The organism is Paenibacillus sp. GM1FR (genome assembly GCF_002803315.1).
Taxonomy (GTDB): Bacteria; Bacillota; Bacilli; order Paenibacillales; family Paenibacillaceae; genus Paenibacillus; species Paenibacillus amylolyticus.
Map to the genome: position 1 here is coordinate 1 of NZ_MKZL01000025.1, position 50,039 is coordinate 50,039.

The window sequence follows — 50,039 nt, forward strand, 5'->3', positions numbered from 1 at the left end:
GTAGCTATGTACGGACGGGATAAACGCTGAAAGCATCTAAGCGTGAAGCCCCCCTCAAGATGAGATTTCCCAGTATGTAAGACCCCTTGAAGACGACGAGGTAGATAGGCTGGGGGTGGAAGTGCAGCAATGCATGGAGCTGACCAGTACTAATCGGTCGAGGGCTTATCCAATAGCAAGTTGTCATTCGCGTGTTTCGTTTCGAATCTAGTTTTCAGAGAACAACAACTCTGAAATGTAAGCTAAGCGTTGCGTTTGGTGGCGATGGCGGAGGGGTTCCACACGTACCCATCCCGAACACGACCGTTAAGCCCTCTAGCGCCGATGGTACTTGGACCGCAGGGTCCTGGGAGAGTAGGACGCCGCCAAGCAAAGAACCACTGCCGATGTTATTCGGTGGTGGTTTTTATTATATAGTTTTATTATGCAGTATGGGATTAAAATACAGATTGAATTTGGTGATTTCTCAGCACAATAGGATGTATACAGGTAACGTTATTCGATAAGAATTGACGTTTTTTTGCGTAATAACTAGACTTGTCCGCTCTGGAAAAACAGTTGTGTTCATCAGGCAATACACCTGATATAACCAAGTACTTTTCCTTGACAGTCTAAATATCGCTTTGCTAAGATGGCAATAATAAATTTTTCAGAAAACGTATTTTCGGCGTAAAATACAGCCTGGAATCTTCGGGTTTTGGACCGTAAAGCTGAGCAAACATAAGGAGGAACACTTGCGTGTGGGAAGATAAATTTGGTAAGGAAGGCCTCACCTTTGATGATGTATTGCTAGTGCCACGGAAATCCGAGACACTGCCTAAAGAAGTAGATGTATCTATTCGTTTGAGTGATACTGTAAAGCTAAATATTCCTTTGATCAGTGCGGGTATGGATACAGTAACTGAAGCGACATTGGCTATTGCCATTGCACGTGAAGGCGGTATCGGTATTATTCATAAAAATATGTCGGTTGAACAACAGGCAGAAGAAGTAGATCGTGTTAAGCGTTCGGAGAGTGGTGTTATTACAAACCCGTTCTCACTGACGGCAGATCATCTGGTATCTGATGCGGAAGCAGTAATGGCGAAATATCGGATCTCCGGTGTACCTATTATTGAAGGAGATCAGAAGCTGGTTGGTATTTTGACCAACCGCGATTTGCGTTTTATCCATGATTACGGCATCAAAATTAGCGAAGTCATGACTCATGAGAATCTGGTTACCGCTCCTGTTGGCACTACACTGCAAGAAGCTGAAGGTATCCTTCAGAAGCATAAGATCGAGAAACTTCCATTAGTTGATGAGACAAACACGTTGAAAGGTCTTATCACGATTAAAGATATTGAGAAAGCCATTCAATTCCCTCATGCAGCCAAAGATGCTCAAGGACGTTTGTTGGTTGGTGCAGCGATTGGTATTTCCAAAGATACATTTGAACGTGCAGATGCTTTGGTACAAGCTGGTGTCGACCTGATTACGGTAGACTCGGCTCACGGACACCACATCAATATCATTGAAGCTGTACGTCAGCTTCGTGAACGTTTCCCTAGTCTGACCATCGTTGCAGGTAACGTCGCTACTGGCGCAGCCACTCGTGACCTGATCGAAGCAGGGGCTTCGGTAGTCAAAGTAGGTATTGGTCCAGGTTCGATTTGTACAACACGTGTTATCGCTGGTATTGGTGTACCTCAAGTAACTGCAGTGTACGATTGTGCAACAGTGGCACGCGAATATGGAGTTCCGATTATCGCGGATGGCGGAATTAAATATTCTGGTGAAATTACGAAGGCACTGGCTGCAGGCGCACACGCGGTGATGCTGGGAAGTTTGTTTGCCGGCACAGCAGAAAGCCCGGGAGAAACTGAAATCTTCCAAGGACGTAGCTACAAAGTATACCGCGGTATGGGTTCAATGGCTGCAATGAAACAAGGTAGTAAAGATCGTTACTTCCAAGATGATGACAAGAAACTGGTTCCGGAAGGAATCGAAGGTCGTGTCGCTTACAAAGGGCCTTTGTCTGATACGATCCACCAACTAATTGGTGGTCTGCGTTCGGGTATGGGATACTGTGGTACAAGTAACTTGGAGCAACTTCGTAACGATACAGGCTTTATCCGAATTACAGGTGCGGGACTGCGCGAAAGTCATCCCCATGATGTACAGATTACCAAAGAAGCACCTAACTACTCGTTGTAATCGGAAGAGAGTTAATCATTTCCAGGACAGGCTCGGTGATTTTCACCGGGTCTGTCTTTTTTTGCAGATACCCCTGTGATAGAATAGAACAAGCGGTGACGATCCATGGATGGATTAAGGCGTTGCGGCGGCTTTTTGACGTGAATCTATGAATATGGTTTTGAAAAGCAAATGCAGTGCCAGAAAAGGCTGCCAGGTAAACAGAAGCGCGGACGTCCTTTTACATAAGCATTTGCAAAATGCGGACTAAGTGACAATCGATAACGAACTTTAGGAGCAATAATATTGCTCGTTCGATACAGCGCATATAGCACACATCTCATACATCAAACACACAGATTAGGGAACAAGAAAATCGCAGCATAAGCTGCACTGAAGCAATTAATAATGCTTTGGATCGAAGGGAGTATTCATCATTGAAAGCCAAACACATGAATAAAAAGAAACGCCAAATGCTCAAAAAGAGCGTAGCCTCGGTAATGCTAATTAACATGCTTTGCATGTCTGCAGTAATGCCGGTCATGGCTGCTGTGGACAACTCCAGTCAGGTTCTGACTGCTGCGGCAACAACAACAAAGACGGAAAAAGCCGTAAAGGTGCCTGGGGTAGACTCACTTGGGCTTGAGGTTAGATCAGCGGTGCTAATGGAAGCCTCAACGGGACAGATTCTACTAAATGTTGATGCGGATAAAGCGATGCCACCTGCAAGTATGACCAAAATGATGACAGAGTACATTGTCGCCGAACAAGTCAAACAAGGTAAATTCGGTTGGGACGATATTGTAACTGTTAAAAAGAATGCTGCACAAAGTATCGGGTCGCGAATTTTCCTCGCGGAAGGTGACCAGCACACAGTTAAGGATCTCTATATTGCTATGGCTGTTGGCTCTGCCAATGATGCTACGGTTGCTTTGGCTGAACATGTTGCCGGTTCGGAAGAAGCTTTCGTGAAAATGATGAATGATGAAGCGAAGCGTATGGGCATGAAGGATACGTTCTTCATCAACTCTTCGGGTCTGGATCGAGCAGATATGCCTGCTGACTTCCGCCCAGCTGAAGACAAGGAAACAGTGATGTCCGCTCTGGATGCTGCAATTCTATGCCGATACATCATTATGGATCACCCGGACTACACAGAATTTACAACGATTCAATCCTACAAGTTCCGTCCCAATGATAAAGCTCCAATTATCAATTACAACTGGATGCTGGAAGCGAATAAAAATATAACCAATTTCAAAAGCTATGCCTATGAAGGTCTGGATGGAATGAAAACAGGCCATACCACGAACGCAGGTAATAACTTTACAGGTACAGCAGAACGTAACGGGATGCGTCTAATTAGTGTTGTTATGGGCACAGATTCGGAATCCGCACGTTTCAGAGAAACTAAAAAGGTATTGGACTATGGATTTAACAACTTTGAAGTGAAACAGGCTGTTGCGGGCAAGACCAAAGTGACGGGCTGGGAAGCGGTACCTTTGAAAAAAGGGAAAGAAACAAACGTTCCTGTTGTAACAGATAATGCGGTAAGTTTTGTTGTACCCAAAGGTACTCAGAACCTGGATGTGACATTCAAAGCCAACGTAACTGAGGCTGACAAGCTGGTAGCACCACTCAAGGCAGGTACGAAGGTTGGTACGGTAACGTACACGTATAAAGCAGAGGGAATTGAGCCACAGGAAAAAACAGTGAACTTGATCACTGCTGAAGAGGCTGAAAAAGGCGGATGGTTCCGTTTGTTCTTCCGTGCTGTGAAGGATTTCTTTGTGGATCTTTTTGACGGAATCAAAAACCTGTTCTAAGCCTTAGCAAACTTCATGGAAAGAGTATGATCATGATTTTAAGCTTACATGGTCATATCATTGACAAAATACAAGTTATTCCGACCGGATGGATTGTATATTTACAATTTTTCCGGTAAAATATCAAGTTAGAATTCACGTATGATGAAGTAAAAAAGTACAATGTTCGTTTACCGTATGCAAGATCGTGGCTGGTAAGAGAAGGGGAATGAGCGTATGAAGATCGGCGTTTTAGCACTTCAAGGAGCTGTCACAGAGCATATTCGAAGTATTGAACGTGCTGGAGCAGAAGGTATAGCTATCAAACAGGTTCAGCAATTGGAGAACTTGGATGGTCTTATCCTTCCTGGCGGGGAAAGCACGACGATCGGTAAACTGATGCGCAAGTATGGGTTTATGGATGCCATTCGGGCGTTTGCTGCTGAGGGTAAACCGGTATTTGGTACCTGTGCTGGCTTGATCGTTATGGCTAAACACATTGCAGGGCAAGAAGAAGCTCATTTGGAGCTAATGGATATGACTGTATCCCGAAATGCATTTGGACGGCAGAGAGAGAGTTTTGAGACGGATTTGCCAGTCAAAGGCATTGAGGAGACGGTAAGGGCTGTATTTATACGAGCACCCTTGATCGAGAGTGTCGGAGACCAGGTGGAGGTACTCTCCACATACAAGGATGAGATTGTTACGGCTCGTCAGGGACATTTGTTGGCTTGCTCCTACCATCCGGAATTGACGGATGACTATCGTCTGCATACTTATTTTGTAGACATGGCCAGATCCTACAAACACACGGTAGACTCTAAATAATGCATGATGTACAACCTATGATCTCCCGGTCATCGGATCACTTCACCAGAAGCCGTGTAAGGCCACTGGTTGGCAGTTGCATCTGAACGGATGCCTGATGTTGCCTGTATCTGCTTCATAGCGGGAATCGCAGCGGAGGGTGACAAGGGGGATATAGGTTGTTTTTTGGGTTACAGGTTCCGATAAGTATATAGTAAGGTGTATACAGTAGAGTTTTGAGAATGGATTTAACATAAGGCTTCACGTTGTGAGGTTATTTAGGAGGGGTATATCGTGCTTGATGTGAAAATATTGCGGAATGAGTATGCACGTGTAGAAGAAGCATTGACTAAACGTGGCAAATCGCTGGATCTTATCGCTGGATTTACCGAGATGGATGCCAAGCGTCGGGAATTGCTTCAAGAGAGTGAAACACTGAAGAGCCGTCGGAATACGGTCTCTGCGGAAGTTGCTAGACTGAAGAAAAATCGTGAGAATGCTGATGATCTGATTGTGGAGATGCGCGAAGTGTCTGATCGAATCAAAGCCATGGACGAGGAAGTTCGGGAACTGGAAGTGAAGATCAATGATCTCACAATGGCGATTCCGAACATTCCTAACGAAAGCGTACCTATTGGAGCTTCTGAAGACGACAATGTTGAGATTCGTCGTTGGGAAGAGCCGAAGTCATTTACTTTTGCACCAAAAGCACACTGGGAAATTGCACAGGATCTCGATATTCTTGATTTTGAAGCAGCTGCCAAAGTAACAGGTTCCCGTTTTACCTTTTATAAAGGTCTGGGCGCACGTCTGGAACGTGCATTGATTAACTTCATGATGGATCTGCACAGCGATCAACATGGATATGAAGAGATTCTGCCTCCATACATCGTTAATCGGGACAGCTTGTTTGGAACAGGTCAACTGCCTAAGTTCGAAGAAGACCTGTTCAAGTTGAAAGATACCGAATATTATCTGATCCCTACTGCTGAAGTTCCGGTAACGAACTACCATCGCGAAGAGATTCTGAATGTAGATCAATTGCCTAAGCACTTTGTGGCATACAGCTCTTGTTTCCGCTCTGAAGCCGGTTCGGCTGGACGGGATACACGCGGCTTGATTCGTCAGCATCAATTCAACAAAGTAGAGCTGCTCAAGCTCTCTACTCCGGAGACTTCGTATGAAGAGCTGGAGCAAATGACTCAAAATGCGGAGCGTGTGCTTCAATTGTTGGGCTTGCCGTATCGCGTCCTGACATTGTGCACGGCAGATATGGGCTTCACTTCAGCTAAAACGTATGATATTGAAGTGTGGTTGCCTGAGAGCGACACTTATCGTGAGATTTCTTCGTGCTCCAACTGTGAGGACTTCCAGGCACGTCGTGCCAATATCCGTTTCCGCAGAGAGCCAAAAGCCAAACCGGAATTTGTTCATACATTGAACGGGTCAGGATTGGCTGTTGGACGGACGGTAGCCGCTATCCTGGAGAACTATCAACAGGAAGATGGTACGGTTGTCATTCCTGAAGCATTGCGTCCTTATATGGGCGGTGCAAGTGTGATTGCACGTCGCTCTTAAGTAAGAGTTAGCTAACCATCCTCATCAAGGGGAATACAAATTCAATCCGTCATTTCGGAATGGCGGATTGGAGTGTTTTGTATAACTGAGGCAGTTGTCTGATACGGGATCATCAATTTTAATATAAAAGGTTGCATTATAATGTCGAGATGTGGTATGATACTTTTCGTGGCAAGTTTATAAAAGTTAATTCCCTGGAGAGGTACCGAAGCGGTCATAACGGGGCGGTCTTGAAAACCGTTAGGGGGCAACTCCACGTGGGTTCGAATCCCACCCTCTCCGCCATACTACACTTATAACAAGGATTCGAGCGATATCGCTCGGGTCCTTTTTTGCGTTGTGAGTTTGTCCAGCGTAGTGAGCATACAGGTTGGTGACCGATGTATACGTTGCTCAGTACAACGTTATATTTTGAATAAGGCTAATATGTATAAAAACATCTTCATCGCCGCACTTTATAGGAGTGGAGGTGGTAAGATGAACCGCGAGTTAAACATCGATCAGACAGAGCTTGTAGGGGCTTGGCAAGAACGTTTGCCTCAAGTCCTGAATGTTGGAGACCAGGCTCAGGTAATGGCCGACGAAGCCGATCAGCAGGCGATTCGGATACACATTGCTACAGCAGGGCACGAGATGTACTCTTTTGATTTCAAATGTGCATATGTCGATTCCCGTGAAGTCAGCGTACAGCTGATTGATGTGGAACGGGATGGACGAACGACGGATGAGCGTACAGAACCGATTCAGGAACTGGCTCACGATTATACACGGCACATTCATGAATGCGCCCAGTCGTTACAATCCCAGACGAGATAATAGCCTGAAATCTGAAGGAGTGAACTCAATTGACTAAAGCCAAAGCGGGAGTAGACAAAAACCTGCAAAATGTAGTCGATGATCTGGAGCAACCTGCCGTAAACAGTCATCATGCCCAGCAAATTCAGCAAGATATTAATGATCGCCGTCATCAGGATGCACTGAATCATGACAAAACGGAAGATAGGGACCCATCCCATTCCTAACAATGATGAGGGGGCAATAATATGAGCAAACCAAAAACAATTCCCGTACCGGAAGCGCAAGCATCCGAACAGCATCGTCATTCATCCAAACGCTCTTCCATGCAGGAACCATTATCCGGTTCCAAAAAAGTAAAAAATCAAAATCATGTGGATCATTTGAATCCCCAAGGTTAATAGAAGAAACAGATTCACGCAAAAGTCCCTTGTTACCTAACAGGGGGCTTTTGCGTATTCATACATATATAAAGACAGGCACATGGTTATTCACAAGCTGATATAGGTCTTTGTAGCCATTTTAAAGAGGAAAGATCACATTTTTCCCAAATTAGGTTTCGGTATCTGGTGATATGGTATATCATTGATATTGAATTACTTTTTTTTGGGGTTATCACGAGAGGAGAGAAACAAATGACTAAACGTATGGGGGCGCTTCTTCTCACGTTGCTGTTGACCGTATCTATGGCATTGACAGCATGTAGCAGCAAGCAGGAACCAAAAGAGGCATTGAAGACGGCTGCGGCCAATGCTTCCAAATTGACTTCGTATGAAATGAGTTCTAATTTCACCATTAATGAATTGAGCTATAAACCTGGGGATGCTTCACAAACTGATCCTACCATGACTCAGTTTATGAGCATGCTGAAGGATGCTCAGTTGAATGTAACAGGTGTATACCAAAGTGAGCCAATGCAGACAGAGATGACTCTTGGCATCGAGCTTAAAGGCGACATGGGTATGACCTTTAACATCCCAATGGTGATGACGGCAGAGAAACTCTATGTGAAAGTGCCGAATATTCCGTTCTTCCCGATTCCGGAGAACGTTGTAGGCAAATTCCTGGAACTTGACCTGAAAGAACTGGCTGAGCAAGAGGGTACAGAATGGAACCCTGATGCTATGGACGCAGCCAAAACGCAAAAGCTGAGTAACGAAGTTATGGACGCAGTGCTGAGCGAGTACGATCAAGCTAAATTCTTCAAAAATCTAGACACCAAAGATGCAAAACTTCCTGAAGGTGTAGATGCGAAGCAAGTTGTACAATTCTCGGTGAATAATGACAATGTTAAGGAAGCAGTTACTGTACTGGTAACAAAAGCTATGCCTAAAGTATTGGATATTCTGTCCAAAGAGGAATATCGTGAAATGCTGCAAATGGATCAGGCTGATATCGACAAAGCTAAAGAAGATCTGAAGATCACTGAAGCAGATCAGGCTGAAATGGCTAAAGACTTGGATAAATTGAAAGATGTTCTGACAATCAACCAATTCAACATCGATTTCGCATTGGACAAAAACGACTTCCCTGTATATCAAAAGATGGTCGCTGATGTGCTGATCAAGCCAGAAGGTACAAAAGACGAAGTGAAATTGGCATTTACCGGTTCCAATACGTACACCAAGATTAACGAAAAAGCAGCATTCAAAATCAACATCCCTACTGGCGATGACGTAATTACTATGCAAGAGTTCGAAGAACTGATGAACGCTTCATACGGATACTAATCTCGCTGAGTTCAACCGTCTGTGATTCAAGTGAAGGATAATCTCCTTCCGCTTGGGTACAGGCGGTTTTTTTTGTTAGACAGCGTAAGAGGGGATATCCGCAAAATAATGATCTTTGATTTTGAATCGTGGCTGGTGATCTATACTAATAAAACCGCACTCTCTCCTACATAGCTAGGGTAGTGCGGTTTTGTACATTAAATTTGTATATTTTGAATTGGAATGCAGACGGTTGAGGATACGTTTCTTCTTAATTAGTTTGCAAGTTCGTCCAAGTCTTCAGCAAGTACAGCATAGATCTGATGATCCTGATATTTGCCGTTGATCTTGAGGTATTTGCGAGCAGTACCTTCAAACTGGAATCCGTTCTTCTCCAGAACGCGCTGTGAACCTTTGTTGGAGGGCAATACTGCAGCCTGAATCCGATTTAACTTCAGCGCACGGAAGCCATAAGCTACGGCCAGTTTAACCGCTGCTGTCATTCGTCCGCCACCCTGATAATCTGGATGGATAAAGTAACCCATATCCGCATAATTGGCAACGCCCAATACGACATTGTTGATACTTACTTGTCCAATTAGCAGGCTGTCTTTAATAGTATAGATTCCAAATTGATATCCTGTACCATCTTCTGCTGCCTTGACCCGATCCTCAATCCGCCGAGTCTGAGCATCCAGTGTATAGAATTCATCGTCTCGCACGGGTTCTACAGACTGGTAGGGGACGCGTGTGATCTGAACCAGGTCCAGATAGGACTGTGTATCTTGGGGGGTGAGCAACCGAAGGCTTATGCCATTGGCTGTATCATAGAGTGTTAGTGCCATTACAGCACACTTCCTTTCTAATTGGGATGTTTGTAGTCGGTGACTACTTTAACTTTTGGCGCAGACTTCTGAAAAATTGAGTTAGCATCGTGGAGCATTCAGGTTGAAGAATATCCGCAATAACCTCGGTGCGATGGTTAAAACGCGGCTCCTGTAGCAGATTCATCAGTGTACCTGCACAGCCTGCCTTGGGATCAGCCGTACCATAGATAACGCGGGGAACTCTGGATTGTACAATTGCACCTGCACACATTGGACAAGGTTCCAGTGTGACGTACAGAGAACAATCCAACAAACGCCAAGCTCCGATGGTCTCGCTGGCCTGACGAATAGCCACCATCTCTGCATGGGCGGTGGAATCCAGTGTAGTTTCACGCAGATTGTATCCCCGACCAATAATTTGGTTATTTTGTACGATTACAGCTCCAATCGGCACTTCCCCGAGAGCTTCAGCCTTGTAGGCCTCGGCAATGGCCTCTCGCATCCAGTGCTCATGTTGAGCCTCTTCAGATAAATTCCCAAGATCGGGCTGGGGAGAATGGTCATTCATTACTATATAACTCCTTCCAAAATCGTTTATTCAGCGAACAAATATTCGGGTTGTTAACATGTTGTGTATAGAATTGTGGATAACCGTGTAGTTGCTCACATAGTTATGAACAAACTATCCACAAGCCTGTGGGTATGTGGATAAATATAGTGATTAATTTCATTGTAGAGTTCGAAAATGCAAAAAACAACGAATTTCGAGCTTTTCAGTCATTCGGTAACTTTTGGACACGGGTCAATTATCCTTTTCAAAAAGACATACAAGCGTTATGATGGAGATAGGTTTTGCCATATATCGCCAGAGGGTACAAGCCGAGAGGTGAACAAAAAAACTTGTCTATTAAAACGAAATTATCCATGATTATGTCGTGCTCAGTGCTCGTTATTTTAGTGTTGAATATCGCACTGAGTTATTATACTACAGAAGAGAATCTGAGGCAGGACAGTGAAACCAAGATGGTGCTCACTGCAAAGCAGATTGCAATTGCTGTCGAACAGAATCAATACAGTTCGGATTATGTAAAACGGCAGATTGGAAACAATCTGTGGCTTGCTGCTGTTATGGCAGCGGAAGAATTGGACCCGGATATTAATAATATCACAAATGAAGAACTTGTACGCTTGAGCCAAAAGGTCGGCGTCTCACATATTTCGTTAATGGAGCAGACGGATGATGACATCGTTGTTAGCCGCTCCTCAGATCCGAGAGAAATCGGGCTGTCCACCAAATCCATGACATATTGGTATCAGGCCTTTAAGCAATTGTTTGAAAAACAGCAGGTGACGATTCCCCAAGGGCAGAAGTTGGAGCATTTCTGGTCAGATGGATTCGAATACTCGACATCCAGTCCTTCGGATATTGATATCTGGGGTTACTACCATGATGGAAAGAGAAACTACATAATCAATCCCTTCTATAATAATACGGAAGTTGATGACTATGTGAAAATCTCTAGTCCGGATGAGATTTTAAATAAAATTCGTGAGGTCAATCCCTCCATTCTGGAGATTACAGGCATCAATCCGTTGACTTTTGGCAGCCCGAACATGGGTGATGACGGAAGAGATTCGAACTTTAGCAAGTTGAATAACAGACCGATTCGTTTTGGTACATACCAGTATGGTTCTACGGATGAGGATCATCGTGCTGTGGTGCGCGCCATTCGAACAGGGCAAAATGTATCTTTTGTCAGTGAAACGCACGAACAGAAGGTACTGAAGAGTTTTATTCCCATTTTCACACCCAATCAGTCTTCCTATGTGATCAGTATTGTCATGGACTATAAGCAAATATCCTCCATGGTATCTGAGCAGTTGGTGAGCCATGCCTCCATATCGTTGGTTTTGCTGGAGATTGTGATTTTTGGCAGCTATTTGCTCGCAGGGTATATTACACGTCCGATCCAATCCATACTGGGCAAAGTGAATGATGTAGCGGATGGGCACTTTGATTTCCGTCTGAAAGTAAAGAGGAAGGATGAACTTGGCCAGCTGGCCAATCGTATTAATGCCATGATTCGTAATCTGGGCCATTATACGAGCCGTCTGAAACAGATGTATGAAGAGAATCGGGCGGTGAAAGAACATCTGGAGTCCATTATCAATCAGACAGCGGACGCCATTCACATTACGGATCTTGAAGGAAAAGTGTTGCGGGTTAACCGCGCATTTGAACAATTATATGGCTTTCGAAGTCGTGAGGTGGAAGGTCGTAATCTGAAGATCATCCCGCCAGAGGCAGAAGAAGAAATGAAACGTCAGCATGCCCAACTCGTTGAGGGGATGTCCATTACGTCCAACGAAACTACCTGGATGAAGAAAGACGGGACCCGAGTAGAGGTCAGTGTCAGTACGGCTCCGGTACGAGACGAGGCTGGAGAGATTACCGCGCTCATTAGTGTCTCCAGGGACATTACAAGCCGTAATCGGATGGAAGAGTTGCTGAGACGTTCTGAGAAGCTAACAACCGTGGGCCAGCTTGCAGCAGGTGTGGCACATGAGATTCGTAATCCACTGACCACGCTGCGCGGATTCCTGCAGTTACAGCAAGAGAGCAACAAGCTGAATCATCGTCATCTGGATCTGATGTTATCGGAGCTGGATCGAATCAACCTTATTGTTGGTGAATTTTTGATTCTGGCGAAACCGCAGGCGGTTCATTTTCAGAATCGGGATATTCGTTTTATTCTTGGCGATGTCATCTCGTTACTGGATAGTCAAGCGCATCTGCATGGTGTAGAATTTGTACTGCGTGCCTCATCCGATTCGGCTATGGTACACTGTGAAGAGAACCAATTGAAGCAGGTATTCATCAATTTGCTGAAAAATGGTATGGAGGCCATGCCAAATGGAGGAAACATCCATATCAAGCTCAAGCATGACGAGCAATCGAAACGCGTCAGAATTGAGATCAGGGATGAAGGGATCGGTATCCCGGAAGAGATGATGCCCAAGCTTGGGGAGCCTTTCTTTACGAATAAAGAGTCTGGAACAGGGCTTGGCCTGATGGTCAGTCAACGCATTATTCAATCACATAAGGGCATGATGGATATTAAAAGCGTCATGAACAAGGGAACAACGGTTATTATTGAACTGCCTGCATCCGAGCAACAACCGGAAGTTATTGAGGTAGATCAGGTAACAGATGACACACTTACAGATGAAGAGAAATAGATGAGGTGAGATTACCTTTTGCGTATTAATAAATTTATTAGTGAAACAGGTTATTGCTCCCGGCGTGAAGCCGACAAGTTGGTGGATAGTGGTCAGGTAACCATTAATGGAGTTAAGGCTGAACTGGGCAGTCAGGCAGAAGAAGGCGACGATGTACGAATCAATGGCAAGCCAATCAAGGAAAAGAGAAAACACGTATATATCGCGCTGAATAAACCGATCGGGATCACAAGTACAACCGAGCAGCATATTCAGGGCAATATCGTTGATTTTGTCGGGCACGATGAACGTATCTTTCCTATTGGACGTCTGGATAAGGACTCGGAAGGTTTGATCCTGATGACCAATGATGGTGATATCGTTAACCGGATTCTTAGATCAGAAGGGCGCCATGAGAAAGAGTATATCGTTACTGTTGATCGATCTGTAACCCCGAGTTTCCTTAGAGGTATGAGCACTGGGGTGAAGATCCTGGGTGAAATGACCCTGCCTTGTACAGTGACCCGGATGACGGATCGAGTATTCCGTATCATCCTGACTGAAGGAAAGAACCGTCAGATTCGGCGGATGTGTAGTGCCTTTGGTTACGAGGTTCGTAAGTTGAAGCGTATTCGGATCATGAACATCCATCTTGGAGAAATGGCGACAGGTTCATGGAGAGAGCTTACCCCTGCTGAAAAAGCGGAGCTGGGCGGTCTGTTAGACTATTCACTGGAATAGTTGGTTCGAGTTCGACTAATTTAACCGATTAAAGCTCTGCTTTCCGAAAAGGAGCGCAGGGCTTTTTCTCGGAAAGCAGAGTTAATGAAGACTAGTCAATAATACCGAATAGTAAGGAAATATGTAGATGAACCAGGCATAAGCCTTATATAAACCTAAAAGACCGTTCTCCTTGTACCTGGAGAACGGTCTTTGGTTAATGAATCGCTGCAGGCCTCTAGTTTCCTCCGCCAACGGCTTTTACATTTGTATTGTTACTTTGATACTTCCGAATGATAGATACCTCTACACGGCGATTCTGTGCCCGTCCCGTATTGGTGTCATTGCTGGCAATTGGGTGATACTCTCCATAACCACTTGGTGTGAATTTGGAAGGGTCCAATTGCGAGTTCAGCAACAGGATTTTCAGGAAGTTGAGCGCACGATCTGCGCTTAGATCCCAGTTATCCTTATATTGGTTGTTCGAAATGGGAATATTATCGGTATGACCGGATACAACCACTTCATATTCAGGGAACTCCTGCAGCATGCTTGAGATTGCTTTGGCCAGGGATCGTGATTCAGGCTTCACATCTGCTCGGCCTGAGGAGAACAGGGCGTTATCACTGATGGTGATCTTCAATTCAGACTGATTCAGCTTGGTGTTCAGCTGGTCCGAGAGCCCGTTCTTCGAGATATATTTGTCGAGTCGCTCTTTGAGTTTCTCCAGGTCTTCTTGTTCTTTCTTAGCCATCTGTGCATCTGTAATCTGAGCTGGTGTTTTCTTGGTGATTTCTGTAGGTTCCTGTTTGTTCTTACCCAAATCAGCACCTGGCGTATCCGGATTCATGGACGAATGGTCCAGAATCCCGGAACCTCCATTTAATGCACTGTTTAGTGCGGAAGCCATCTGCTCGAACTTAGCTGCATCGATTGAACTCATACCGAACAATACAATAAACAGAGCGAGCAACAAGGTCATCAAGTCGGAATAGGGAAGCAACCAGCTCTCGTCTATATGCTCTTCATGTGGTTCGTGCTTCTTAGCCTTTTTCACCTGGTGATCCCTCCTTCTCTTCCAGTTGTTTACGTTCGGAAGGTGTCAGGAATACGGATAACTTTTGGTTGATGGCGATGGTGGAGACACCGGATTGTATAGATAACAGTCCTTCAACCATCATCAGCTTGATCTCCATTTCTTGCTTGGACATCCGTTTCAGCTTGTTAGACATCGGGTGCCATAACACGTAACCACTAAATATACCAAGGAGTGTTGCGATAAATGCTGCCGCAATCGCATGGGAGAGTTTCTCCATGTCACTGAGATCGGCAAGTGCTGCGATGAGACCTACAACGGCCCCGAGAACCCCGAGCGTTGGTGCGTACATCCCCGCCTGAGCGAAGATCAAGGCACTGCCACGGTGGCGCTCCTCTGTAGCATGAATATCTTCCATGAGCACATCACTTACAAATTCCTGATCGTTGCCGTCTATAATCATACGCATACCGCCACGAAGGAACTGATCGTCAATCTCTTCTACTTTTGATTCCAGTGCAAGCAAACCTTCACGACGGGTAGTGGAAGCCCAATCCATAAATGTGCCGATCAGGGATACGCGATCAATAAGTACTTGATTTTTGAAAACAATCCCGAAAAGCTTAGGGATTTTCTTAACTTCAGACATCGGAAATGCGATAAAGATGGTTCCTGCTGTACCAACAAAGATAATAATGTAGGCTGCGGGATTGTTAACCAGGTTGATTAAGGGCGCACCCTTCAAGAACATACCAAATACAAGGGAGACCAGCCCCAAAATTAGTCCAATAATCGTTGAAATGTTCATCATACACCTCATCCATGAGATAAAATTGAATCCTTTCAAGCGGCTGTGTTCGGGCTTCCGGACGAATTTTTGGCCGCAATCCGTTCAATGTTAGGCATTCCTTACGGTTGCTAAAACAGTTAAAACGGTCATATATGTATTTATCGACCAGAAGGCCTTTTTTTTTAAGGGCTATTTTCAGGTATAATAAGATCAAATCCGCTCCTTAGGGGCCGAATAGGAGTGAAAAGCCAATGGGCGTAAAGCATGGACGGGATTATGAAGGAATTTTGACAGATCTGACAACGGCAATCGGACGCATACCGGATCGGTATGTTTTCTTTGAAATGGACGCGGAAGAGTGGGGGAGACTGGCTGCATCTGACCAACTTGAAGTGGATGAGGCATTGGCGGAGGATCTGTTCTATGCGCTGGGCGAGGAGTCCGTTATTCCGGTTGGAAGTGGCGTGGTCATCCATGATAAGGAACAGCACCGCATTCATATTTTGATCGGGGAAGAAGAGTTGACATTTGTACCTTTAATTTAGTGTGTTTACTTGCATCTTTAGGGGTGTAAATGGAATTGGAATTCCCCTCAAAGCCTTATGGTTATTGGTTCTATGCCATGTAGTTGATTGGATTTTGAAGCTTGTCCGTGGTAAGATGTTAGTCGTGAAATGGGCCAACCGCATGGCGGTGAGCCTGGCCTTTGAGGTTGCTGTTGATCGCACTGAAGGTGTCGGTGGTTATACGGACGCATGTCTGTAATGTACCATCCTATGGGGAGGAAGATAACGCATGGTTTTTTCGCAAGAGGAAGTCGAAGCTCATCTGGGAAGGCTGGAAGGCTGGGAACTGGAAGAGGGACGGTGGATTGTACGTAAATTCGTGTTCTCCAACTACATGAAAGGGATTGCATTTGTGGATGAGGTCGCTGCGATCTCGGAAGCATTCAATCATCATCCTTTTATTACAATTGATTATACAACGGTTACACTGCGTCTCACGTCATGGGATGCGGGTGGTATCACATCTGTAGATATCAAGGAAGCAGGCCAATATAACGAAGCTTATGACAAAATGAGGTCGCAATAACGAGGTTGGTTATTATCACGCGGCCAGAAGTGAGTGAACCATACATGTCAGACTATAATCAGAAACAATCTCTTATTGCTGTCGTAGGCAGTCTCAATATGGATCTTGTGGTGAAGACAGACACAATTCCGGAAGAGGGAGAGACGGTGAGCGGTGAGGAGCTGCATTATCTCGCTGGTGGCAAAGGGGCCAACCAGGCTGTTGCCGCTGCGCGTCTGGGTGGACAGACTACGATGATTGGTGCGGTGGGATCGGACGGTTTTGGCGAACGTCTGCTGCACAGTCTGACGGAAAGTGGTGCAGATGCCTCGCGGGTTCGCATATTGGAAGACACGGTAACAGGGACGGCTTCCATCTGGCTCTCTCGGGGAGACAACCGGATTATCGTTATTCCTGGTGCGAATGGGCAAGTGGTGCCTGAGATGCTGGAAGAGGCGGATACGGTTAAAAGCCTGACTGCAGCCACAGCGGTGCTGCTGCAGCTGGAGATCCCGCTGCCAGCGGTTACCCGCGCCGCCCAACTGGCGGCTGAAGGCAGCGCACTGGTGGTGCTCAACCCGGCTCCCGCGGTGCCGGATCTGCCCCAGGAGCTCCTGCGGTGCGTCGACGTTGTCACGCCGAACCGCAGTGAGCTTGCCGTGCTTACCGGCCGGGATCATCTCCGGCCGGAAGACCTGGATGCGGCGGTCGCAGAGCTCGCCGCATCCCTCGGGGCCGCTGTCGTCACGACGCTCGGCCCCGAGGGGGCTGTGTACGCGGCGGCGCCTGGTGGCCGCGTACAAGCAGGGCGTGCCGGCGCGTGCCGTGCGCCCGGCTACGCCGTAAGCGCCGTCGATACGACCGGCGCTGGCGATTGCTTCAACGGCGCGCTGGCGGTAGCCCTCGCGCGCGGTGAGACTTTGGACGCGGCCGTAGGCTTTGCCATGGGTGCGGCCGCGTTATCCGTGACGAAGCTCGGCGCCCAGTCCGGGATGCCGTCCGCACGTGAAGTTGAGGCCTTTCTGGCTGAGCATGCCGCAGAGGCCTAATAGTTGGTATAACAAAGAGGCTCTTATTCTCCCAAAAGGGGATTAAGCGCCTCTTTGTTATGCGTGTGCAGAGATTATTTCTTCTCTGACAGCCACATGGCGATATTTGCAATCTCTTCATCCTGCAGTTTGCCCTTGAAGGAAGGCATACCACCTTTACCTTTGACAATCGTAGAATAGATCTTCTCCAGATCATCCTGGCTGCCGATGTTGGCCAGAGCAGGTCCTACGCCACCTTGAAGCTGATCCCCGTGACAGGAGATACAATTGGCTTTGACCAGTGCTTCAGCTTGTCCGGCATCCAATGTTACTTCCGGCATGGTTGGCTTGGCTTCTTCAGCCACTTCTTCTTTCCCTGGAAGCGTAAACATTAAAACAATAGCTAAAGCGCATGCTGCAAAAAATACTCCGCTCATGATCCATTTGTGCATCCCTTATGTCCCCTCCAGAATGAAAGATCATCTAACCTGAAACTATCCATATCATTATAACGGAACCTGTACTGACATCATAGCATTTTGTGGGAATTTTTTGAACTAATCACATAACAAGGGGCGAATTTGGTTGTTTTGCAATGGATTCTAACCGCGAGGCCCTTCATAAACCATACAGTGAAAGGGCTTCAAGCCGCTTGGGGTCTGTCGTTCGTATGTATCCTGGGTGATAAATCCACTCTTCAGATAGACTTGAATGGCACGAGCATTCCAAGTGAGTACTTCCAGATCAATCTCATTCGTGGGATTTCGGCGAATAGCTTCCTGTACAATGGCAGAGACAAAAGCTGTCCCTTGACCCTGACCACACAGCTCTGGATGCATGCCAAGGCCAATCCGGGTTACCCCTTGAAGTGGGAAGTATTGAGCAAACCCACATATACGATCGTTCTGATCCAGGACGATTGCATATTGCTCCTGCCGCAGCTGTGCATCTCCGAATTCCACTTCCAGAGCTTTCATCTGCTCCCAGGGGAGCCAGCTGTAGATATTGTAAGGCGGATCATACTGCCAACTGCAGATAAGCTCCGCATGTTCTTCTCGCATGGGTACAACGTGAAACGTCACAGGGGTTTCCTTCATACACCTGCATGCTCCTTTCCTTGAAACAGAACTCTTTGTCCACTCTACAAAAGAGATGTTCATTTAGCAAGTCTTCCTTCCAAGAAAAAAAATGAAACAAAAGTTCCGGTAATTTCGTTTATATTATAACGGGATGGGTAAAAACATCATAAGGGCACGGACGAACGAACGCAAAATGAACCTGTTGATGTCGCAGGATATGCCCCGAGTATAACTTGCAACATGAATAAGGATTGAAGCACAAAAAAACCGCCGGATACATTCCTGCGGAGAATGTACCGGGCGGTTCTGTTATGCTTCTTGCTTCGTTCCAGTATGGTTAATGGTTACAGCATCATGTTGCTCAGCTTGTCCCTATTCAAGGGCCAGTGATTCATATGCGTCCGTGCTCATAATCCGTTTTGCGCCAACATAACGATTGGCCCAATAGTTTTCACTCAATGCACTGATCGTAACGCCTTTGGAAGAAGAGGAGTGTGCGAACTTTCCATCCCCTACAAAGATACCTACATGAGATACGCCTTTACCTGTTGTATTAAAGAACACCAGATCGCCAGCTCTCATTTCCATGCGGGATACGGAATCGCCCATGTCGAATTGGGAACTGGATTGGCGTGCCAAATCAATACCCAACTTGTCGAATACATACCGGGTAAATCCGGAGCAGTCAAAGCCGTTAAGCGTTGTTCCCCCACTTTTGTATGTAGTTCCCATTGCTGAATCAATTACTGTGTCCATCTTTGAATCTGCGAATGCGCTACCTGCACCAAGCGATAAAGCGAATGTGATGCTAAGTACAGCTGCGGTTAATTTCTTCTTGAACAAGAGATATTCCCCTTCCAATGCCTGCGAGGTTAGCTTAAGGATTCGGTTGAAGGTCCCCTATGATCCCTCTGTAGCAAGATCAATTCACCCATAACTGGTTCCCCCGCTTCCCAGGTGCCAGGAATTTGGCTATGCTAGTTATGCACCTGCGAAATCAAGAAATGACGATTTAATTTTAAGTAGTTACAAATATGAATGTAAAGATTACAAAGTTGTTACTAAAAACTCACTGCGATTATTGTAACAGAGGAGTACGGCTTTGGCAACGTTTAGCAACAAATTTAGCAAAAAAAACCTCGACCTTTGACGGGGAAAGGTTGAGGTTTGCCTATTTATAAGTACATATTAGGCCATGAGTTTAACATGTGATGGTAACAATTTTTAAACTATCTGCTCTCACCTTTGGATATTTTGGACTGCCATAATCGGAAATGGCTGCATATTTTCCACAGACTTAATAGACATCTGGCAAGTGGATACGTCTGTTGTAGTATAAGTCCGGTAAGTCCCGTTAATAACCATGAGGCTGTAGTGAATGCCCCAAAGACGAGCAGGTGTACTCCGCCCAGCAGGAGTGCAATGCCGATTACGGCGATGAGATGACGCAGTGCAATCCAGAGGGCTTTGAGGGTACCGTGAGCCCCCCCTTCTCCTTCTGGTGCCGAAACACCGAACTGCATGTAGAGTATGACATGGTGGATGATCCAACCATATACAATCCAGGCAGCAACATAAGGTATACCAGGCAAAAGTAATTGAAGGGAATGAAATCCGTCCATGAGAATCGAGTAGAGCTTCGGTATGAGCCAGTAGGCGGGCAGAAGTATCAATAATGTACGTATGGTGTGGAGCAGCAGCATCGGTTTCCACAGATTTTTGATTCCGCGGACAAAGGGGATACGCTCTTCTGTAGAATTAAAGTGCTGAAGTGAGTAGAGCAGTCCTGCCTGAATGAGGGGGCTGATCAACATGCGAACCAGCAACATGCCCCCGAGAATCCATAGATAACGATGAACCTCCGGATGGGTAGACAGGTTAAGTTGACTTTCCATTTTGAACAAAAGTGTACTCAGCTCACCGGCATCAGCATCTGGATAGCGAAGGAGCAGTGGGATGACGGCCGATTGTACCATTCGATAGAAGAAATATCCCCAAATGAGTTGATAAAGAAATAAGAGTGCGGCAATGAACATATGCTGACGGACGAGAAACCAGCCTTCACGTATTTTCGCTTTCACCGTTTCCACCTCACCATGACAGACCTCCGAATATGGCTTCTATTAGTTTGGTTACACTCATGCTCCAGCGGGACTTCGCCCGCTCATCCAGTCCGGATTTCAGGAAATTGTTCATATGGCGGTTCTCCAGCACGATCGAGTACAGGGGATCGGTCATGGCCCAGGATACGGGGGATGTGTGAGTTAATTTATACGTGATGCGATCTTCTTTGCCATTCCATTGCTTGGTGAGGATATGCCCGTCTTCAAAAGCAATGCGAACAGGAACGGCGCTGTAATCACTCCCTTTTTTTGCGATCGTCACGGATGACTCGTACAATGTTTGACCGTCTTTCTGTACGGGCGTAATACGAATCTTCTCTACAGCAAAGTCAGCCATCCCATTACCATAGACGTATTGATCAAAATAATCAGACCAGGAAGTGCGGGTCACTTGCTCCACAATTTTTTGAAAATCAGCGGATGTGGGATGTTTGAAACGGTACTTCTTCACATAGGTAGAGAGAATACGCTCCATCTTCTTGGCACCAACTTGATGTTCAATGCCGAGCAATACTAGCTTGCCGCGTGTGTAGACATTGGCTGCATACTCATCCTGTGAATCGAACTTCCAGGACTCTTGTGTTAAGGATGAAGGAGATGTAATCAGTCCCGATTGTACCGGCAGATTCGGAATCAATCCGTATTCCTGCTCCATCAGTTTGTCTTCTGCATAAGAGGTGAATCCCTCATCCAGCCAGGCTTCCTCGAATTCGTTGCTGGCAACCATGCCGTAGAAGTACTGGTGTCCGATCTCGTGGACTACGGTTCGTTCCAGGTCATAACCTGGCGTGGTGTCATCGGCTCCAAAGGCTGTAACTAGCGTAGGGTATTCCATACCTCCAGCACCGTTCCCCGCTTTGGGTGGAACTACGATGGATAAGGTAGCATAAGGATATGGGCCAAACCATTTGCTATAATTGGCTAGTGCGGCCTTCGCGGCGTAGAAGTAACGTTCTTTCAGATCCTGATGAGCAGGGTCCAGATATAACTTGATTCGTACACCAGGCACATTGGGTGCAGAGAAGGGTTCCTCGGCGTAGACAAAATCCGGTGAAGCTGCCCATGCGAAGTCATGCACATCATCGGCGTAAAATTGATAGACCTTTTCTCCATTCTTCACCACGGCTTGCTGCGTCGGAAATCCAGTAGCAGCCACTTTGTATGTTTCAGGCACCCGAATACGCACACTATATATACCGAAGTCAGCGTAAAACTCTGAATTGCCATGGTACTGGTGCAGATTCCAGCCTTCCGTTGTTCGTCCACGTCTGCCCACAGGTTCATAGGCACTTAATTTGGGAAACCATTGACCTGCCATGACAAAATGATCAGCAGTTCCCATCCGGGCAAAAATCTTCGGCAGATTCACTTCAAATCGGGTGTGGAGCGTGATGCTTTCCCCGCCTTTGACGGGTTTGGGCAAGCGTACTTTAATGAGGGTGGTGTCCTTGATATTTCCGTCATCTGGTTGCACATACTGCATCCGGTGTAGCAGAGAGAGCCCGTCCTCCGTTTTCATTTCGGTAATGTTCATGGAGCCGTAGCCATTGGTAGGCATGACATCACCCCGAAGCTTTCCACCGGATTCCTTCATAAAGGTGGTGTCAGCAGAAGAGAAGGCGTTGGGATACATATGAAAGTAAAGCTCGCTGACGGTTTTTTTACCTGGATGTGTCCAGGTAATCGTCTGAGTCCCTTCCAGTACATTCCCTTCGACCAGTTTTACATCCATGTGATATTCCACAACACGGTTGCTGTACACTTCGGCAGTAGGGGTCTGTACACTTTCTGGAGGTGCTGGCGTTGGGGCTATTGCCTTAGGCTTGCCCGATTCGGGGGCGAGTACTGGCAATTCGGAATGAGTTGAGCGATTATAACCCAGAGTGATCCATATCCCTCCGGCAAGTACACACAGGGCCAGGGATGCGGTGAGCCAGCTCTTGGCGCGTCGTGGAATCATCGTTAAATACCTCCCGTTGACAAGCATCTACAGCATGTATATGTTTGCAATGGGGCAATTATTAGTTAAAATATTTGTATCAACCCTTGGAGGTTATAAACATGGACCAAAACGAGCAAAACGGCAAAAAACAGATTGCCTTGAATATCGTTAGTGCAAAAAGCAAGCATAAAGGCTTCGGTGCAGGCTCCATTGAGCTGAATAACCTTTCCCCGGTCATTATTGATAATGGCGAAGCCAAAATCGATATCGGTGCGATGCATGCGAAGAGCAAAGTGGAACGCAATATCAAGTTCTCTACTAATCGTGAGGATGTGCCCAACGGACGCCAGGTATGGCTGGTGTGGGTAGCTGTCGACCGCACGGAGGAAGGCCAACTGTATGGTGGAGCAACGGCATGTGAGATGTGGATTGATACGGAAGCAAGACGTGGATGGAAACTGCTGGCGGAACATGTGAATCGCATGGATTATGCCTTGAAGCGTCGCTTCATGCTGGATGAGCTTGGACCTGAAGCTCGAGCTGCACTTAAGACACTGTTGATCTCACACAACGAAGACTGGTGGAATGCTTCTCCAGATGTATTGAAGGAAGCACTCGCCTAAGGCAGATCTTTCAACACAGTCTAAAAGAAAAAAAGCAAAAGGCCCCTTGACCGGAAAGTTCGGTTGGGGGTCTTTTGCTTGTGCCTTAATCGTATTCATCGATCTGAATAATTATGAGTTTTCATCCAAAGTGAATTTCCAATTGTTCAATATAACCAGGGGTTATAGGTGACGCAACTAAGTCATCGCCCATTTACGTCATTCTACCCACCAACGTTTGAAATCTCCCCACCAAGAATGTTTCTCTTCCTGTATGCCTTGTTGATTCTGTACCTGACGAGTCTTCTCATCTTCTCCAGAATCCGAATCATCCGTCGTGCCATGGCATACCTCTGTCGGTTCAGTACCATCAATAAAAACTTCCAATCGTTTCTCTTCACAACCGTTGCCTGCCAGCTTGCCGGATTCCGGATCAATATAGACACTTACGACATGATCAGGCACGGTGAAGATTTTGGGTGGTACGCTCGCAAGGGCCTGTTCTGTGAACTGGGCAAAGATCGGCGCTGCCCGGCGGCCATCCGAAGTTGAGATGGCTTTGCCTTGATCGTACCCAACCCATACCGCGGTGGAGAGCTCAGGTGTGAATCCAACGAGCCAGGCATCCGTGTTGGTTGTTCCCGTTTTTCCCGCAACCGGGCGTTTGATCGCCTTAGACACCCGGTTGCCCGTTCCTCCATTTTCGAAGACACTTTCCATTAAACGAGTCAGTACATAAGCTGCCGCAGGTTCCACAACGGTCTCAGCCTTCGTCTGAGGCGATTCATAGAGCACACGTCCTGCAGCATCTGTCACTTGTAGAATGGCTACAGGTGGCGTCCGTTGTCCACCAGCAGCAATCACGGAAAAGGCCGACGCCATCTCCAGCGGGCTGACAGGTGACGTTCCCAGTGCAAGAGAAGGTACGGCGCTCAGGTTGCTTGTAATGCCGAGGTTTTTTGCCATACTCACAACCTGCTCAGGACCGATCTGCATAATGGTGTTCACCGCATAAATATTGTCTGAAGCGGCGATCGCCTGTCTTAGATCAATCTCACCCAGATACTTGTCTCCAAAGTTGCCGGGTTTATAGGTTTTGCGGTCATTGTCATAGTGAAAAAGGGTAGGTTCACTGTTAAATATGGATGCACTGGTGAGCTGCTTGGATTCCAGGGCTGCCAGATACATAATCGGTTTAAACGCCGAACCTGGCTGGCGCGTTGTCGCTAGAACATGGTTAATCTGATTGGTACGGTAATTCTTGCCGCCTACCATGGCTTTGATGTAGCCCGTACGAGGGTCGATGGACACGAGGGCCGTCTCCAGCTCACTTTTGGCATCCATACCCTTCGCTATGGCGTCTTCCGCTGCTTTTTGTACACGCAGATCCAGGGTGGTGTAGATGTTCAATCCCCCATGATCCAGCATCGCTTCACTGATTCCCAACTCTTTGATGGCCAGATTCCGGATATAGTCACGGAAATACGGGGCGCTTTCCACCGTTTTACGCTCACTTTCCGGTTTGAACGAAAGCATTTTCTCATAGGCCTTATCCGCTTCGGCCTGGGTGATCTTGCCGATATCAGCCATGGCATTCAGCACAATCTTCTGTCGGTCTTTGGCATTTTTCATATGGTTATAGGGTGAATAGTAGGTAGGTCCTTTCGGGATTCCTGCCAGCATGGCACTCTCTGCAAGATCCAGCTGTTTGGCTGATTTGCCAAAATACATTCGTGAAGCCGCTTCGATTCCGTACGCACCATGCCCATAATAGATTTCGTTCAGATACATCTGCAAGATTTCATCCTTGCTGTATTTCATCTCCAATTGTGCCGTGTACATGGCTTCCTTGGCTTTGCGAGTCCATGTTTTCTCATGAGATAGATATAGGTTACGCGCCAGCTGTTGAGTCAATGTACTCGCACCTTGCGACATCTGCATATGTTCGAGGTTAACGAGCACAGCCCGTCCCATCCCTTGCACGTCGAACCCGTAGTGATTATAGAATTTGCGGTCCTCTACAGCCAGAGTGGCATGGACCAAATCTGGAGCGATATCCTCCAGTTGAACGGGTACAGAGTCTTTGCCACCTGCGGAGAAGGTAGCGATGACTTCACCCTGACTGTCCAGTAATCTGGAATTCCGATCAGAGTCTGCTAGGGGAAGGCTGGTTGCGTATAGATAGACCAATCCTGCAGCGGTAGCAAGTATGGCGAGCACGGCGAGCAGAGACAGGTTTTTAAACAATTTACGTACACGGAACCCGCGTTTGCGGGTCTTTTGATTTGGCTTGGTCATGGAACGGGCTCCTCTCTTTTCTTCCAGTATGGGACTTGATTGGCAGGGATATTCAATCGGGTGCATAAGCGAACAAAATGTAGCATTTTCGCCGGAAAAACCGTTTTGCAGTATAAACGTCAATCGCGTATAATGCAAAAGGGTAATGAAAAGGTAAGATTCGGCACAAGATACTAAAGCGCGTAAGGACGAACAGACGAATGGTCATTGATTCATTGATTAGTCAGACGCTCTGCACGCTCTGGTCAATTTAATCTATATAATGAAGTGAAACCGCGGACCTTTCCCGCAGGCCAGCAATTATAACGCGATATGGCGCCGAACGCTGGACGTGCTTGGGCGAACCGATTATAGTGCACAGCGCTTGATCGGGTATGGCTGATCATTAACTTTACGGAAAGAAGGTAGAGATTATGGAATTGTGGTTTACGGAGAAGCAGACCCCGGTATTCGGGATCACCGCGAAGATTAAGCAGACCTATGTTACAGAGAAAACGGATTTTCAAGATTTGGCCATGGTAGAGACCGAAGAATTCGGTAACATGTTGCTTCTTGATGGCATGGTGATGACGACTGTAAAAGACGAATTCGTATATCACGAAATGGCGGCACACCCTGCGCTGAACACTCACCCGAATCCGAAAAAAGTTCTGGTTGTCGGTGGCGGCGATGGCGGAGTCATTCGTGAAGTCATTAAACATGCTGCTGTAGAAAAAGCAGTTCTCGTCGAAATTGACGGTAAAGTTATTGAATACTCTAAAAAATATTTGCCTGAAATCGCCGGCAAGTTGGACGAGCCTAATGTTGAAGTGCTCGTAAACGACGGCTACATGCATATTATTGAACATAAAAATGAATACGATGTGATCATCGTAGACTCCACGGAGCCTGTGGGCCCGGCTGCGCCATTGTTTGAGCGTGGGTTCTACCAAGGCATCTACGAAGCATTGAAAGAAGACGGAATCTTCGTTGCCCAAACGGACAACCCTTGGTTCAAGGCGGATCTGATCCAGAAGGTGAACAAAGACGTCAAAGAAATCTTCCCGATCGTACATGTGTACGGCTGTAATATTCCAACCTATCCAAGTGGTTTGTGGACATTCACTATGGGTAGCAAGAAACATGACCCGCTTGAAGTGGATGATTCTCAAATCCCGGAGATGGATACCAAGTATTACTCTCCGCGTCTGCACAAAGCAGCATTTGTACTTCCTAAATTCGTGGAAGATTTAACGAAATAAAAGGGGAAATCATTAATGAAACTGGATCAAGCTTATTCAGGAAACGTATTTATTTGCAGCTCTGAGGATTATGAGAACTCCAAAGCAGTTATCTATGGCATGCCGATGGATTACACCGTCAGCTTCCGCCCGGGTTCCCGTTTCGGCCCATCTCATATCCGTCAGGCATCGGTTGGACTTGAAGAGTACAGCCCATATCTCGACAAAAGCATTGTAGACATGACATACTTTGACGCTGGAGACCTGCTCTTGCCTTTCGGTAACGCGGGACGCAGCCTTGAGGTAATTCATGAATACATCGGCAGTCTGCTCGCTGACGACAAATTCCCAGTTGGTCTCGGTGGCGAACATCTGGTTACTTGGCCAGTCATCCAACAGATGTACAAGAAATACCCGGATCTTATTCTGATTCATATTGATGCACACGCAGACCTTCGTGAAAACTATGAAGGCGAGCCATTGTCCCACTCCACGCCAGTACGTAAAGCAGCTGAGTTGATGGGTGGCAAAAACATCTATCAGTTCGGTATCCGTTCCGGTTCCCGTGAGGAGTTCCAGTACGGTCGCGAGAACATCAACTTCTATCCATTTGAAGTGGCAGCTCCGATGAAGGAAGCTCTTCCGAAGATGGGCAACCGTCCGGTGTATGTGACCATCGACATCGATGTGCTTGATCCGTCAGCAGCGCCAGGAACAGGTACAGCAGAAGCGGGCGGCATTACGTCCAAGGAACTGCTGGAAGCCATTCATATGATCGCAGGATCTGATGTAAATGTAGTTGGTTGTGACTTGGTTGAAGTTGCACCAATCTATGATCCAACACAACAGACACAGATTGTAGCTGCGAAGCTGATTCGTGAAATGCTGCTTGGATTCGTGAAATAATCACAGAATAATCGATAAGTATAACGCTCTCTGTCTGCGCGGGTTCAACTTTGCGCAGGGGAGGGCGTTTTGTATTGTTAACTTTTGTACAGAGCTGTGCTATACTGACTACATAAGTATTCAGTAGTATATTAATTGATATATTACATTCGTGAAGTATATGGTGATCGGGTTCGGTCATATACTAAAAAGAGCCTTTACCGCTGCCAACGGTAAAGACTCTTAGGACCCGAAAGGCTGTGGATTGCCACGGCGCGCATGAACTAAATAATGCTATTCAAGCAAAACCCACCGTCAGGCTTCCGACCTTATGAGGTGGGTTTTCGCTTGCTACGAAACTTTTTGCGTAACCAACGGTAAAGCTTTCGCCCACTCAGTACAATACTGAGGATCGCAGCAATCCATCGAATTACATCAAGCAACGCCACAAGTTTGACCAACGACGTCACCCCCTTTCGGGAAGCTGCGCCGTGGTCTGGAAAACATCCACCGATATTCAAAAGTCCATAACATTAATTATAGCACGTATGTTCCCTTGCCTCTACCATTTATTTCATGTATTTAGTATAGCTCGCACATGCAGATTTCCTGCCTTGGCATGACTCCATCTTAATATTTATGCCTTTTATTAAGTATCAGTTTTGTTATCCTTGCTGTGGTGACGTATCCCATTTAATTTAGAGTACACAATGTTTGGTGATGAACCACCCTTGCCTACATGATCCAATCATGGGTAAAGGTGGTTTTTTTCTTGCGAAATTGTCATCAGGGTTAATCAGATTGTTACGTTAGAACCATCATATTTGGGTAAAACCATAGAAGGAGGTGTTACGATGACAACCAAGAGTACAATGACATGGAAACGGATTAGTGCACTCGCATTATCGTTAACGCTGGCTTGGGGGATGGGTCCGGTACATACGCTATCAGGTGCTAACGCTGCATCCTCACAGGCATGTGGAAAGGGAGATCATGGACTATCTGCTACATTAAAAAAGGGCAGCGGTGTGGAAGAGCAACACCTGCAATTTACTGACATTGATTTTCTTAATGATATGACTGGACGAGCTGGGGGTGAAGGCTTCCTGATCGGTACTTCGAATGCAGGATGTACGTGGCAGTCCATATATACCGGGCAGTGGCAATTCACTCAGCTTGATTTTCCGAATAATGTGAACGGATATGCGCTGGCGCGAGTGAAGGATTCACCTGCAACCTATCTGATCCGTACCCATGATGGGGGATCGCACTGGACGCGGCTCGATACGCCGGGCCTTCAATTCAAACGAATTGATTTTCGCAATAAAGATGTAGGTTATGGTTACACCTATAATGGTGCATATCAGACGAAGGATGGCGGGGTAACCTGGATTAAAATGAATACACCTGCCAACACGCGTGCAGCTGCCTTTGCAACAGAGAAACAAGGGTATGCCGTCGTGGTTGTACCTGGATCGGGATATCATCTGAAGCAAACGAGTGATGGCGGCAAGAACTGGACAACCTCTCTTCGAGTTGTCTCAGACACATGGAGCGGAGGGGATCTGTATGCACATGGCCAGCAAGTATGGGTCCTTTTGTATGGTGATGCAGGCATGTCCCAACAATCGTACTCCCTCTATGCGAGCGGTAATCAAGGCAAGAACTGGACCCAAGTATTTGCGCAATCCACAGCAGGGGGAGGTCCTGCACCGGGTACAAACAGTACGGGCAAAGGAAACGGACCAGCCAACCCGGGTGGTCATCCCGGCAACATGGCGTTGATTGGTAATCAGACGGCGTATCTGTCTGCAGGTTCACCCGCAGCTGGCAAAGTGGGTATTGGACGTTCTTATGATACAGGTTCCACGTGGAAAAATATTGACCTGAAAGATCCGGGATACAGTTCCCGTATCTCGTTCTCATCGGCCAAGACGGGTTGGCTCGTAGTCACAAGTGATAACTCTCCTGCGATCTATCAGACTATAGATGGTGGAACGACGTGGACACAAAAAATGTTGTTGCCTTCAGAGCAGGATTAAGTAGCCTGTTATTCTGAAATAATAAACGGGCAAATCCAAATTAGAAATGTATAAAAATCAATTTGGTAAGTCTCTGTATGAATTTCTATAACAAACAAGCCTCTTCCTAATCAATTACACAGGAAGAGGCTTGTTTGTGTAGAAATAAAAACGGTTGAAACCTACTCTGAAACGAGTTATTGTAAGCGATAACAATATAATTTATGGAGGTTGAAATCATGGTTGATGTTATTTTAAAGGCCGATTCAGATCAAGGATTAATAAATCGCAATATATATGGTCACTTTTCCGAACACTTGGGACGTTGTATTTATGAGGGGCTGTGGGTAGGAGAAGATTCACCTATTCCGAATACGGATGGGATTCGAAATGATGTATTGACGGCCTTGCAGAAGCTTAATATTCCAGTACTTCGCTGGCCAGGCGGTTGTTTTGCCGATGAATATCACTGGAAAGATGGTGTAGGTCCGAAGAGTGAGCGTGCTCGTATGATCAATACACACTGGGGCGGTGTGGAAGAGAACAATCACTTTGGTACACATGAATTCTTGAGATTATGTGAGCTACTCGGCACGGAGCCATACATCAGTGGCAATCTGGGTAGCGGTACAGTGCAGGAGATGCAGGAATGGGTGGAGTACATCACGTTTGATGGCGAATCGCCGATGGCGAACTGGCGTAAGAGTAACGGTAGGGAAGAACCGTGGAAAATGAAGTATTTTGGCGTGGGAAATGAGAACTGGGGATGCGGCGGCAATATGCGTCCTGAATATTATGCGGATGAATATCGCCGGTATGCTACATACGTACGTAACTATTCCGGGAACGAGATTTATAAAATCGCTTGCGGACCGAACGAAGGTAACTATGAATGGATGGAAGTCCTGATGCGGGAGGCTGCTCGCTTTATGGATGGAATCAGTCTTCATTATTACACCATCCCTACAGGAGAGTGGAATGATAAAGGCGCAGCTACAGGATTTGGTGAGGCTGAATGGTTCACTACCTTGAAAAAGACGCTCCATATGGATGAATTACTGGTGAAGCACTCCGAGATTATGGACAAATATGATCCAGAGGGCAGAGTCGGCATTATTGTGGATGAATGGGGCACGTGGTATAACGTTGAGCCGGGAACTAATCCAGGGTTCCTGTATCAACAGAATACGATGCGGGACGCTGTGCTTGCAGGTGTTAACCTGAATATTTTCAACCAACATAATAAACGGGTACACATGGCAAATCTTGCGCAGATCGTCAATGTGCTTCAATCGCTTGTGCTCACGGAAGGGGACAAAATGCTCCTGACCCCTACGTACCATGTATTTGATATGTATCAGGTCCATATGGATGCACAGCGACTGGATTTGAATTATGAAAGCCCAGGATACACATTCGGAGAAGAGACCATTCCGCAGCTCAGCTTATCAGCTTCCCGCAACAAGGATGGGGTCATTCATGTGACAGCTTGTAATCTGAGTCACACGGATGAGTTGGAAGTTGTGTGTCAGCTGGACGCAGCTCAAGCGGCTAAAGTAAACGGGCAGATTCTGCACCATACTGATTTTGGAGCATTTAATACCTTTGAACAGCCGAATCATGTTCAGCCTGTGGCGTGGGATGGAATCACACTGGAGAATAACACACTGCGTTTTGTCCTTCCACCAGCATCGGTTGGGGTGCTCGCTGTCGAGGGTTAATGCATGAAAAGACAGGAACCTTGCAAAGGCTGTAATGATCAGTACGATGTGAAGATTAGCGATGCCAAAATGGCCAGACTTGTGGAGATTGCCTCACGTTCGCGTCCGACGGTACAGGATGAGGAATATGAACGTCGGCTATCCATCTGCTCTGCTTGTCCGGGATTGCAATATGGCACAACTTGTCGGCATTGTGGTTGTCTCGTACAGGTGCGAGCGAAGCTGAGTGAGTCGACATGTCCTTTTCCTTATGAATCCCAATGGGCCTGATCGGAGGAACGAATCTTATTATAATGAAGCAAAAGGGAGTTGCACTTTACCGGTGCGGCTCTTCTTTTTTGGCTTGATGAGGAAAAAACTCTGAATTTGGATTTGAATTGAGCGAGGGAACTGGATATAGTTATACAGTAGAGTGTAGGATAGCGAGCTATCCGGGAATATGAGCGCGTATAGCGACACAACAATACGGGAAGGGCTGTTCTCACCAGCCGTGCCTGATTTTGCGTCGCCTCGAATATAATGGAGGTTAACATTCATGTCGAACATGCGACCGGTACACATCCGGCTGCACAGCCGTTATGAAGGTGAAGATGTGCTGCAGGAAATGCAGGGTGAAGCCGTGTTAAAAGGGTCTGTTCTTTATGTTCGTTATGAAGAACCGCAGGTTGGACCTGAGGGAGGTACAACCCGTACAACATTGAAGCTGGGCGGACAATCCATCAAGATTATACGTCATGGTGAGGTGGAATCGGAGCAGACTTTTGAGTTGAATCGGAAGCTTCCTGGTTTCTACCGATCACCATACATGTCGTTTGCCCTGTCCACGCATACACAGAAGCTGGAACTTTCCATTCAGGGATTGAGCGCACGCGCAGCGTGGAGCTACGACTTTTACCGCTTTGATGAAGAATCTGGACATTTCGCGATTAGTTTGCATATACAGGAGGAACCAATTTCATGACACGTAATCCACTAGATACGATTAACGAACGGGTAAGTACGGCCATCGGCAACGCCATTGTGACGGCCGGAATTGTTACGCAGGATGAATTGCCAGCCATCACATTGGAAGTGCCACGTGAGAAGACACACGGGGACTTGGCGACCAATGCTGCCATGCAGCTGACCAAGATTGCCAAGCGCAATCCGCGTCAGATTGCTGAAGAGATCATTGCCAATCTGAATCTGGCTGAAGCCGGAATCGAGAAGGCTGAGATTGCGGGCCCAGGATTCATTAACTTCAAATTGGACAAGAGTTACCTTTATCCAGTACTTGCGCTTGTGCAGGAGCAGGGTAAAGATTACGGAAGAATTAACATCGGAGAAGGACGCAAAGTCGAGATGGAGTTTGTCAGTGCCAACCCGACAGGCAGCCTGCATCTGGGTCATGCCCGTGGAGCAGCTGTAGGTGATGCACTATGTAACATCCTTGACTACGCAGGATATGATGTAACCCGTGAATACTACATTAATGATGCAGGTAATCAGGTGTTTAATCTGGCTCGTTCCATTGAAGCTCGTTATCTGCAAGAGCTGGGTCAGGATGCTGAGATGCCTGAAGACGGTTATCACGGTGAAGATATTAAAGGATTCGCCAAGCAGCTTGTTGCTGAAAAGGGTGACGAATTGCTGTCCATGCATCCGGGTGACCGTGCGGCTTATTTCCGTGACTTTGGTCTGGAGAAGGAACTGGACAAGATCAAACGTGACTTGAATCGCTTCCGTGTTAACTTTGACATCTGGTTCAGCGAAACTTCCCTGTACGATAACGGAGAAGTGCTGCGAGTGCTTGATGAATTGCGTGACCGTAATGAGATCTATGAGCAAGATGGAGCAACTTGGTTGAAAACGATGCAGTACGGTGACGACAAAGAACGTGTATTGATCAAGAACGATGGCACGTATACTTACCTGACGCCAGATATTGCTTATCACCGCGACAAATATGCTCGTGGATACGACACGATGATCAACATCTGGGGTGCCGATCACCATGGATATATTCCACGGATGAAAGCCGCGATGCAAGCACTGGGTAATGACCCTGAGAAACTGGTGGTCTTGATTGCACAGATGGTGAGCTTGTTCCAGAACGGTGAAAAAGTGAAGATGTCCAAGCGTACAGGTAAAGCTGTAACGATGGAAGATCTGATGGATGAAGTCGGCATTGATGCCATCCGTTACTTCTTCACAATGCGCAGCATGGACTCCCATCTGGACTTTGATATGGACCTTGCGATTTCGACATCCAATGAGAATCCGGTATTCTACGTACAATACGCGCATGCCCGTGTATGCAGCGTATACCGTCAGGCTGAAGAACAAGGTATTGAACTGTTGCCACTGGCACAGATTGACCTGTCCAAGCTGACAACAGAGCACGAGTATGACCTTCTCCGCAAAATGGGAGAGTTGCCTGAGGAAATCTCGGCAGCAGCAACAGGATATGCGCCTCATCGTATCATCCGTTATGTATACGAGCTGGCATCCCTGTTCCACAGCTACTATCGTGCAGAACGTGTCATTACGGAAGACACGCAGCAAACTCAAGCACGTCTGGCACTGATCGGTGCTGTACGTACCGTTATCGCAACAGCGCTTCGTCTGGTAGGCGTAACCGCTCCTGACAAAATGTAAATTCCAGGCTAGCGGCACATCCGCCGCTCTGCCTAACAAAAAAGTCTCCAAGTCCACGTTGCAACTTCAACGTGGTACATGGAGACTTTTTTTATTGTGTACCCGGAGTTGAAGAAAACGAAATGCCTGACCCATCCAAGGCACACTAGCCTGCTCTGACATCACAGTGGGCGTAACCTAGAGTTTCAGCCGCTACGTAATACTCCCTCGTGCGTACTACCTGGGCCGGGCTACTGCGTTTCGCCACGAGCCTCAATCAAGTTCTGCTGACGGCTGACAGAGCTGGCTCACTCCCCGCCCTCCTGCATTAGCTTCAGGGCATCAATCTCACCACCGCGCACCTTGCTCTTTGCGGTGGTAGTCTTGCGGGCGCGCAAAGGGATCGTAGCACGTTTGACGAGTGTCTTGATTTCACTAGGGGATAACCCCGGATGTTTGGAGAGTAGCAAGGCGATAGCGCCACTCACATGGGACGTCGCCATGGATGTGCCGCTCATCTCGTGGTGCTTTCCTTGTACCCAGGAGGAGACAATTTTATCACCGGGTGCATAGACATCCACATATGCGCCACGATTGCTGAAGGACGCAATACGTCTGTTTTTGTCGGTTGCCCCAACAGATATGGTCTGGGGATACCGTGCAGGGTAATCAATACTGCGGCGTTTGCCGTCATTTCCTGACGAAGCAACAATAACGATTCCGGCATGGTACGCACGGTTGACAACGTCAAGAAGCGCCTTGCTACGTGTTTTCATGCCAAAGCTCATATTGATGATATCGACCTTGTTGCGTACACACCAGTCGATGCCAAGTACAATGTCGGATACATAAGCCGATCCGTTGTGGTCAAATGCTTTCACCGGATAGATCAGGGAGCGTGGAGCTACACCAATCATGCCTGCGGTACTGTTGGCTGCGGCGATGGTCCCTGCAATGTGGGTGCCATGTCCGTTATCATCATGAGGAAGCAGGCTGCGGTTTAACAGATTGATTCCACGTGCCAGTGAATAACGAAGATCAGGATGATGATAATCAGCACCTGTATCAATCACACCGATTTTAATCCGGTGTCCGGTAGACACAGACCATACTTTGGGCGCCCGAATCTGCTTCACTCCCCAGGGTATGCCTTGAGCATTGCTTGGTTTGCTGTGGAGTGCGTTGGCATGAAGGGAGATGGGAACGTCTTCTTCAATCGTAATTTCATCCCCATAGCGGTATAGGTCCTCCGGGCGTTGGACTGGAGCGATAATGGAACGAGCTAGTCGCGAGGAACGGACAGCCCCAAGGTCGGTGAATTCATTCCGCATTCGGGACAATTCTACGAGACAGGCCTCGTACTGCTGCGGTTTGGCAAATCGGATCAAATATCGCCCTCCCTGTTCTGGTTCAGGGCGTCGCATTCCGTCAATCAATTGATGCAATAAACCAGTATAGTCCATAATGGGCAGCCCCCTTCGGGATGAACATGCTGAGGTATTCTATGAATGCGCTCATCCCGCCGCATGGGGAACTTGCCCTTTTTTTACAAAAACACATTCTCTTCGTGTCAAAACGGGCGCAGGGACATATGATGGATGGAGAGCTAGAGGGCTCTTGCGGGGAACCTGGTGAGGAGTAATCCTCCAAGGGTATACAGTCAGAAGGCGGAGGGGACTCCGTCTTTTTTATTATGGAGTTGTCTCTTTGGCAAAAGAGGATATTCCTGTGGGTTTGATGTCACTTCACGTTTAATATGTGGACATATTGTTGCTGCTCTCCGCATTTGCGTCACATCCGTACATAAAAACTTGCTTTTTAACGCTAAATAGGTTTTACTTAGGTTTGTTAATGGATATGTTATACGTAACAGTCCAGTTCGTAGGGGTTAAAAAGTGAATTTTGTGTGAGAGGAAGTGTCTGCAGTGAGTACCTCGCTCAATTTGAAAATTGATAAAGAAAAGGTAAAAGAGATCCCTTTGGTGGACCTTGCCTTTATGGTGCTGAAAGCGGCTAATACGCCGTATTACTATCGTGACTTAATGAATGAGGTAGCGAAGCAGCGCGGAATGACTGATGAAGAAATCAACGAGTTTATCGCCCAGCTATATACCGAGATTAATATCGATGGCCGTTTTGCTTGCGTCGGTACAAGTCTGTGGGGCTTAAAGCGCTGGTATCCGGTAGCTGGAACAGAAGATTCCATGACGGGTGCGAAGCGTCCGCGTATCATCAACGATGAAGACGATGATCTGGAAGATGAAGACTTCGGTGAAGAAGAAGACAGCTATAGCAGCGATGAAGGCTTCGACAGCACGGATAAAGACGAAGAAGAAGACGAAGAAGAGGAAGAAGAAGACGACATCTTTGACGAAGAAGACAGCGAAGAAGAAGTGCTGGTTGAAGATGACGATCTGGAAGATGAAGACCTCGAAGAAGACGAAGAAGAGTCCGAAAACGAGGATGAATTTGACGACGATTCTGATAATCGGTAGTCATTTTTGACGTCTATAATTTACCCGTTTCCCCGGAATAGTCAGCCTTGACAGCAGACGGGGTAACGGGTAAACTATTGCATGGGCTTATGAATGAGCGACAATATATTTATGTTTTTTATAGAAGGTGCCCCGTCCTGCGGGAGTACTTTTTTTTGTATTTTTAGAGGCATAATTTTGCAAAATGATTTTTTTCCGTATGCTCCCGGCCAACATTTCGTGGCCCGTTTTTGTATATCAAAAACACCAAATGGAATGAAGGCCATCGGAATATTTGCACCATTTTTTGCTGTAGAACAACGTGTATTTAAACCGTCTTCGCAGAAAGAGCAGTTCGCAGATGCAGGGAATTTCTGCCATTGCTCTTTTTAACGATGATTACCTGGGAAACAGGTTACGATAACACCATATATCGCCTGAATTTCTGTACTTATATTAGGAGGGTAATAACAGTGACAAAGTATATTTTCGTGACGGGCGGAGTTGTGTCCTCCCTGGGCAAAGGGATTACGGCTGCTTCTCTGGGCAGATTGCTGAAAAACAGAGGGCTTAAGGTAACGATCCAGAAATTTGATCCATATATTAACATCGACCCGGGAACAATGAGTCCTTATCAGCACGGCGAGGTTTTTGTAACGGATGATGGCGCGGAAACGGATCTGGACCTTGGCCACTATGAACGTTTTATTGATATTAATCTCTCCAAAAACAGCAACGTCACGACTGGTAAAGTATACTCTTCCGTCATCAGCAAAGAGCGGCGCGGGGAATATCTGGGCGGAACGGTACAAGTTATTCCACACATTACGAACGAGATCAAAGAGCGTGTATTCCGCGCTGGACGTGAAGCGGGTTCGGATGTGGTTATTACGGAAATTGGTGGAACAGTGGGCGACATTGAGAGTTTGCCTTTCCTGGAAGCTATCCGTCAGATCAAGAGTGATGTAGGTCGCGACAATGTGATGTACATCCACGTAACACTTATTCCTTATATCAAAGCAGCTGGTGAAGTGAAAACAAAACCAACGCAACATAGTGTTAAGGAATTACGCAGCATCGGTATTCAACCGAATGTGATTGTATGCCGTACGGAGTATGAATTGTCTAAAGACATGAAAGCCAAGATCGCTCTCTTCTGCGACATTGATGAGAATGCCGTGGTTGAATGTCGTGATGCAGACACGTTGTATCAAGTACCTTTGAACCTGCGTGAAGAAGGCTTGGATGAGATCGTGGTAAATCACCTGAAACTGACTACTCCTGCACCGGATATGAGCGAGTGGGAAGGGCTGGTTGACCGGATCAACAAGTTGGAGCATACAGTTGAGATCGCTATTGTTGGTAAATATGTAGCGTTGCATGATGCATACCTGAGTGTTGTTGAGTCGTTGTCTCATGCAGGATTTGCATCCAATGCTGATGTGAAAATTCGCTGGGTTCCTTCTGAAGATATTACGGATGAGAATGTAGGCGACTTGTTACATGGTATTGGGGGTATCCTTGTTCCTGGTGGATTCGGAGATCGTGGTATTGAAGGTAAAGTATCGGCAATCCGTTATGCTCGTGAGAAACAAATTCCGTTCTTCGGTATTTGCCTGGGTATGCAGGTTTCCGTTATTGAGTATGCACGTTCCATCGTTGGCTTGAATGGTGCGAACAGTTCCGAAATTAATCCGGCTACGGAATTCCCTGTGATTGACCTGTTGCCTGAGCAAAAAGATATCGAGAATCTGGGTGGCACGATGCGTCTGGGTCTGTATCCTTGTAAGCTTCAGGAAGGTTCTTTGGCGATGGCTTGTTATGATGACGAGCTGGTGTATGAGAGACACCGTCACCGGTATGAGTTTAACAATGAATACCGTGAAACGATCGAAAAAGCAGGACTGGTTATCTCGGGTACATCCCCGGATGGACGTCTGGTTGAGATCGTGGAACTTCCAGGACACCCATGGTTCCTGGCGGTACAATTCCATCCGGAATTCACTTCCCGTCCGAACCGTCCGCAACCATTGTTCCGTGATTTTGTAAAAGCTTCTCTGGAGAATGCGCAGAAGTAATACATGGTTTTATTGTTTAACGTAATAGATATTGGGGATGTTCCTGGCAACCATAGCGGATGCCGGAACATCCTTTTTTTTTTCGTAAAAAGTGGGTGGAAATGCTTTTTGTCATTTTGTGAAGGTAGCAGGATTTTAATGGAAGAGGTAGAATACTTATCATGACGACTATGGGATAGTTATCCAGATTCGAAGGTGTGCATTCTTTCCTAATTCTAGGAGGTTACAGAGTGGAAGATAAAAAAGTTTTGATTGTTGATGACCAGAATGGTATTCGAATCCTGTTAATGGAAGTGTTCAGCAGTGAGGGGTATAACACGTTTCAAGCACCCAACGGCAAGGTTGCTCTGGAGATTGTGAATAATGACAAGCCTGACCTGGTATTGCTCGATATGAAGATTCCTGGGATGGACGGTCTGGAAATCCTGAAGCATATTAAAGAAATTGATCCGGGTATCAAGGTGATCATGATGACCGCTTATGGTGAACTGGACATGATTAAGGAAGCCACGGATCTCGGAGCGCTCATGCACTTTACGAAACCGTTTGATATCGACGAGATGCGAGTGGCTGTGAATATGCAACTTCGCAACGGTACCGCCAATAAATGCAGCTGAATCCTGTTGATACAGGATTTTTTTGCGTGTGGAGAACATAGAAGGTACTTGGTGGGAAAATGAGGTATTTCACTCCTTCATCCGGGGAATATTGGAAATGGGGAAGTTATAAAGCGGTGTCTATGAAAACTGTGCTGCAAAGCACAGCATTTTTGCAAATGCTTGTTTAGTATTTGACATGGGATGTGGTATAATAAGCCCGTATGTGATTTCGGCTAAAAACCATAGACACAACCCAAACCCCTAGGAGGATTGAAACCATGCCATTAGTATCTATGACAGACATGTTGAACAAAGCACTTGAAGGAAAATATGCAGTTGGTCAATACAACATCAATAACCTTGAGTGGACTCAAGCGATTCTTGGTGCTGCTGAAGAAGAGAAATCCCCAGTAATCTTGGGTGTATCCGAAGGCGCAGCACGTCACATTGGTGGCTTCTACACTGTAGTTAAAATGGTAGAAGGACTCATTCACGACATGAAAATCACTGTTCCAGTTGCAATTCACCTGGACCACGGTTCAAGCTTCGACAAGTGTAAAGAAGCGATCGACGCTGGATTCACATCCGTAATGATCGACGGTTCCCACCACTCTATCGATGAGAACATCGAAATGACTAAAAAAGTTGTTGAATATGCACACGCTAAAGGCGTTTCTGTAGAAGCTGAAGTAGGTACTGTAGGCGGACAAGAAGACGACGTTATTGGCGGTATCATGTACGCTGACCTGAACGAGTGTATCCGTATCGTTAAAGAAACAGGTATCGATACATTGGCACCAGCTCTTGGTTCCGTACACGGTCCTTACCATGGCGAGCCTAACCTGGGCTTCAAAGAAATGGAAGAAGTTCGTGACGCGGTACAAGTTCCACTCGTATTGCACGGTGGTACAGGTATTCCTAAACACGACATCGACAAAGCCATTTCCCTGGGTACGTCCAAAATCAACGTAAACACAGAGAACCAAATTGCTTTTGCAAGAGTGGTTCGTGAAGTGCTTGCAGCTAAACCAGACGCTTACGATCCACGTACATTCATCGTACCAGGCCGTGAAGCAATTAAAGAAACCGTTAAAGGTAAAATCCGCGAGTTTGGTTCTAACAACAAAGCGTAATTTATCTTTACCAGTTCCATACTGTGAAATGGAAAAACACCGCCTAGCCGGTGTCTTTCCATTTTCACACCTTATTTCTACATCGGAAGCCAACAGCACGTATTGCCGTTCATCGGCTGCAAAACACGTAGGGGGACATTAAGCTTTATGGAAAAATTGATGATTAGTGGCGGACGTCCGTTACAGGGAACTGTAACTATAAGCGGCGCCAAGAACAGCGCCATTGCGCTTATTCCTGCAGCATTGCTTGCCGAGTCAGAAGTCGTGTTGGACAACCTGCCGCTTTTGAGTGACGTGGCGGTTTATGCAGAAATTTTGGAGGAACTCGGAGCACATGTGACTTGGGAAGGCAGTCAGATGAAGATTGACCCTTCTGACATTAAATCCATTCCTATGCCGAATGGTCCCGTGAAGAAGCTTCGTGCTTCGTATTATATGATGGGTGCATTGCTAGGACGTTTCAAAGAAGCGACCATAGGTTTACCAGGGGGCTGTAATTTTGAGCCTCGTCCAATTGATCAACATATCAAAGGGTTTGAAGCGCTTGGCGCAACCGTAACAAACGAACATGGCTCCATCCATTTGCATGCCAAAGAGCTGCGGGGAGCAAAAATCTATCTTGATGTAAGCAGTGTCGGCGCAACCATTAATATCATGCTGGCGGCTACTCGTGCCAAAGGCTCTACAATTATCGAAAACGCGGCTAAAGAGCCTGAGATTATAGATGTAGCAACACTTCTGAATTCCATGGGTGCCAGCATCAAGGGTGCAGGTACCGAAACGATCCGTATTGAAGGGGTCTCGGAGCTTAAAGGCTGCCGTCATTCCATCATTCCGGACCGTATCCAAGCAGGTACGTATATGATCGCTGCAGCGGCAACGCGCGGAGATGTTCTGATTGACAATGTGATTCCCAAACATCTGGAAGCTTTAACGGCAAAGCTGCTAGAAATGGGTGTTGGCATTGAGGAATTGGATGAAAGTATACGTGTCATTGGTAAACCAAGCTATAACCATGTGGACGTGAAGGCACTTGTATATCCTGGTTTCCCAACGGATCTACAGTCACCCATGACCAGTGTTTTGACACAGGCAACTGGTGTGAGCGTCCTGAGCGACTTTGTATACAGTAATCGATTCAAGCATGTGCCTGAGTTGGTGCGGATGGGCGCAAAGATTCGAGTAGAAGGACGGTCAGCAATTATTGAAGGCAGTGCATTAAACGCGGCCAAAGTAAAAGCATCCGATCTTCGCGCTGGAGCAGCGCTGGTGATTGCAGGTCTCACCGTCAGTGAAGGTGTGACTGAAGTAACGGGGGTCGAATATATCGACCGCGGTTATGATCATCTGGTGACTAATCTGCGCCTGCTCGGTGCAGATGTATGGCGGGAAACTGATTAATAGGAAGCATTATGCATGATTCAGTCCTACACATGTTTATTTTAACTGAACTGCATATCTTTTTGATGATTAGGTAAACCTGTTTTAATAGAGTTCTCAGTCTCTCCGGCATAAGACGAAATGTTTCTGTTTCCTTTACCGGAGGGTCTTTTTTTGAAATAAACTTCATATGGCTGTAAGAACATCATTTCTCATCCCCAACCCCCGGTTTTGTTTGAACTGCGCTCCATAGCCGGTCTATCCGGATTGATCGCCTCAATGCATCGTTCACTCAATAGCGGATCTTGCCGAATGTTGGCCATCCCACCCGGAAACTTACACTCAAAGACAAGTATTTGCATTATAACGGTTACATTCCGTACAATGGACAGAAGGGATTGTGGCAGACGCCACTCTCTATAGCCGGAACATCTAGCGAAACTATCCATTTCACACGGACTTATTAATTGAATAGGTGGTTATTATATGGATCTACAAATTTCCGATTTGGAAGAAATGAAACTAACGGACCTCTACAAACTGGCCAAAAAATATCAGATACCTTACTATGGTACGTTAAAAAAGAAAGAATTAATCTTTGCTATACTACGTGCACAAGCTGAACAGAGCGGCCTGATGTTCATGCAAGGCGTACTCGAGATTTTACCTGAAGGTTACGGTTTCTTAAGACCTATCAACTACTTGCCAAGTACGGAAGACATCTACATCTCAGCTTCTCAGATTCGCAAGTTTGACCTAAGAACAGGTGACCTCGTATCAGGTAAGTGTAGAACGCCTAAGGAAAACGAGAGATACTTCGGTTTGTTGCAAGTCAACGCTGTAAATGGTGAGAATCCATCGGCGGCTGCAGAGCGACTTCACTTCCCGGCACTAACCCCACTGTATCCGCAGAAAAAACTGGTTCTCGAAACATCCCCCAACCATTTGTCCACACGAATTATGGATGTGCTCGCCCCGGTAGGATTGGGACAGCGCGGATTGATCGTAGCACCTCCCAAAGCGGGTAAAACGCTTCTCCTCAAAGAAATTGCCAACAGCATCTCAACTAACAATCCTGAAATTGAACTGTTTGTCCTGTTGATTGATGAACGTCCAGAGGAAGTAACGGATATGTCGCGTTCGGTAAAAGGGGAAGTTGTGGCTTCGACATTTGATGAACTGCCTGAGAATCATATCAAGGTGGCGGAATTGGTGCTTGAACGTGCGCTTCGTCTGGTTGAGGCTAAAAAGGATGTCGTTATCCTGCTGGATAGCATTACACGTCTTGCCCGTGCATATAACCTGGTTATTCCACCATCCGGTCGTACGCTTAGTGGTGGTATTGACCCAGCTGCATTCCATCGTCCGAAACGTTTCTTTGGTTCTGCCCGGAATGTGGAAGAAGGCGGAAGCTTGACCATCCTGGCAACGGCATTAATTGATACCGGTTCACGTATGGATGATGTCATTTATGAAGAGTTTAAGGGTACAGGTAACATGGAGCTCCATCTGGACCGTCGTCTGGCAGAACGCCGCATATTCCCGGCGATCGACATTCGTCGTTCGGGTACACGTCGTGAAGAAGTGTTGCTCAGCAAGGAAGAGTTGGATACAATCTGGGCAATTCGTAAAAACATGAATGATTCCCATGACTTTGTTGAAGGATTCCTGAAAAAACTTCGTAACAGTAAGACAAATGCAGAGTTTTTGGCGGCATTTGATTCGGCTGGTAACAGCCCGACAAGCAATTCGGGTACAACAACAACCCGTCGCTCACCTAGACAGACAGCAACGTCAGGTACATCGACTTAAGTGTCGTTCAACCAATAACATACTTTTACAGCGTTGCTGTGAATTTTACAATACACTCGTCGTTAGGTTTAACCCATTAGATGTGAGGAGAACATCATGTATTTAGTATACGCAGATGAAAAAGGTAATGTATTTGATCATCCTTCCCTGTACGGGCTTGCCCGCAGTGGAGATATGATCGTTGAGATTATGGAAGACGAACTCATCCCTTTGCCAGAGGGTGCAACGTTGGTTGGACTCCCGAGCACCCGGCCCATTGGTATGGACCCGGATACCGGTGAGATGCTACCAATGCCAACGGACACACAGGCTGTAGGTGCTTTGCTTCCACAGGGATTCACTCGTTTGTGTCTCCCTGGATACGTGAAGACGGATAAGGAGTATAAGTTGCCTTTGTTCGGTTATTCCGCAGTAGTCTGGAAAGATGGCGGTTTCTATGTCACCGCTTCGAAGTCGGATAGTCCTGAAAAATGGAATCCACTCAACTGTGATCGTGACGATGTGCGTTCCGGGGTCAAACGATTGACGGAACAATACCCCGAGAACCGTCTTTACACCCATCTATCAAACTGTGCGCTTGGATATGAATGTCTAACTTCATCAAACACGTTCCTGAATCGTTGGGAAGGTGGAGTGCCGGTATCCTATTCTTGCAATGCGGGCTGTTTCGGGTGTATCTCCGAGCAACCGGATGATAGCGGCTTTGTTTCCCCGCAGACACGTATGAACTTCCGACCACGTGTGGATGAGATTGTGGAGGTTATGCTGGAACACTTGAAGACGCCGGAGTCCATCATTAGTTTTGGACAAGGTTGTGAAGGGGAGCCTTCCACACAGGCCAAGCTGATTATTGAAGCGATTCGCGAAGTGCGTTCCGTAACGGACATGGGGTATATCAACATTAATACCAATGCCGGTCTGAATGATCACATTAGAGGTATTGTAGATGCTGGATTGGATCTGATGCGCGTAAGTACAATTAGTGCACTGGATGACCATTATAACGCCTACTATAAACCACGTGGTTATACCTTAGCCAATGTTGAGAAGTCGATGAAATACGCAGCGCAGCAGGGTGTATACACGTCCATTAACTATCTGATCTTCCCAGGTGTAACAGATCGTGAAGAAGAGATTGAGGCGATGATTGAGTTTGCGAGAAGAACCGATCTACGCTTGATTCAGATGCGTAATCTCAATATTGATCCAGAGAGCTATCTGGAATTAATTCCTCCTGCTCAAGGTGATATCTTGGGCATGAAGCAGATGATTGAGATTTTTGAAGACGAGTTGCCTGATGTTGTGATCGGATCGTACACCCATGTTCCGCCAGCTGGAATGGCACGTCCAAAACGGTTGATTACCTCTTAACAATAAGGATTGCAACAGGCACAAGGTCGTGTTATAATCTCAGGGTTGTGCCATTTACTCTGGGTCCGCTTGAGGCTCAGGGCGGAAAGAGGTGAAAGGTAATGAAAGAAGCAATTCATCCTAATTACACGATTGGTCAAGTATCTTGCGCTTGCGGGAATACTTTTGAGACAGGTTCGGTTAAAGACGGACTTCGTGTAGAGATTTGCTCCGCGTGCCACCCGTTCTTCACAGGTAAACAGAAGTTTATCGATGCTGGCGGCCGTGTTGATCGTTTCAAAAAGAAATACGGAATCTAATTGGACAATTCTTGGAGTTGTCTGCTAATTGCATCCAACACACCCCTGCTGATCTGGCAGGGGTTTTTATATGTTATATGTTAAGCATAATCGCATTCACGTTCCTCTGGTTGCAATTTGGATAACCTTACGTTATACTATTTCTTACCGTGCTAGATGGGGAGGTAGCGGTGCCCTGTAACTCGCAATCCGCTATAGCGAGGTTGAATTCCTGCTAGAGGTTTTGCCGATGTGAGGTTTGGTCCCTAAACGTGGTGTTGACGGTTGGGTCCTCCGCAATGAGTACTCATGAACCTGGTCAGGTCCGGAAGGAAGCAGCCATAAGTGAGATCACTCTTGTGCCGGAGGGTTGCCTAGCCCGAGCTATTGTTCAGGGGTGCCACTTGGATCGCAAATATCGATAGCAGGTGCACGGCTTACCTTTTAAATGTAGAGACCTTTGCAGTTGTATGTATGCAGAGGTCTTTTTGATATGTCTTAATAAACCACGCATGAATGAGTCAGATAAAGTTTGGATTCACCCTAGAATATAGTATAATAGGGGAACGACAGAGGACTCGAATGCGAAGTGGAAGGAAGGTAACGCATCATGGAGCATATCGCGTTATACCGGGCTTGGCGTCCCCAGTCGTTTCAAGATATGGTGGGGCAACAGCATATTATTCAGACCTTGCAGAACGCGATTCGTGAACAGCGGACTTCCCATGCCTACTTATTTAGCGGGCCCAGAGGAACGGGAAAGACAAGTGCCGCCAAGATTTTGGCCAAAGCTGTGAACTGCGAACGTGGGCCTGCGCCTGAACCTTGTAACGAGTGTGAAGCTTGCCGCAGAATTACGACTGGCGCTGTGATGGATGTGCAAGAGATTGATGCTGCATCCAATCGGGGCGTTGAAGAAATCCGTGATCTTCGGGAAAAGGTTAAATATGCGCCAACCGAAGTCCGGCAGAAAGTCTATATTATTGATGAAGTGCACATGCTGACAACGGAGGCATTCAATGCTTTGCTTAAAACATTGGAAGAGCCACCACCACATGTGATGTTTATTTTGGCAACAACGGAACCGCACCGCCTTCCGGCTACCATTATATCGCGCTGTCAGCGATTTGATTTTCGTCGGGTGTCCCTGGAAGAGCAGACAGCGAGACTTACACTGATCTGTGAACAGGAAGGCATGGAAGCTGACCAGGATGCGCTCCAATACATTGCCCGTTTATCGGACGGTGGAATGAGGGATGCACTTAGTGTGCTGGATCAGATCTCTTCATTTACGGATGGACGAGTAACGTACCAGCAGGTTATGGACATGACGGGTGGAATTGCTTCAGAGCAATTTGCCAAACTGGCTGCTTCGCTGCTCAAAGGTGATGTTGGTCATATTTTGCAGATGATTGAAGGTTTCATGCATGAAGGAAAGAGTGCAGACAAGTGCATGGAGAATTTACTGTATTATTTCCGTGATTTGCTTATGATTAAGATGGTACCTGATGCAGATAAACTGACGGACCGGGTACTTAATCCGGAGTCTTTCCGTGATATGGCGGAGTCATTCACCAAGGAACAACTGTTCCACATGATTGACACCCTTAATCGGTACCAGAGTGAAATGAAATATGCAGTACAACCACAGACATTATTTGAAGTTGCATTGCTTAAACTGTGTAGTATTCCAGCTCAAGGTGAGGCTTCTGTTCAGGTGGGAGCTTCAGCTCATGCAGCACCTGCTGATGGGGGAGAGATCAACCGCTTGAAGCAGCAGCTTGCTGAGTTGGAGAAGAAGTTGGATCGTGCACTGAAAAGTGGTTTGTCTGGTGGAGAAGGTTCATCGAGTGCTCCATCTCGCCCGGCAACAAGAGCGCCGGTATCGAGAGGCAATTCACCTGCGAAGCTTCCTGCACAGTTGGATCAGTATGTTGCGCGCAAGGGAGCCCCTGAGTTCGCAGAGATCAGCAAAAAATGGAGTCAGATCCTGCAACGAGTGAAGGAAGAGCGGGTTACCGTTCACGCCTGGTTTGTGGATGGTGAGCCGGTATCATTGCTTGAAGACAATGTATTGGTTGCTTTTAAAAACAATATTCACCGTGAAACGACGGAGAAGCAGGCTAACCGCGAAGTCATTGAGCGGGTGTTGTCGGAACATCTTGGGCGTTCGGCACGATTGGTGACGATGATGCTCAAAGATTGGACTGGAGCAATGGAGGGAGCTTCTGAAGCGCCAAAGGAGGACTTTAAGCTTGAACCTGAGCATGAAGACGGCGGTTCAGGCAACAAACAGCCTTGGATTGATGAAGCCATCCAGCTCTTTGGTGAGGATCTTGTAGTGATCAAAGAATAATGCGCATAGCGCGATAACCATAACAAAGGAGATGAACAATTATGAACAACATGAACCAAATGATGAAACAAGTGAAGAAAATGCAGGAGCAAATGCTGAAAGCACAAGAGGAACTGGCGGACAAAACAGTCCAAGGTACTTCTGGTGGCGGTGTAGTGACGGCTGAAGTTAACGGACACAAGAAATTGCTTGCTATCACGATCAAACCTGAAGCGGTAGATCCGGAAGATGTTGAAATGTTGCAGGATCTCGTTATGACAGCTGTTAATGATGCTATGGCCAAAGCCGATGAGATTGCCAACAAGGATATGGGCAAGTTCACAGGCGGCATGAATATTCCGGGATTATTTTAATTAAAAAATTGATCCTGTCAAAGGAGACACAATCGATTGTATTATCCCGAACCAATAGCCAAGCTGATTGATGCCTTCACCCGGTTGCCGGGTGTGGGTCCCAAGACGGCAGCGCGTTTAGCTTTTCATGTGCTTAACATGAAGGAAGATGACGTTATCGATTTTGCCAAAGCGCTCGTAAGTGTGAAGCGTAATCTGCATTACTGTTCTGTATGTTGTAATATCACTGATACGGACCCGTGTCGCATCTGTCAGGATAAGTCCAGGGATGTATCTGTAATCTGTGTAGTTCAGGATTCGAAAGATCTGGTGGCCATGGAGCGCACCAAGGAATTCGATGGGTACTATCATGTGTTACAGGGCGCGATTTCACCTATGGAGGGAATTGGCCCAGACGATATTCGTTTGAAGGAACTCCTGGTTCGATTAAGTGATGAACGTATAAAAGAGATCATCTTGGCAACGAACCCCAACATTGAGGGTGAGGCTACAGCGATGTATATCTCCCGGTTGGTGCGTCCGTTTGAGATCAGTGTGACTCGTATTGCGCATGGATTGCCTGTAGGTGGCGATCTTGAGTATGCGGATGAAGTGACCCTTTCCAAAGCGTTGGAAGGGCGCAGGGAGATGCGTTAGTGTGATTAATTTGTATTACGCAGCGGACTTTCCTTAGAGACTTCGAATGCTAAATAAGTTTCGATGTGCAAAGAGAGCCTTAGGGCTCTCTTTTTTTTGTGAAGAAAATGAATGCCCGAGTTCTAAGTTTGTCCTTTCCCTGATAAGTATGAGAGTATGCTGTGCTGATCAGGAGGGGGAGAGTTTATGTTTTTGTGGCGAAATACACGGAACTCGGTAGAGAAACACAACAGAATGTTGAAGGAACTTGAGGCGGATCAGATCTATGCAGATATTCAGATGGCTAAGCAGGAGTGGGAACGGGCTATGAGACAGTTTGAAGATGCACAGGGGCAGGATGAGATTGATTATGCCATTTATGTATTGGAGGCAGCTGAGCGGAAGTACCAGATCCACTTGAGAAGAGCAAAGCGAGCCAGAGCTAATGATGATGTTACATCACAGCGAGGGGTTAGTATGTAGAGTCACGTATACATTAAACACGGAGGTGTAACATATGAAGAGTATCATACTGGGAAGTGTATTGGTTATATCATTACTTGGGCTTATCGTTATTTTATTCAGAAAGCGGATAGGGTTATCGTTTTTCACGTCATTTGGAATTCATCTGGTGCTGGCTGCAGTAGGGATATATATCGTGAATTATTCCGGCTGGATTACAGGGACCTACATCCCGCTGAACCCTGCAACGATAGGGACTGTAACTGTTTTGGGATTGCCAGGTGTGGGGCTATTATTAGGGTTGAAAATTTCTTTGTTCGGATAGTTGACTCGCAGGATATTTATATGGTACATTATATCTCGTTGCTTTGCTTGCTTGGTTAGATGCTTTAGATGAAATGAAGGAGTTCATTACGAACTTCGAAAAAGAATTTCAAAAAAATACTTGACCAAAACAAACGAAGTATGATATATTATAAAAGTCGCCGCTGAGAGAAAATGGTGACGAAAAAAACGAGTTTGATCTTTGAAAACTGAACAACGAGTGAGTAAACATTCTGCTTGCAGAATGAACGCGAAAGTTTGAGACAAGCCTTGGCTTGAATCGGCTGGAGCACAAATGAGATTTTTAATCTCGTCAGATTCAAAATGAGCTTATCGCTCTTTTCAATACTTTATTGGAGAGTTTGATCCTGGCTCAGGACGAACGCTGGCGGCATGCCTAATACATGCAAGTCGAGCGGAGTTGATAGGAAGCTTGCTTTCTTGATGCTTAGCGGCGGACGGGTGAGTAACACGTAGGCAACCTGCCCTCAAGTTTGGGACAACTACCGGAAACGGTAGCTAATACCGAATAATTGTTTTCTTCGCCTGAAGGAAACTGGAAAGACGGAGCAATCTGTCACTTGGGGATGGGCCTGCGGCGCATTAGCTAGTTGGTGAGGTAATGGCTCACCAAGGCGACGATGCGTAGCCGACCTGAGAGGGTGATCGGCCACACTGGGACTGAGACACGGCCCAGACTCCTACGGGAGGCAGCAGTAGGGAATCTTCCGCAATGG

The 50,039-nt window shown here is 46.6% G+C and carries 47 protein-coding genes, 1 tRNA gene, 3 rRNA genes, 1 other RNA gene and 1 riboswitch; of the genes, 40 read left to right on the forward strand and 12 right to left on the reverse strand.

Annotation, left to right across the window (positions count from 1 at the left end):
• The 11 genes from PAEAM_RS18715 to PAEAM_RS18760 all read left to right on the forward strand — a co-directional run.
• A 23S ribosomal RNA gene (locus tag PAEAM_RS18715) occupies positions 1–173 on the forward strand; the annotation flags it as partial.
• An 81-nt stretch (positions 174–254) separates the two neighbouring features.
• Positions 255–371: ribosomal RNA gene (gene rrf, locus PAEAM_RS18720) — 5S ribosomal RNA — on the forward strand.
• A 367-nt stretch (positions 372–738) separates the two neighbouring features.
• Entirely contained in the window at positions 739–2,196 is a 1,458-nt protein-coding gene (gene guaB / locus PAEAM_RS18725; RefSeq protein ID WP_036607306.1) for an IMP dehydrogenase, read from the forward strand.
• Between the two features lie 416 nt (positions 2,197–2,612).
• Entirely contained in the window at positions 2,613–4,001 is a 1,389-nt protein-coding gene (locus PAEAM_RS18730; protein ID WP_100528565.1) for a D-alanyl-D-alanine carboxypeptidase family protein, read from the forward strand.
• 216 nt (positions 4,002–4,217) lie between these two features.
• Positions 4,218–4,808: a pyridoxal 5'-phosphate synthase glutaminase subunit PdxT gene (pdxT, locus tag PAEAM_RS18735; RefSeq protein WP_100528566.1), complete on the forward strand. Its 591-nt coding sequence runs from the start codon at positions 4,218–4,220 to the stop codon at positions 4,806–4,808.
• A 273-nt stretch (positions 4,809–5,081) separates the two neighbouring features.
• Positions 5,082–6,365: a serine--tRNA ligase gene (gene serS, locus PAEAM_RS18740; RefSeq protein WP_076254817.1), complete on the forward strand. Its 1,284-nt coding sequence runs from the start codon at positions 5,082–5,084 to the stop codon at positions 6,363–6,365.
• 196 nt (positions 6,366–6,561) lie between these two features.
• Positions 6,562–6,650, forward strand: a tRNA-Ser gene (locus PAEAM_RS18745).
• 192 nt (positions 6,651–6,842) lie between these two features.
• Positions 6,843–7,181, forward strand: coding sequence for a hypothetical protein (locus PAEAM_RS18750; protein WP_036607297.1), 339 nt, complete (start codon positions 6,843–6,845; stop codon positions 7,179–7,181).
• 29 nt (positions 7,182–7,210) lie between these two features.
• A complete protein-coding gene (locus tag PAEAM_RS31855; RefSeq protein ID WP_017691325.1) occupies positions 7,211–7,387 on the forward strand; it encodes a hypothetical protein in 177 nt (58 codons plus the stop codon).
• Positions 7,388–7,408: 21 nt separating this feature from the next.
• On the forward strand, positions 7,409–7,561 hold the full coding sequence (locus PAEAM_RS18755; RefSeq protein WP_036607296.1) for a small acid-soluble spore protein P: 153 nt from the start codon (positions 7,409–7,411) through the stop codon (positions 7,559–7,561).
• Between the two features lie 234 nt (positions 7,562–7,795).
• Positions 7,796–8,890 (forward strand): hypothetical protein, encoded by a 1,095-nt coding sequence (locus PAEAM_RS18760; RefSeq protein ID WP_047841148.1) that lies wholly within the window; start codon positions 7,796–7,798, stop codon positions 8,888–8,890.
• A gap of 254 nt (positions 8,891–9,144) precedes the next feature.
• On the opposite strand, the gene PAEAM_RS18765 is transcribed toward PAEAM_RS18760, so the two are convergent.
• Both PAEAM_RS18765 and tadA read right to left on the reverse strand, forming a co-directional pair.
• Complete coding sequence (locus tag PAEAM_RS18765) at positions 9,145–9,714, reverse strand: GNAT family N-acetyltransferase (protein WP_100528567.1); 570 nt, start codon at positions 9,712–9,714, stop codon at positions 9,145–9,147.
• 43 nt (positions 9,715–9,757) lie between these two features.
• The gene (gene tadA / locus PAEAM_RS18770; RefSeq protein WP_076254823.1) at positions 9,758–10,264 is read right to left on the reverse strand and encodes a tRNA adenosine(34) deaminase TadA; all 507 of its coding nucleotides are present in this window, start codon (positions 10,262–10,264) and stop codon (positions 9,758–9,760) included.
• Positions 10,265–10,596: 332 nt separating this feature from the next.
• Here tadA and PAEAM_RS18775 point away from each other — a divergent pair, with 332 nt between their 5' ends.
• Both PAEAM_RS18775 and rluF read left to right on the forward strand, forming a co-directional pair.
• Positions 10,597–12,936: an ATP-binding protein gene (locus PAEAM_RS18775; RefSeq protein WP_076329960.1), complete on the forward strand. Its 2,340-nt coding sequence runs from the start codon at positions 10,597–10,599 to the stop codon at positions 12,934–12,936.
• Between the two features lie 18 nt (positions 12,937–12,954).
• Positions 12,955–13,656 (forward strand): 23S rRNA pseudouridine(2604) synthase RluF, encoded by a 702-nt coding sequence (gene rluF / locus PAEAM_RS18780; protein ID WP_036607293.1) that lies wholly within the window; start codon positions 12,955–12,957, stop codon positions 13,654–13,656.
• 217 nt (positions 13,657–13,873) lie between these two features.
• Here the strand turns inward: rluF and motB are convergent, their stop codons facing one another.
• Together motB and motA are read right to left on the reverse strand one after the other, a co-directional pair.
• Positions 13,874–14,692 carry a flagellar motor protein MotB gene (motB, locus tag PAEAM_RS18785; protein ID WP_036607292.1) on the reverse strand — a complete coding sequence of 273 codons (819 nt, stop codon included), beginning with the start codon at positions 14,690–14,692 and terminating at the stop codon, positions 13,874–13,876.
• Positions 14,679–15,479: a flagellar motor stator protein MotA gene (gene motA / locus PAEAM_RS18790; protein WP_036607291.1), complete on the reverse strand. Its 801-nt coding sequence runs from the start codon at positions 15,477–15,479 to the stop codon at positions 14,679–14,681. Before motA ends, motB begins: the two co-directional genes overlap by 14 nt.
• Positions 15,480–15,712: 233 nt before the next feature.
• Here motA and PAEAM_RS18795 point away from each other — a divergent pair, with 233 nt between their 5' ends.
• The 3 genes from PAEAM_RS18795 to rbsK all read left to right on the forward strand — a co-directional run bounded on the left by PAEAM_RS18795 (position 15,713) and on the right by rbsK (position 17,581).
• Positions 15,713–16,006, forward strand: coding sequence for a hypothetical protein (locus tag PAEAM_RS18795; protein ID WP_036607290.1), 294 nt, complete (start codon positions 15,713–15,715; stop codon positions 16,004–16,006).
• A gap of 250 nt (positions 16,007–16,256) precedes the next feature.
• Positions 16,257–16,553, forward strand: a complete 297-nt coding sequence (locus PAEAM_RS18805) for a 4a-hydroxytetrahydrobiopterin dehydratase (RefSeq protein WP_017691315.1) — start codon at positions 16,257–16,259, stop codon at positions 16,551–16,553.
• A 44-nt stretch (positions 16,554–16,597) separates the two neighbouring features.
• Complete coding sequence (gene rbsK / locus PAEAM_RS18810; RefSeq protein WP_100528577.1) at positions 16,598–17,581, forward strand: ribokinase; 984 nt, start codon at positions 16,598–16,600, stop codon at positions 17,579–17,581.
• A gap of 74 nt (positions 17,582–17,655) precedes the next feature.
• Here the strand turns inward: rbsK and PAEAM_RS18815 are convergent, their stop codons facing one another.
• From PAEAM_RS18815 to PAEAM_RS18835, 5 genes are all read right to left on the reverse strand, one after another.
• Positions 17,656–18,012 carry a c-type cytochrome gene (locus tag PAEAM_RS18815; protein WP_036607288.1) on the reverse strand — a complete coding sequence of 119 codons (357 nt, stop codon included), beginning with the start codon at positions 18,010–18,012 and terminating at the stop codon, positions 17,656–17,658.
• A gap of 150 nt (positions 18,013–18,162) precedes the next feature.
• Positions 18,163–18,657: a GNAT family N-acetyltransferase gene (locus PAEAM_RS18820; RefSeq protein ID WP_100528569.1), complete on the reverse strand. Its 495-nt coding sequence runs from the start codon at positions 18,655–18,657 to the stop codon at positions 18,163–18,165.
• Between the two features lie 354 nt (positions 18,658–19,011).
• The gene (locus PAEAM_RS18825) at positions 19,012–19,482 is read right to left on the reverse strand and encodes a C40 family peptidase (protein WP_100528570.1); all 471 of its coding nucleotides are present in this window, start codon (positions 19,480–19,482) and stop codon (positions 19,012–19,014) included.
• Between the two features lie 3 nt (positions 19,483–19,485).
• A riboswitch (cyclic di-AMP (ydaO/yuaA leader) is annotated at positions 19,486–19,623 on the reverse strand.
• Between the two features lie 245 nt (positions 19,624–19,868).
• Positions 19,869–20,720 (reverse strand): hypothetical protein, encoded by an 852-nt coding sequence (locus PAEAM_RS18830; RefSeq protein WP_036607309.1) that lies wholly within the window; start codon positions 20,718–20,720, stop codon positions 19,869–19,871.
• Between the two features lie 10 nt (positions 20,721–20,730).
• Positions 20,731–22,722, reverse strand: a complete 1,992-nt coding sequence (locus PAEAM_RS18835) for a M1 family metallopeptidase (protein WP_100528571.1) — start codon at positions 22,720–22,722, stop codon at positions 20,731–20,733.
• Positions 22,723–22,823: 101 nt separating this feature from the next.
• Here PAEAM_RS18835 and PAEAM_RS18840 point away from each other — a divergent pair, with 101 nt between their 5' ends.
• Positions 22,824–23,327, forward strand: a complete 504-nt coding sequence (locus tag PAEAM_RS18840) for a YwhD family protein (protein ID WP_017691308.1) — start codon at positions 22,824–22,826, stop codon at positions 23,325–23,327.
• 198 nt (positions 23,328–23,525) lie between these two features.
• Here PAEAM_RS18840 and PAEAM_RS18845 read toward each other — a convergent pair whose 3' ends face one another.
• On the reverse strand, positions 23,526–25,604 hold the full coding sequence (locus PAEAM_RS18845; RefSeq protein ID WP_100528572.1) for a transglycosylase domain-containing protein: 2,079 nt from the start codon (positions 25,602–25,604) through the stop codon (positions 23,526–23,528).
• A 413-nt stretch (positions 25,605–26,017) separates the two neighbouring features.
• Here PAEAM_RS18845 and speE point away from each other — a divergent pair, with 413 nt between their 5' ends.
• Positions 26,018–26,845, forward strand: a complete 828-nt coding sequence (gene speE, locus PAEAM_RS18850) for a polyamine aminopropyltransferase (RefSeq protein WP_100528573.1) — start codon at positions 26,018–26,020, stop codon at positions 26,843–26,845.
• 15 nt (positions 26,846–26,860) lie between these two features.
• Positions 26,861–27,730 carry an agmatinase gene (gene speB / locus PAEAM_RS18855; RefSeq protein ID WP_036607280.1) on the forward strand — a complete coding sequence of 290 codons (870 nt, stop codon included), beginning with the start codon at positions 26,861–26,863 and terminating at the stop codon, positions 27,728–27,730.
• Positions 27,731–28,038: 308 nt separating this feature from the next.
• On the opposite strand, the gene PAEAM_RS32535 is transcribed toward speB, so the two are convergent.
• Positions 28,039–28,170 carry a hypothetical protein gene (locus tag PAEAM_RS32535; RefSeq protein ID WP_017691304.1) on the reverse strand — a complete coding sequence of 44 codons (132 nt, stop codon included), beginning with the start codon at positions 28,168–28,170 and terminating at the stop codon, positions 28,039–28,041.
• Positions 28,171–28,563: 393 nt separating this feature from the next.
• On the opposite strand from PAEAM_RS32535, the gene PAEAM_RS18860 reads away from it, so the two are divergent.
• The 5 genes from PAEAM_RS18860 to argS all read left to right on the forward strand — a co-directional run bounded on the left by PAEAM_RS18860 (position 28,564) and on the right by argS (position 34,088).
• Positions 28,564–29,751 (forward strand): WD40/YVTN/BNR-like repeat-containing protein, encoded by a 1,188-nt coding sequence (locus PAEAM_RS18860; RefSeq protein WP_100528574.1) that lies wholly within the window; start codon positions 28,564–28,566, stop codon positions 29,749–29,751.
• A gap of 218 nt (positions 29,752–29,969) precedes the next feature.
• Positions 29,970–31,451, forward strand: a complete 1,482-nt coding sequence (locus tag PAEAM_RS18865; RefSeq protein ID WP_036607274.1) for an alpha-N-arabinofuranosidase — start codon at positions 29,970–29,972, stop codon at positions 31,449–31,451.
• A gap of 3 nt (positions 31,452–31,454) precedes the next feature.
• Positions 31,455–31,721 (forward strand): DUF6171 family protein, encoded by a 267-nt coding sequence (locus PAEAM_RS18870; protein ID WP_036667692.1) that lies wholly within the window; start codon positions 31,455–31,457, stop codon positions 31,719–31,721.
• A gap of 265 nt (positions 31,722–31,986) precedes the next feature.
• A complete protein-coding gene (locus PAEAM_RS18880; RefSeq protein WP_017691299.1) occupies positions 31,987–32,412 on the forward strand; it encodes a YwiB family protein in 426 nt (141 codons plus the stop codon).
• A complete protein-coding gene (gene argS / locus PAEAM_RS18885; RefSeq protein ID WP_036667693.1) occupies positions 32,409–34,088 on the forward strand; it encodes an arginine--tRNA ligase in 1,680 nt (559 codons plus the stop codon). Before PAEAM_RS18880 ends, argS begins: the two co-directional genes overlap by 4 nt.
• A 287-nt stretch (positions 34,089–34,375) precedes the next feature.
• On the opposite strand, the gene PAEAM_RS18890 is transcribed toward argS, so the two are convergent.
• Positions 34,376–35,530 carry a S8 family peptidase gene (locus PAEAM_RS18890; RefSeq protein ID WP_036667694.1) on the reverse strand — a complete coding sequence of 385 codons (1,155 nt, stop codon included), beginning with the start codon at positions 35,528–35,530 and terminating at the stop codon, positions 34,376–34,378.
• A gap of 462 nt (positions 35,531–35,992) precedes the next feature.
• Between PAEAM_RS18890 and rpoE the strand changes: the two genes are divergently transcribed.
• The 16 genes from rpoE to PAEAM_RS18970 form a co-directional block, all read left to right on the forward strand.
• Complete coding sequence (gene rpoE / locus PAEAM_RS18895) at positions 35,993–36,562, forward strand: DNA-directed RNA polymerase subunit delta (RefSeq protein ID WP_047841137.1); 570 nt, start codon at positions 35,993–35,995, stop codon at positions 36,560–36,562.
• 93 nt (positions 36,563–36,655) lie between these two features.
• Positions 36,656–36,934 (forward strand): hypothetical protein, encoded by a 279-nt coding sequence (locus PAEAM_RS31860; RefSeq protein ID WP_165789966.1) that lies wholly within the window; start codon positions 36,656–36,658, stop codon positions 36,932–36,934.
• A gap of 80 nt (positions 36,935–37,014) precedes the next feature.
• Complete coding sequence (locus PAEAM_RS18905; protein WP_100528576.1) at positions 37,015–38,619, forward strand: CTP synthase; 1,605 nt, start codon at positions 37,015–37,017, stop codon at positions 38,617–38,619.
• A 230-nt stretch (positions 38,620–38,849) separates the two neighbouring features.
• The gene (locus tag PAEAM_RS18910) at positions 38,850–39,236 is read left to right on the forward strand and encodes a response regulator (RefSeq protein ID WP_017691292.1); all 387 of its coding nucleotides are present in this window, start codon (positions 38,850–38,852) and stop codon (positions 39,234–39,236) included.
• 260 nt (positions 39,237–39,496) lie between these two features.
• A complete protein-coding gene (gene fba / locus PAEAM_RS18915) occupies positions 39,497–40,351 on the forward strand; it encodes a class II fructose-1,6-bisphosphate aldolase (RefSeq protein ID WP_036607263.1) in 855 nt (284 codons plus the stop codon).
• A 147-nt stretch (positions 40,352–40,498) separates the two neighbouring features.
• On the forward strand, positions 40,499–41,752 hold the full coding sequence (locus tag PAEAM_RS18920) for a UDP-N-acetylglucosamine 1-carboxyvinyltransferase (RefSeq protein ID WP_036607261.1): 1,254 nt from the start codon (positions 40,499–40,501) through the stop codon (positions 41,750–41,752).
• 465 nt (positions 41,753–42,217) lie between these two features.
• A complete protein-coding gene (rho, locus tag PAEAM_RS18925; protein ID WP_036607258.1) occupies positions 42,218–43,543 on the forward strand; it encodes a transcription termination factor Rho in 1,326 nt (441 codons plus the stop codon).
• 96 nt (positions 43,544–43,639) lie between these two features.
• The gene (locus PAEAM_RS18930; protein ID WP_074092949.1) at positions 43,640–44,914 is read left to right on the forward strand and encodes a radical SAM family protein; all 1,275 of its coding nucleotides are present in this window, start codon (positions 43,640–43,642) and stop codon (positions 44,912–44,914) included.
• A gap of 101 nt (positions 44,915–45,015) precedes the next feature.
• Positions 45,016–45,213, forward strand: coding sequence for a 50S ribosomal protein L31 (rpmE, locus tag PAEAM_RS18935; RefSeq protein ID WP_036607255.1), 198 nt, complete (start codon positions 45,016–45,018; stop codon positions 45,211–45,213).
• A gap of 147 nt (positions 45,214–45,360) precedes the next feature.
• An RNA gene (ffs, locus tag PAEAM_RS18940) (signal recognition particle sRNA large type) lies at positions 45,361–45,628 on the forward strand.
• 174 nt (positions 45,629–45,802) lie between these two features.
• A complete protein-coding gene (gene dnaX, locus PAEAM_RS18945) occupies positions 45,803–47,548 on the forward strand; it encodes a DNA polymerase III subunit gamma/tau (RefSeq protein WP_036607251.1) in 1,746 nt (581 codons plus the stop codon).
• A gap of 41 nt (positions 47,549–47,589) precedes the next feature.
• On the forward strand, positions 47,590–47,901 hold the full coding sequence (locus PAEAM_RS18950) for a YbaB/EbfC family nucleoid-associated protein (protein ID WP_036607248.1): 312 nt from the start codon (positions 47,590–47,592) through the stop codon (positions 47,899–47,901).
• Positions 47,902–47,937: 36 nt separating this feature from the next.
• Positions 47,938–48,537 (forward strand): recombination mediator RecR, encoded by a 600-nt coding sequence (gene recR, locus PAEAM_RS18955; RefSeq protein ID WP_036607246.1) that lies wholly within the window; start codon positions 47,938–47,940, stop codon positions 48,535–48,537.
• Between the two features lie 234 nt (positions 48,538–48,771).
• The gene (locus tag PAEAM_RS18960; protein ID WP_051447031.1) at positions 48,772–48,999 is read left to right on the forward strand and encodes a DUF2508 family protein; all 228 of its coding nucleotides are present in this window, start codon (positions 48,772–48,774) and stop codon (positions 48,997–48,999) included.
• Between the two features lie 34 nt (positions 49,000–49,033).
• Entirely contained in the window at positions 49,034–49,303 is a 270-nt protein-coding gene (locus tag PAEAM_RS18965) for a pro-sigmaK processing inhibitor BofA family protein (RefSeq protein WP_036607241.1), read from the forward strand.
• 349 nt (positions 49,304–49,652) lie between these two features.
• Positions 49,653–50,039, forward strand: a 16S ribosomal RNA gene (locus PAEAM_RS18970); the annotation flags it as partial.

Excerpts from the sequence above, each read along its gene's own strand:
- pdxT (WP_100528566.1), top strand. The coding sequence starts at position 4,218 with ATGAAGATCGGCGTTTTAGCACTTCAAGGAGCTGTCACAGAGCATATT.
- PAEAM_RS18750 (WP_036607297.1), top strand. The coding sequence starts at position 6,843 with ATGAACCGCGAGTTAAACATCGATCAGACAGAGCTTGTAGGGGCTTGG.
- PAEAM_RS18755 (WP_036607296.1), top strand. The coding sequence starts at position 7,409 with ATGAGCAAACCAAAAACAATTCCCGTACCGGAAGCGCAAGCATCCGAA.
- PAEAM_RS18760 (WP_047841148.1), top strand. The coding sequence starts at position 7,796 with ATGACTAAACGTATGGGGGCGCTTCTTCTCACGTTGCTGTTGACCGTA.
- PAEAM_RS18765 (WP_100528567.1), bottom strand. The coding sequence starts at position 9,714 with ATGGCACTAACACTCTATGATACAGCCAATGGCATAAGCCTTCGGTTG.
- tadA (WP_076254823.1), bottom strand. The coding sequence starts at position 10,264 with ATGAATGACCATTCTCCCCAGCCCGATCTTGGGAATTTATCTGAAGAG.
- motA (WP_036607291.1), bottom strand. The coding sequence starts at position 15,479 with ATGAACATTTCAACGATTATTGGACTAATTTTGGGGCTGGTCTCCCTT.
- PAEAM_RS18795 (WP_036607290.1), top strand. The coding sequence starts at position 15,713 with ATGGGCGTAAAGCATGGACGGGATTATGAAGGAATTTTGACAGATCTG.
- PAEAM_RS18805 (WP_017691315.1), top strand. The coding sequence starts at position 16,257 with ATGGTTTTTTCGCAAGAGGAAGTCGAAGCTCATCTGGGAAGGCTGGAA.
- rbsK (WP_100528577.1), top strand. The coding sequence starts at position 16,598 with ATGTCAGACTATAATCAGAAACAATCTCTTATTGCTGTCGTAGGCAGT.
- PAEAM_RS18815 (WP_036607288.1), bottom strand. The coding sequence starts at position 18,012 with ATGCACAAATGGATCATGAGCGGAGTATTTTTTGCAGCATGCGCTTTA.
- PAEAM_RS18820 (WP_100528569.1), bottom strand. The coding sequence starts at position 18,657 with ATGAAGGAAACCCCTGTGACGTTTCACGTTGTACCCATGCGAGAAGAA.
- PAEAM_RS18835 (WP_100528571.1), bottom strand. The coding sequence starts at position 22,722 with ATGATTCCACGACGCGCCAAGAGCTGGCTCACCGCATCCCTGGCCCTG.
- PAEAM_RS18840 (WP_017691308.1), top strand. The coding sequence starts at position 22,824 with ATGGACCAAAACGAGCAAAACGGCAAAAAACAGATTGCCTTGAATATC.
- PAEAM_RS18845 (WP_100528572.1), bottom strand. The coding sequence starts at position 25,604 with ATGACCAAGCCAAATCAAAAGACCCGCAAACGCGGGTTCCGTGTACGT.
- speE (WP_100528573.1), top strand. The coding sequence starts at position 26,018 with ATGGAATTGTGGTTTACGGAGAAGCAGACCCCGGTATTCGGGATCACC.
- speB (WP_036607280.1), top strand. The coding sequence starts at position 26,861 with ATGAAACTGGATCAAGCTTATTCAGGAAACGTATTTATTTGCAGCTCT.
- PAEAM_RS18860 (WP_100528574.1), top strand. The coding sequence starts at position 28,564 with ATGACAACCAAGAGTACAATGACATGGAAACGGATTAGTGCACTCGCA.
- PAEAM_RS18865 (WP_036607274.1), top strand. The coding sequence starts at position 29,970 with ATGGTTGATGTTATTTTAAAGGCCGATTCAGATCAAGGATTAATAAAT.
- PAEAM_RS18870 (WP_036667692.1), top strand. The coding sequence starts at position 31,455 with ATGAAAAGACAGGAACCTTGCAAAGGCTGTAATGATCAGTACGATGTG.
- PAEAM_RS18880 (WP_017691299.1), top strand. The coding sequence starts at position 31,987 with ATGTCGAACATGCGACCGGTACACATCCGGCTGCACAGCCGTTATGAA.
- argS (WP_036667693.1), top strand. The coding sequence starts at position 32,409 with ATGACACGTAATCCACTAGATACGATTAACGAACGGGTAAGTACGGCC.
- PAEAM_RS18890 (WP_036667694.1), bottom strand. The coding sequence starts at position 35,530 with ATGGACTATACTGGTTTATTGCATCAATTGATTGACGGAATGCGACGC.
- PAEAM_RS31860 (WP_165789966.1), top strand. The coding sequence starts at position 36,656 with ATGAGCGACAATATATTTATGTTTTTTATAGAAGGTGCCCCGTCCTGC.
- fba (WP_036607263.1), top strand. The coding sequence starts at position 39,497 with ATGCCATTAGTATCTATGACAGACATGTTGAACAAAGCACTTGAAGGA.
- PAEAM_RS18920 (WP_036607261.1), top strand. The coding sequence starts at position 40,499 with ATGGAAAAATTGATGATTAGTGGCGGACGTCCGTTACAGGGAACTGTA.
- rho (WP_036607258.1), top strand. The coding sequence starts at position 42,218 with ATGGATCTACAAATTTCCGATTTGGAAGAAATGAAACTAACGGACCTC.
- PAEAM_RS18930 (WP_074092949.1), top strand. The coding sequence starts at position 43,640 with ATGTATTTAGTATACGCAGATGAAAAAGGTAATGTATTTGATCATCCT.
- rpmE (WP_036607255.1), top strand. The coding sequence starts at position 45,016 with ATGAAAGAAGCAATTCATCCTAATTACACGATTGGTCAAGTATCTTGC.
- dnaX (WP_036607251.1), top strand. The coding sequence starts at position 45,803 with ATGGAGCATATCGCGTTATACCGGGCTTGGCGTCCCCAGTCGTTTCAA.
- PAEAM_RS18950 (WP_036607248.1), top strand. The coding sequence starts at position 47,590 with ATGAACAACATGAACCAAATGATGAAACAAGTGAAGAAAATGCAGGAG.
- PAEAM_RS18960 (WP_051447031.1), top strand. The coding sequence starts at position 48,772 with ATGTTGAAGGAACTTGAGGCGGATCAGATCTATGCAGATATTCAGATG.
- PAEAM_RS18965 (WP_036607241.1), top strand. The coding sequence starts at position 49,034 with ATGAAGAGTATCATACTGGGAAGTGTATTGGTTATATCATTACTTGGG.